Origin of the sequence: Sphingomonas sp. BK235, from assembly GCF_004345855.1 — a bacterium.
In the GTDB taxonomy this organism is placed as follows: Bacteria; Pseudomonadota; Alphaproteobacteria; order Sphingomonadales; family Sphingomonadaceae; genus Sphingomonas.
This window is the reverse complement of sequence record NZ_SLXN01000002.1, coordinates 390,197-445,745: the sequence shown is the minus strand read 5'-3', so window position 1 is coordinate 445,745 and position 55,549 is coordinate 390,197. Positions and strand designations below refer to the sequence as shown.

At 70.5% G+C, this 55,549-nt stretch carries 53 protein-coding genes (2 of these 53 cut by a window edge); 25 read left to right on the top strand and 28 right to left on the bottom strand.

Annotated elements, in window-relative coordinates; all coding sequences use genetic code 11:
- From EV292_RS07645 to msrA, 3 genes are all read left to right on the top strand, one after another.
- Positions 1-721: the 3' portion of a pyridoxal phosphate-dependent aminotransferase gene (locus EV292_RS07645; protein ID WP_132908601.1), read on the top strand. Its footprint begins 479 nt before the window's first position; the window shows 721 of its 1,200 coding nt (coding positions 480-1,200); its start codon lies off the left edge, out of view; the stop codon is at positions 719-721.
- A gap of 205 nt (positions 722-926) precedes the next feature.
- The gene (locus tag EV292_RS22565; RefSeq protein ID WP_165927045.1) at positions 927-1,067 is read left to right on the top strand and encodes a hypothetical protein; all 141 of its coding nucleotides are present in this window, start codon (positions 927-929) and stop codon (positions 1,065-1,067) included.
- A 192-nt stretch (positions 1,068-1,259) separates the two neighbouring features.
- Entirely contained in the window at positions 1,260-1,922 is a 663-nt protein-coding gene (msrA, locus tag EV292_RS07640; RefSeq protein WP_132908600.1) for a peptide-methionine (S)-S-oxide reductase MsrA, read from the top strand.
- 22 nt (positions 1,923-1,944) lie between these two features.
- Here msrA and EV292_RS07635 read toward each other — a convergent pair whose 3' ends face one another.
- The 3 genes from EV292_RS07635 to EV292_RS07625 are packed head-to-tail and all read right to left on the bottom strand — an operon-like array spanning position 1,945 to position 5,038.
- On the bottom strand, positions 1,945-3,069 hold the full coding sequence (locus EV292_RS07635; RefSeq protein ID WP_132908599.1) for a lactonase family protein: 1,125 nt from the start codon (positions 3,067-3,069) through the stop codon (positions 1,945-1,947).
- A gap of 20 nt (positions 3,070-3,089) precedes the next feature.
- Positions 3,090-3,464 carry a response regulator gene (locus EV292_RS22560; RefSeq protein WP_165927044.1) on the bottom strand — a complete coding sequence of 125 codons (375 nt, stop codon included), beginning with the start codon at positions 3,462-3,464 and terminating at the stop codon, positions 3,090-3,092.
- Entirely contained in the window at positions 3,461-5,038 is a 1,578-nt protein-coding gene (locus EV292_RS07625) for a PAS domain-containing protein (protein WP_132908597.1), read from the bottom strand. Before EV292_RS07625 ends, EV292_RS22560 begins: the two co-directional genes overlap by 4 nt.
- A gap of 188 nt (positions 5,039-5,226) precedes the next feature.
- Here EV292_RS07625 and EV292_RS07620 point away from each other — a divergent pair, with 188 nt between their 5' ends.
- Entirely contained in the window at positions 5,227-7,167 is a 1,941-nt protein-coding gene (locus tag EV292_RS07620; RefSeq protein WP_132908596.1) for a CocE/NonD family hydrolase, read from the top strand.
- A 22-nt stretch (positions 7,168-7,189) separates the two neighbouring features.
- Here EV292_RS07620 and EV292_RS07615 read toward each other — a convergent pair whose 3' ends face one another.
- From EV292_RS07615 to EV292_RS07605, 3 genes are all read right to left on the bottom strand, one after another.
- A complete protein-coding gene (locus EV292_RS07615) occupies positions 7,190-7,378 on the bottom strand; it encodes a hypothetical protein (protein ID WP_132908595.1) in 189 nt (62 codons plus the stop codon).
- 234 nt (positions 7,379-7,612) lie between these two features.
- Positions 7,613-8,047 carry an NIPSNAP family protein gene (locus EV292_RS07610; protein ID WP_132908594.1) on the bottom strand — a complete coding sequence of 145 codons (435 nt, stop codon included), beginning with the start codon at positions 8,045-8,047 and terminating at the stop codon, positions 7,613-7,615.
- A gap of 81 nt (positions 8,048-8,128) precedes the next feature.
- The gene (locus EV292_RS07605; protein ID WP_132908593.1) at positions 8,129-9,151 is read right to left on the bottom strand and encodes a serine hydrolase; all 1,023 of its coding nucleotides are present in this window, start codon (positions 9,149-9,151) and stop codon (positions 8,129-8,131) included.
- Positions 9,152-9,502: 351 nt separating this feature from the next.
- On the opposite strand from EV292_RS07605, the gene EV292_RS07600 reads away from it, so the two are divergent.
- The 6 genes from EV292_RS07600 (at position 9,503) to EV292_RS07575 (ending at position 20,091) form a co-directional block, all read left to right on the top strand.
- A complete protein-coding gene (locus EV292_RS07600) occupies positions 9,503-11,578 on the top strand; it encodes a M13-type metalloendopeptidase (RefSeq protein WP_132908592.1) in 2,076 nt (691 codons plus the stop codon).
- 132 nt (positions 11,579-11,710) lie between these two features.
- Positions 11,711-14,026 (top strand): TonB-dependent receptor, encoded by a 2,316-nt coding sequence (locus EV292_RS07595; RefSeq protein ID WP_132908591.1) that lies wholly within the window; start codon positions 11,711-11,713, stop codon positions 14,024-14,026.
- 2 nt (positions 14,027-14,028) lie between these two features.
- The gene (locus EV292_RS07590; RefSeq protein ID WP_132908590.1) at positions 14,029-15,579 is read left to right on the top strand and encodes a sulfatase; all 1,551 of its coding nucleotides are present in this window, start codon (positions 14,029-14,031) and stop codon (positions 15,577-15,579) included.
- A gap of 89 nt (positions 15,580-15,668) precedes the next feature.
- On the top strand, positions 15,669-17,321 hold the full coding sequence (locus tag EV292_RS07585; RefSeq protein ID WP_207913368.1) for an MFS transporter: 1,653 nt from the start codon (positions 15,669-15,671) through the stop codon (positions 17,319-17,321).
- Positions 17,318-18,469, top strand: coding sequence for an HlyD family secretion protein (locus EV292_RS07580; protein ID WP_132908589.1), 1,152 nt, complete (start codon positions 17,318-17,320; stop codon positions 18,467-18,469). Before EV292_RS07585 ends, EV292_RS07580 begins: the two co-directional genes overlap by 4 nt.
- A gap of 260 nt (positions 18,470-18,729) precedes the next feature.
- A complete protein-coding gene (locus tag EV292_RS07575; RefSeq protein WP_243693678.1) occupies positions 18,730-20,091 on the top strand; it encodes an efflux transporter outer membrane subunit in 1,362 nt (453 codons plus the stop codon).
- 23 nt (positions 20,092-20,114) lie between these two features.
- Here the strand turns inward: EV292_RS07575 and EV292_RS07570 are convergent, their stop codons facing one another.
- Complete coding sequence (locus EV292_RS07570; RefSeq protein ID WP_132908588.1) at positions 20,115-21,080, bottom strand: hypothetical protein; 966 nt, start codon at positions 21,078-21,080, stop codon at positions 20,115-20,117.
- A complete protein-coding gene (locus tag EV292_RS07565) occupies positions 21,077-21,865 on the bottom strand; it encodes a glycosyltransferase family A protein (protein ID WP_132908587.1) in 789 nt (262 codons plus the stop codon). Before EV292_RS07565 ends, EV292_RS07570 begins: the two co-directional genes overlap by 4 nt.
- 73 nt (positions 21,866-21,938) lie before the next feature.
- Between EV292_RS07565 and EV292_RS07560 the strand changes: the two genes are divergently transcribed.
- Complete coding sequence (locus tag EV292_RS07560; RefSeq protein ID WP_132908586.1) at positions 21,939-23,000, top strand: glycosyltransferase; 1,062 nt, start codon at positions 21,939-21,941, stop codon at positions 22,998-23,000.
- Positions 22,997-23,773, top strand: a complete 777-nt coding sequence (locus tag EV292_RS07555; RefSeq protein ID WP_243693656.1) for a glycosyltransferase family 2 protein — start codon at positions 22,997-22,999, stop codon at positions 23,771-23,773. Before EV292_RS07560 ends, EV292_RS07555 begins: the two co-directional genes overlap by 4 nt.
- A 159-nt stretch (positions 23,774-23,932) precedes the next feature.
- Here EV292_RS07555 and clpB read toward each other — a convergent pair whose 3' ends face one another.
- The 3 genes from clpB to EV292_RS07540 form a co-directional block, all read right to left on the bottom strand.
- On the bottom strand, positions 23,933-26,512 hold the full coding sequence (clpB, locus tag EV292_RS07550; protein ID WP_132908584.1) for an ATP-dependent chaperone ClpB: 2,580 nt from the start codon (positions 26,510-26,512) through the stop codon (positions 23,933-23,935).
- A gap of 159 nt (positions 26,513-26,671) precedes the next feature.
- The gene (locus tag EV292_RS07545; protein WP_132908583.1) at positions 26,672-27,958 is read right to left on the bottom strand and encodes a PQQ-dependent sugar dehydrogenase; all 1,287 of its coding nucleotides are present in this window, start codon (positions 27,956-27,958) and stop codon (positions 26,672-26,674) included.
- 92 nt (positions 27,959-28,050) lie between these two features.
- Positions 28,051-28,926, bottom strand: a complete 876-nt coding sequence (locus tag EV292_RS07540; protein ID WP_132908582.1) for a PEP-CTERM sorting domain-containing protein — start codon at positions 28,924-28,926, stop codon at positions 28,051-28,053.
- 190 nt (positions 28,927-29,116) lie between these two features.
- On the opposite strand from EV292_RS07540, the gene EV292_RS07535 reads away from it, so the two are divergent.
- Positions 29,117-31,540, top strand: coding sequence for a TonB-dependent receptor (locus EV292_RS07535; protein ID WP_347812576.1), 2,424 nt, complete (start codon positions 29,117-29,119; stop codon positions 31,538-31,540).
- A gap of 36 nt (positions 31,541-31,576) precedes the next feature.
- Here EV292_RS07535 and phaC read toward each other — a convergent pair whose 3' ends face one another.
- Positions 31,577-33,256, bottom strand: a complete 1,680-nt coding sequence (gene phaC, locus EV292_RS07530) for a class I poly(R)-hydroxyalkanoic acid synthase (protein WP_243693655.1) — start codon at positions 33,254-33,256, stop codon at positions 31,577-31,579.
- A 139-nt stretch (positions 33,257-33,395) separates the two neighbouring features.
- Here phaC and EV292_RS07525 point away from each other — a divergent pair, with 139 nt between their 5' ends.
- Both EV292_RS07525 and EV292_RS07520 read left to right on the top strand, forming a co-directional pair.
- The gene (locus EV292_RS07525; RefSeq protein ID WP_132908580.1) at positions 33,396-34,604 is read left to right on the top strand and encodes an LL-diaminopimelate aminotransferase; all 1,209 of its coding nucleotides are present in this window, start codon (positions 33,396-33,398) and stop codon (positions 34,602-34,604) included.
- Between the two features lie 76 nt (positions 34,605-34,680).
- Entirely contained in the window at positions 34,681-35,109 is a 429-nt protein-coding gene (locus tag EV292_RS07520; protein ID WP_132908579.1) for a thioesterase family protein, read from the top strand.
- 148 nt (positions 35,110-35,257) lie between these two features.
- Here the strand turns inward: EV292_RS07520 and EV292_RS07515 are convergent, their stop codons facing one another.
- A complete protein-coding gene (locus EV292_RS07515) occupies positions 35,258-35,641 on the bottom strand; it encodes a helix-turn-helix domain-containing protein (protein ID WP_132908862.1) in 384 nt (127 codons plus the stop codon).
- Positions 35,642-35,838: 197 nt separating this feature from the next.
- On the opposite strand from EV292_RS07515, the gene EV292_RS07510 reads away from it, so the two are divergent.
- Positions 35,839-37,959, top strand: coding sequence for a bifunctional (p)ppGpp synthetase/guanosine-3',5'-bis(diphosphate) 3'-pyrophosphohydrolase (locus EV292_RS07510; RefSeq protein WP_132908578.1), 2,121 nt, complete (start codon positions 35,839-35,841; stop codon positions 37,957-37,959).
- A 52-nt stretch (positions 37,960-38,011) separates the two neighbouring features.
- Here the strand turns inward: EV292_RS07510 and EV292_RS07505 are convergent, their stop codons facing one another.
- Positions 38,012-38,629, bottom strand: coding sequence for a flavin reductase family protein (locus tag EV292_RS07505; protein WP_132908577.1), 618 nt, complete (start codon positions 38,627-38,629; stop codon positions 38,012-38,014).
- 26 nt (positions 38,630-38,655) lie between these two features.
- Between EV292_RS07505 and EV292_RS07500 the strand changes: the two genes are divergently transcribed.
- Together EV292_RS07500 and EV292_RS07495 are read left to right on the top strand one after the other, a co-directional pair.
- Complete coding sequence (locus tag EV292_RS07500) at positions 38,656-39,348, top strand: cytochrome b/b6 domain-containing protein (protein ID WP_132908576.1); 693 nt, start codon at positions 38,656-38,658, stop codon at positions 39,346-39,348.
- On the top strand, positions 39,348-40,103 hold the full coding sequence (locus EV292_RS07495) for a molybdopterin-dependent oxidoreductase (protein ID WP_132908861.1): 756 nt from the start codon (positions 39,348-39,350) through the stop codon (positions 40,101-40,103). The genes EV292_RS07500 and EV292_RS07495 overlap by 1 nt, the downstream gene beginning before the upstream one ends.
- Before the next feature lie 28 nt (positions 40,104-40,131).
- On the opposite strand, the gene EV292_RS07490 is transcribed toward EV292_RS07495, so the two are convergent.
- The 6 genes from EV292_RS07490 to EV292_RS07470 are packed head-to-tail and all read right to left on the bottom strand — an operon-like array spanning position 40,132 to position 43,677.
- Complete coding sequence (locus EV292_RS07490; protein WP_132908575.1) at positions 40,132-40,761, bottom strand: SURF1 family cytochrome oxidase biogenesis protein; 630 nt, start codon at positions 40,759-40,761, stop codon at positions 40,132-40,134.
- On the bottom strand, positions 40,758-41,132 hold the full coding sequence (locus EV292_RS07485) for a DUF983 domain-containing protein (protein WP_132908574.1): 375 nt from the start codon (positions 41,130-41,132) through the stop codon (positions 40,758-40,760). Before EV292_RS07485 ends, EV292_RS07490 begins: the two co-directional genes overlap by 4 nt.
- 7 nt (positions 41,133-41,139) lie before the next feature.
- Positions 41,140-42,051 (bottom strand): cytochrome c oxidase subunit 3, encoded by a 912-nt coding sequence (locus EV292_RS07480; protein ID WP_132908573.1) that lies wholly within the window; start codon positions 42,049-42,051, stop codon positions 41,140-41,142.
- Positions 42,052-42,086: 35 nt separating this feature from the next.
- Entirely contained in the window at positions 42,087-42,641 is a 555-nt protein-coding gene (locus EV292_RS07475; protein ID WP_132908572.1) for a cytochrome c oxidase assembly protein, read from the bottom strand.
- A 2-nt stretch (positions 42,642-42,643) separates the two neighbouring features.
- The gene (locus EV292_RS22555) at positions 42,644-42,781 is read right to left on the bottom strand and encodes a hypothetical protein (RefSeq protein WP_165927042.1); all 138 of its coding nucleotides are present in this window, start codon (positions 42,779-42,781) and stop codon (positions 42,644-42,646) included.
- Complete coding sequence (locus EV292_RS07470; RefSeq protein WP_132908571.1) at positions 42,778-43,677, bottom strand: heme o synthase; 900 nt, start codon at positions 43,675-43,677, stop codon at positions 42,778-42,780. Before EV292_RS07470 ends, EV292_RS22555 begins: the two co-directional genes overlap by 4 nt.
- 131 nt (positions 43,678-43,808) lie before the next feature.
- On the opposite strand from EV292_RS07470, the gene EV292_RS07465 reads away from it, so the two are divergent.
- Together EV292_RS07465 and EV292_RS07460 are read left to right on the top strand one after the other, a co-directional pair.
- Positions 43,809-44,798 (top strand): M48 family metalloprotease, encoded by a 990-nt coding sequence (locus tag EV292_RS07465; RefSeq protein ID WP_132908570.1) that lies wholly within the window; start codon positions 43,809-43,811, stop codon positions 44,796-44,798.
- Positions 44,799-45,161: 363 nt separating this feature from the next.
- Complete coding sequence (locus tag EV292_RS07460; protein ID WP_132908860.1) at positions 45,162-46,175, top strand: glycosyltransferase family 2 protein; 1,014 nt, start codon at positions 45,162-45,164, stop codon at positions 46,173-46,175.
- Positions 46,176-46,345: 170 nt separating this feature from the next.
- On the opposite strand, the gene EV292_RS07455 is transcribed toward EV292_RS07460, so the two are convergent.
- Positions 46,346-47,626, bottom strand: coding sequence for an aspartate kinase (locus EV292_RS07455; RefSeq protein ID WP_132908569.1), 1,281 nt, complete (start codon positions 47,624-47,626; stop codon positions 46,346-46,348).
- Between the two features lie 52 nt (positions 47,627-47,678).
- On the opposite strand from EV292_RS07455, the gene ubiG reads away from it, so the two are divergent.
- Positions 47,679-48,431 carry a bifunctional 2-polyprenyl-6-hydroxyphenol methylase/3-demethylubiquinol 3-O-methyltransferase UbiG gene (gene ubiG / locus EV292_RS07450; protein WP_132908568.1) on the top strand — a complete coding sequence of 251 codons (753 nt, stop codon included), beginning with the start codon at positions 47,679-47,681 and terminating at the stop codon, positions 48,429-48,431.
- 49 nt (positions 48,432-48,480) lie between these two features.
- Positions 48,481-49,287 carry a glutaminyl-peptide cyclotransferase gene (locus EV292_RS07445; RefSeq protein WP_132908567.1) on the top strand — a complete coding sequence of 269 codons (807 nt, stop codon included), beginning with the start codon at positions 48,481-48,483 and terminating at the stop codon, positions 49,285-49,287.
- Positions 49,288-49,330: 43 nt separating this feature from the next.
- Here the strand turns inward: EV292_RS07445 and EV292_RS23340 are convergent, their stop codons facing one another.
- The 5 genes from EV292_RS23340 to EV292_RS07425 all read right to left on the bottom strand — a co-directional run bounded on the left by EV292_RS23340 (position 49,331) and on the right by EV292_RS07425 (position 52,652).
- On the bottom strand, positions 49,331-49,465 hold the full coding sequence (locus EV292_RS23340) for a hypothetical protein (RefSeq protein ID WP_279432406.1): 135 nt from the start codon (positions 49,463-49,465) through the stop codon (positions 49,331-49,333).
- A gap of 316 nt (positions 49,466-49,781) precedes the next feature.
- Complete coding sequence (locus tag EV292_RS07440) at positions 49,782-51,203, bottom strand: ammonium transporter (RefSeq protein WP_132908566.1); 1,422 nt, start codon at positions 51,201-51,203, stop codon at positions 49,782-49,784.
- A gap of 11 nt (positions 51,204-51,214) precedes the next feature.
- The gene (locus EV292_RS07435; protein WP_132908565.1) at positions 51,215-51,553 is read right to left on the bottom strand and encodes a P-II family nitrogen regulator; all 339 of its coding nucleotides are present in this window, start codon (positions 51,551-51,553) and stop codon (positions 51,215-51,217) included.
- Positions 51,554-51,900: 347 nt separating this feature from the next.
- The gene (locus EV292_RS07430; RefSeq protein ID WP_132908564.1) at positions 51,901-52,101 is read right to left on the bottom strand and encodes a DUF2007 domain-containing protein; all 201 of its coding nucleotides are present in this window, start codon (positions 52,099-52,101) and stop codon (positions 51,901-51,903) included.
- Positions 52,101-52,652, bottom strand: coding sequence for a pyridoxamine 5'-phosphate oxidase family protein (locus EV292_RS07425; RefSeq protein ID WP_132908563.1), 552 nt, complete (start codon positions 52,650-52,652; stop codon positions 52,101-52,103). The genes EV292_RS07430 and EV292_RS07425 overlap by 1 nt, the downstream gene beginning before the upstream one ends.
- A gap of 52 nt (positions 52,653-52,704) precedes the next feature.
- Here EV292_RS07425 and EV292_RS07420 point away from each other — a divergent pair, with 52 nt between their 5' ends.
- Together EV292_RS07420 and EV292_RS07415 are read left to right on the top strand one after the other, a co-directional pair.
- On the top strand, positions 52,705-52,950 hold the full coding sequence (locus tag EV292_RS07420; RefSeq protein WP_132908562.1) for a type II toxin-antitoxin system CcdA family antitoxin: 246 nt from the start codon (positions 52,705-52,707) through the stop codon (positions 52,948-52,950).
- Positions 52,950-53,246 carry a CcdB family protein gene (locus tag EV292_RS07415; RefSeq protein WP_132908561.1) on the top strand — a complete coding sequence of 99 codons (297 nt, stop codon included), beginning with the start codon at positions 52,950-52,952 and terminating at the stop codon, positions 53,244-53,246. The genes EV292_RS07420 and EV292_RS07415 overlap by 1 nt, the downstream gene beginning before the upstream one ends.
- Before the next feature lie 4 nt (positions 53,247-53,250).
- Here EV292_RS07415 and tldD read toward each other — a convergent pair whose 3' ends face one another.
- Together tldD and EV292_RS07405 are read right to left on the bottom strand one after the other, a co-directional pair.
- On the bottom strand, positions 53,251-54,666 hold the full coding sequence (gene tldD / locus EV292_RS07410) for a metalloprotease TldD (RefSeq protein WP_132908560.1): 1,416 nt from the start codon (positions 54,664-54,666) through the stop codon (positions 53,251-53,253).
- Between the two features lie 428 nt (positions 54,667-55,094).
- Positions 55,095-55,331: a zinc-finger domain-containing protein gene (locus tag EV292_RS07405; RefSeq protein ID WP_132908859.1), complete on the bottom strand. Its 237-nt coding sequence runs from the start codon at positions 55,329-55,331 to the stop codon at positions 55,095-55,097.
- Positions 55,332-55,429: 98 nt separating this feature from the next.
- On the opposite strand from EV292_RS07405, the gene EV292_RS07400 reads away from it, so the two are divergent.
- Positions 55,430-55,549: the start of an ABC transporter ATP-binding protein gene (locus EV292_RS07400; RefSeq protein ID WP_132908559.1), read on the top strand. Its footprint extends 822 nt past the window's final position; the window shows 120 of its 942 coding nt (coding positions 1-120); its start codon is at positions 55,430-55,432; the stop codon falls past the right edge of the window.

Below are 55,549 nucleotides of genomic sequence, written 5' to 3'. Positions count from 1 at the left end.
CACGCCGCGGACCAAGTGGGTGATCCTCAACTCGCCCTCCAACCCGACCGGCGCGGCCTATACCGTGGACGAGCTCAAGGCGCTCGGCGCGGTGTTCGAGCGGCATCCGCACGTGTGGATCTTCGCCGACGATATGTACGAGCATATCGTCTACGACGATTTCCGCTTCGCCACGATCGCCGAGGTGTGCCCGTCGCTGTACGAGCGCACGCTGACGGTCAACGGCTGCTCCAAGGCCTATGCGATGACCGGCTGGCGGATCGGCTTCGCGGGCGGTGCGCCGTGGCTGATCAAGGCGATGAGCAAGCTCCAGTCGCAATCGACCAGCAACCCCTGCTCGATCGCGCAGGCCGCCGCGGTGGCCGCGCTGACGGGGGACCAGTCGTTCCTCAAGGAGCGCGCGGCGGCGTTCCAGACACGCCGCGACCTGGTGGTCGGGATGCTCAACGCGGCCGAGGGGATCACCTGCCCCACCCCGGAGGGCGCCTTCTACGTCTATCCCGACGTCAGCGGCGTGATCGGCAAGTCGACCCCGGCCGGGCGAACGATCGAGACCGACAGCGATTTCGTCGGCTATCTGCTCGACGACGCCAAGGTCGCGGCGGTGCAGGGCGTCGCCTTCGGCGTCTCGCCCGCGATGCGGATCAGCTATGCCACGTCCGAGGCCTTGCTGACCGAGGCGTGCCACCGCATCCAGGCGGCCTGCGCCGCGCTGCGCTGATCCGCGCGACGGTTACGAACGGAAACGATTCTGTTCGAACGTTGACATATCCGCGTAAGGATCGGCCGCCTATATGGGCGCCAGATGAACGGTCGACCCATCGGCGGTTCATCGCCTGACCCCTATCCCTCCAGCCCTGCGGCGCGCTGACGCGTCGCCCGAACCGGAGCCGGCCGCGCGAGCGGCACGAGAAGAGAGTAAGCCTATGACCCGCCTCATCAAGTCCAGCTTCGCGCGCCAGTTCGCCGGCGGCTTCCTGATCGGCGCGGTGGCGATGCTCGGCATTCACGCGAGCCAGGCCGAGACGCCGACCCACGCTTACGCCGCGACTCATGTCGCGCGCTGACGAGGCCGTCGCGGTCGCCTGATCCCCTACGCCCCTCCGCCCTCACGGAGGGAGGGGCGGCCTGGAGCCCTAGCTCTAGCCACCCCGCGACGGGCGCGATCTCCGTCGCAGCCATGCTCCGCCGCGCCGCGTGTTCTCGCGAGCGGCCCCGCCCCGTTGCCGTCGCCTCGCGCGCTCCCCATCTTGCCGGGCATGACAACGCTCCGCCCCACTCGCCTCGCCGCGCTCGCGCTCGGTGCCACGCTGCTCGCGGGCTGCGGCGCGGCGCAGGCCGAGCGCGCGGTGCCGATCCCCGCCGCCGCGCGCGACGTCGCCCCTGCCCCGGGGCTCCAGACCGCGGTGCTCGCGGGCGGTTGCTTCTGGGGCGTGGAGGCGGTGTTCCAGCAGGTGCGCGGGGTGCGGGACGTCACCGCGGGCTATGCCGGCGGCACCGCCGCGACCGCAAATTATCGCGATGTCAGCAGCGAGACGACCCGCCACGCCGAGGCGGTGCGGATCCGCTACGATCCGCGCGTCGTCAGTTACGCCACGCTGCTGCGCGTCTTCTTCTCGGTGGCGCACGATCCCACCCAGGTGAACCGCCAGACCCCCGACGTCGGCACCAGCTATCGCTCGGCGATCTTCGCGCAGACTCCCGAGCAGCGCGCGGTGGCGAGCGCCTATATCGCGCAGCTCGGCGCGGCGCATGTCTTCCCGCGCCCGATCGCGACCCGGGTGGAGAGCGGCGGCTTCTATCCCGCCGAGGCGGAACACCAGGACTTCTTCCGCCGCAACCCGAGCCACCCCTATATCGTGCGCTGGGACAAGCCCAAGGTGGCCGCGTTCCGCGCGGGCTTCCCGCGGCTGGCGAGCTGACGCGCCGCGGGGACGCCGCGGCTCACACCGGCGCGACGAAGGCGACACCGGGGGCACGCGCCGCGCTGCCCGCGGGGGCGAGCCGTCCGTCGCGCGCGATGCGGAAGGCGTCGATCGTGCCGCTGTGCTGGTTGGCGACGAGCAACCGCGCGTCGCGCTCGAGCAGCGCGATGTGCCGCGGCCAGCGCCCGCCGCACGCGATCGTCTGGCCCGGGGTGAGCGCGCCGTCGGCGCCGATCGCGAACATCGCGATACTGTCGGCGCCGCGGTTCGAGGCGTAGAGCGAGCGCCCCGCCGGATCGATCGCGATCGCGCCCGCCTGGCTCTTGCCGGTGAAGCCGGGCGGCAAGGTGGTGTGGCGCGCCAGCGCGGTGAAGCTGCCATCGTCGGCGCGGCGCAGCACCGTGACGCTATTGTCCAGCTCCGCGACCAGATAGGCGAGCGGCAGCCGCGGGTGGAAGGCGAGGTGGCGCGGCCCGCTGCCGGGCACCGCACGATAGGCCAGCTTGGTCTCGCCGAGACGCGCCGTCGCGGCGTCGTAGCGGTGCGCGAAGATCGCGTCCGCGCCGAGATCGACCGACCACAACCAGCGCGCGTCGGGACTGAAGCCGACCCAATGCGCGTGCGGCGCGGCCTGGCGCTCGGCGTTCGGGCCGCTGCCGCGGTGCGCCACCACCTGCGCCGCCCCGAGCGGACGTCCGGTGGCGCGATCGAGCCGGATCAGCGCGACGCTGCCGCTGCTGTAATTGGCCACCGCGAGCGCGCGCCCGTCGGGGCTGAGCGCGAGGTGACACGGGTCGGCGCCCCCCGACGACAGCCGCGCGAGCCGGTGCCACGTGTCGCCCGCGGGGCGGAACACCGCGACCTGCCCGTCGCTCCCCTCCTGCACCAGATAGTGCAGCCCGAGCCGCGGATGGCGCACTCCGTACGAGGCATCGGGCGCGGCGGCGACCGCGGCGTGCGCGCGCCACGTCCCCGCGGCGGGATCATAGTCGAGCGGCAGCACGCCCGCGCCGCCCTCCTTGTTATAGCCTCCCGCGAAGAGCCGACGCCTGCCCGCGCCGCGCGCCGCTGCCAGCGCTCCCCGCGGCAGCGCGACGGCACCGGCCGCGCCCAGCATCGCGCGTCGTGTCAGCCCCTCGGTCATTCTCCGCTCCTTCACCTTTATCACCCCGTCGCGCGCCCGGTCAGCCCGGCGAGCGCGCGCGCCAGCGTCACCATCGTCAGCGGCTTGGCGAGGTGCGGCACGTCGGCCAGCGCCGGGTCGCGCTCCTCGGCGTCATAGCCGCTCGCCACCAGGAAGGGGACCGACGCCGCGCGCAGCCGATCCGCCACCGCATAGGCCTTCTCGCCCGCGAGATTGAGGTCGAGCACCGCGACCTCGGGCAGGGGCGCGGCGTCGAGCGCGGCCAGCGCCGCCGCCACCGTCGGCGCCACCGCGGTGACGACCGCCCCCTCGCGCGCGAGCGCGCGTTCGAGCTGGCGGGCCAGCAGATATTCGTCCTCCACCACCAGCACGCGCAGCCCGGCCAGCCGACTCACGCGCCCGCACCATGACCCAGCGTGTGCGACACCGGCAGCACCATGGCGCAGCGCACCCCGTCGGCGGTGAGCGCATAATCGACGGTGGCGTCGAGCTGATAGGGTACCGCGCGCTCGATCAGGTCGCGTCCCTGCCCGACCCGCGCGGGGGTGGCGCCGGGGACGGGCATCGCGACCCCGCGCTCCTCCCACTCGAAGCGCAGGTTGGGCCGGGCTCCCGCGCCGCCCGGCAGCAGGCGCCAGCGCACCGACAGCCGCGCGGCGGGCTGGCTGAGCGCGCCATATTTGACCGAGTTGGTGATCAGTTCGTGGAGCGCCAGCGCGAGCGTCTGGATCCCGCCCGAGCGCAGCGGGATGTCCACCGGCCCGTCGAGCGAGACACGCGCATCGTCCTCGGGCAGCGCGCCGAAGGCGGTGAGCTCGCTGCGCAGCAGCTGGTCGAAGCCGACGCGCTCCAGCCCCTCGATGCGCGACAGCAGCTGCTGCACCCGCGACAGCGCGTCGATCCGCGCGGAGAAAGCGTGCTCGAACTCGTCGAGGCTGCCGCTGGACTCGAGCGTGCTCTCCGCCACGGCCTGGATCACGCTCATCAGGTTGCGCGTGCGATGCTGCAACTCGCCGATCAGCATCTGCAGCCGCGCCGCCGAGTCGCGCTCCTCAGTGACGTCCTGCGCGATGCCGCCGATGCGGCTGATCCGCCCGTCGGGCTCGCGCAGCGGGAAAGCGGTGTTCTTGAGCCAGCGCACCTTGCCGCTGCCGGGGATACGGGTGCGGAAATCGTGCGTGACGCGCTCGCCCTGCCGCACGCGGCGCAACGCGCTGGCGGCGAGATCGCGGTCGGCCTCGACGATCGCCGCGCGCCAGTCGAACGCCAGCGGCGCGCCGCGACCGCCCCCGGAGCTGACGCCGTACAGCTTGCGCAGCGGCGGGCTGAGATATTCGAACGCCTGGGTGTCGAGATCGAACAGCCACAGCACGTCCGACGAGGCCTCGGCGAACTCGCGGAAGCGCGACTCGCTCGCGCGCAGCGCCGCCTCGACACGGTCGCGCTCGGTCGTCTCTTCCACCACCGCGCCGATCCCGACGACGGTGTCGCCCGAGCGGATCGGGAAGAAATGCTCGCGCCAGCAGCGCTGCTTGTCGGCATTGGCGGGCGTGCCGCCATGGACCTCGACGTCGAGCCAGGGCTCGCCCGTCGCGATGATCTGGCGCCAGCGCTCCATCAGCGCGTCGATCCCCGCGATGTCGGGCAGCAGCTCGCGCGGCGTGTAACCAATATGCGCCTCGGGCGGCAGGCCATTCATCTGCGCGAGGCTGGCGTTGACGCGGACGAAGCGCAGCTCGCGGTCCCAGATGCCCAGCCCGAGCGGGGCGGTGTCGAACAGCGCGTCGAGCGCGGCCGCGGCGGTGGGGGCGGCGGGCCCGCGCGGGGCGGGGCGCGTCGCGGCGAGCTGCTCGGCCACCGCGGCGCGCAGCGCCGGCGACCAATGTTCGGGCGCACCCAGCGGGGTGGCCGACCAGTCATGATCGCCGAGGGCGGTGTCCGCGGGCGCGGGGAGATCGGTGACGTGCATGCCGCAACCTATTGTGACGGCGCATCGAATAGCATGTCGCGCGAGGCTGCCAAGGGCGCCGCTCCCGCTTGGTCGTGGGCCTGCCACCCGACGGCTCAGCGCGCCGCGGCGCGGGTCGGTGACGCGGGGTGGCGGGCGCGGTGGAAGGTGCGCTTGACCGCGCGCGCGCCGCCCGGCACCTCCCGTGCATGATCGCTCGCGCCGCCCCGCTCACCCGCCGCTCCGCCCCGCTCGCGCTCGCCGCGGCGTTGTTGCTCCCCGCCGCGCTCAGCGCGCAGCGCGCCCCCACCGACACGATGGCGAACGAGCAGGTCGACCGCTACGACTGGGTCCGCCCCGAGGCCGATTACGTCCGCCGCACCGAGATGGTGCCGATGCGCGACGGCACGCGGCTGTACACCGTGATCGTCTATCGCAAGGGCGCGCGGGACGCGCCGATCCTGCTCAGCCGCACGCCCTATGACGCCGACAAGGCGACCAGCCGCAACCGCAGCCAGCATATCGAGGAGATCCTGCCCGTCGCCGACGCCGAGTTCGTCGATGACGGGTATATCCGCGTCTACCAGGACGTGCGCGGGCTGGGGAAATCCGAGGGCGATTACGTGATGAACCGCCCGCTGCGCGGGCCGCTCAACCCCACCAAGGTCGATCACGCCACCGACGCCTATGACACGATCGACTGGCTGGTGAAGAACGTGCGCGAGAGCAACGGCAAGGTCGGCATCACCGGCTCGTCGTATCTCGGCTTCACCTCGCTGATGGCGCTGATCGACCCGCATCCCGCGCTCAAGGCGGCGGTGCCGCAGAGCCCGATGGTCGACGGCTGGATGGGCGACGACTGGTTCCACAATGGCGCCTTCCGCACCTTCGGCTTCGACTATGATCTAGGGCAGACGGTGAAATCGGGCGGGGGCGCGGTGCCGAAGGGCGGCGGCGACGAATATGCCGCCTATCTCGCCGCCGGCTCGGCGGGCGATTACGCGCGCCATTATGGCCTGCTCGACCTGCCGGTGGTGCGCAAGGTGCTCGAGCATCCGAGCTATGATTCCTGGTGGCAGGGGCAGGCGGTCGACAAATTGCTCGGCGCGCGCAAGCTGACCGTGCCGACCATGCTCGTCGTCGGCCAATGGGATCAGGAGGACAGCTACGGCGCCCCCGCGGTCTATCAGGCGCTGGAAGGACAGGATCCGGACAATCGGCTGGTCAGCCTGGTGATCGGGCCGTGGCGCCACTCGCAGGTCAATTATGAGGCGCGCGAGCTCGGCCCGCTGAAGTGGGAGGGCGACACCGGCCGGCAGTTCCGCACGCGCTGGATGAAGCCGTTCCTCGACTGCCACCTCAAGACCACGCCGGCGCCGTGCGACACGCCGCCCGTGCTCACCTACGCCACCGGCGAGGACCGCTGGGAAGTGTCGCCGCGCTGGCCCGCGGGGCAGTACAGGCCGCTGTATCTCGCAGGCGGCGCGTCGCTGTCGTGGCAGAAGCCCGCGGCGGGGAGCGACAGCTATGTCTCGGACCCGGCCAAGCCGGTGCCGATGCTGCCGCGGCCGATCCATATGCAGGGCGAGGAGTGGCGCACCTGGCTGGTCCACGACCAGCGCTTCGTCGACGGTCGCCCCGACGTGCTGAGCTACACCGGCGCGGTGCTCGACCGCCCGGTCCACATCAAGGGCGCGCCGAAGGTCGACCTGCGCGCCGCGACGACCGGGCGCGACGGCGACTTCGTGGTGAAGCTGATCGACGTCTATCCGGAAGAGAACAGCGCCAACCCGGCGATGGCGGGCTATCAGCTCGCGCTCGGGATCGAGATCTTCCGCGGTCGCTACGTGAACGGCTTCGCCACGCCGGCGGCGCTGACGCCGGGCAAGACCTATAAGTTCGACTGGTCGCTGCCCAACGTCGACCATGTCTTCCTGCCGGGGCACCGCATCATGGTGCAGGTGCAGTCGTCGCTGTTCCCGCTCTACGATCGCAACCCGCAGAGCTGGGTGCCGTCGATCATGGACGCGCGCCCACGCGATTACGTGAAGGCGACGCAGACGGTGCGCTGGGGCGGCGATGCGGCGAGCGCGGTGTGGCTGCCGGTCGCGGCCGACTCACCCGCGGGGGCGGCGACCGCGGCGAACTGAGCGCCGCGGCCACCGGGGCGCGTCAGCCGCGCCCGCGCAGCGTGTTGAGCACCGCGAGCGCGGCGACGCCGACGAAGGCCGCGCTGGTCCACGGCCGCTCCTTGGCGAAGCCGCGCGCCTTCTCGGTCAGCGGCGCGTCGCCGCCGAAATGCGTCTTGAGCGAGTCGGTGAGCGCGGTCTTCTTGTTCGACGTGGTGGCGGTGTCGGCCATGCGTATGTCTCCTGCTGGATGCGGGGGCACAACGAACGACGCGCGATGCGGTGCCGTTGGCGCGCGATAGCGGCGGCGCGGGCGTGATCCTCCCCGCGAGCGGGGACGGGGACCGCTCGCCGAAGGCGAGTGGTGGTGGGGGCTCTCCACCGAACGCAGCGTCTGCGGAAATCCCCCTCCACCAGCCTGCGGCTGGTCCCCCTCCCCGCCTCGCGGAGAGGATCTGAATGTCCTCTACTTCAGCCGCAGCGGCGGCGAATAATCGGTCATGCTCATGAACACGCTGTCGACCTTGGCGACGATCTTGCCATTGACCTCGCTCGCGGCGGCGACCTTCTGCCACTCGGGGTCGGCACCGAACGCCTTCCAGTCGGCGTCGCGCGCGGCGCGGTCGGGGTAGGCGAGCACGTAGACGACGCGCCCCTCGGGATAGTCGGCGCTGGGCAGCTCGTTCCAATAGGCCACGTTGGTCATGCCGTGGCGCTGGAAGATTCCCAGCGTGTGCTCGCGGAAGCGCGTGTTGAGCGCCGCCATCTTGCCCGGCGCGGGATAATAAGTGCGCAGCTCGTAGAGCGCGGTGCGCGGGTCGAGCGCCGCCTTGGGCGCGGCGGCGGTCAGCGCCAGCGGCGCGAGCAGGGCGAGGGTGAGCGCGATCAGGGCAGGACGCATGCGGCGGGTCTCCGGACGATGAGGCCGCAGGCTGCGCCGGATTGCGTCGTCGCGCCAGTGACTCGGATCAACCGTACAGCTTCATCCGTGCGCGCGCACCACCGCGCGCGTGACGTCACCCATCAGTCGCAGCCGCACGCGCAGCGGCGCGCGGGTGCGCGCGATCAGCACCGCCACCGCATAGCGATGCCCGTCCGGCGCGGTCAGCAGCCCGACGTCGTTGGTGCCCGTCGCGGTGCCCGCCAGCTCCTGCCCGGTGCCGGTCTTGTGCGCGAGCGTCCAGCCGCGCCCCAGCCCCGAGCGCAGCCGCAGCGGGCCGGTACGGCTCGCGCGCATCAGCGCCAGCATCCGCGCGGTCGATGCCTTGCTCAGCAGCCGTCCCTGCGCCAGCCGCGCCAGCCCGAGCGTGACACCGTCCGCCGAGGCACCGTCGGGCGGGCTGGCGACGTAGCGGTCGAGCGCGCGGCGCCGCGCGGCGAGGCTCAGCCGCGCCCGCGCGCGCAGGAAACCGTCGCCGCCGGCCCAGGAGTCGCGCCACGTCAGCCCGGCGGTGCGCGCCTGGAGCAGCCGCTCGCCCGGACCGAAGGTGACGCCGCTGATTCCCTTGCGCGTCAGCGTTCGCCGCACCGCGGCGGGGCCGCCGACCTGGCGCAGCAGCACGTCGTTGCAGGTGTTGTCGCTGCGCGTCAGCGCGCAGTCGAGCAGGCCGGCGATCGTGATGCGCAGCCCGCCCGCGCCGACGCGCGCGCGGATCGGCTGGTGGAACAGCGTGAGGTCCGCGCGCCGCACCGTCACGGTCTTGCGCAGGCTGAGCGTGCCGCGATCGATCGCGTCAAAGGTGGCGAGCGCGACCCACAATTTGCTCACGCTCTGCTGTGGCCGGCGCGTGCCGCTTTGCCACGAGACGGTCCAGCCGCGCTCGACGTCGCGCACCGAGATGCCGACCGCGCCGGGGAAGCGCTGACCGAGCGCCTCCACCGCGTTGAGCAGCCGCGCGGGCGGCTGCGGGCGCACCGCGCCGCGGTCGCGCGCCGCGGCCGGGGTGGCCGGCGCGGCCAGCGCGAACGCGGCGAGCAGCGGGGCGATCAGGCGGTGGGGGGACATGGCTGCGGCGACCTCATTCTCACGACCACGGCGCCTGGCTCAGGCGGGTAAGGCGCCGACTTCTCTCCATCGTCATCCCGGCCCCGCGCCGGGATCCATGCGTCCGCGCACCGATCGGCCGCAACTTCCGCGGCACCATGGATGCCGGGTCAAGCCCGGCATGACGGGCGCGAGGGCGGCGCGCACGATCGAACAGGCCCGCCTTAACCGCGTCACGCGAGAAGGGAAGCACTGGCCGGCCCAGCACGGCCGATGCGACCCCGGCAGCAGCACTGGCCTATTGCCTCCCCCGGCGGCACGTGCCACCCCCTGTTCATACCAAAAGTTACTATTCTGCCCGGAGACGATCCCGTGACCCTGAAGAGCGTGCTGCTGGCGGCGACCGCCGGCCTCGTCCTCGCCGCCCCCGCGCTGAGCCGCGACCAGTCCGCCCCCGCGCCCACCGCCGCCCCCGCACCCGACGCGGGCGCGACCCGCTACGGCGCCTGGGGCTTCGACCTCACCGGCATGGACCGCAGCGTCCGCCCCGGCGACGACTGGTTCCGCTTCGTCAACGGCGCCTGGGTGGCGCGGACGCAGATTCCGGCGGACCGCTCCTCCTACGGCGCCTTCGCGGTGCTGCGCGAGCTGTCCGAGCAGCGGCTGCGCGCGCTGATCACCGGCTATAGCGCGAGCGACACCGCGCATCCCGACCGCGCCAAGGCGGCGCTGCTCTACACCGGCTTCATGGACACCGCCGCGGCCGAGCGCACCGATGCCGCGCCGCTGACCGAGCGGCTGCGGCCGATCGCCGCGGCGGCGAGCAAGGATGATATCGCGCGGCTGATGGGGCACTCGGTCGGCGGCTTCGGCGCCAGCTTCGTCAGCGCCGGGGTGGGCGACGACGCCAAGCAGCCCGAAATCTACGCGCTCTACCTGCGCCAGTCGGGGCTCGGCCTCGGCGACCGCGAATTGTACCTCGATCCCAAGTTCGCGCCGCAGGTGGCGCGCTACCGCCAATATGTCGCGCAGATGCTGACGATGGCGAACTGGCCCGACGCCGCCGCCGCGGCGGAGCGCGTGGTCGACATGGAGACCAAGCTCGCCCAGACGCACTGGACCCGCGCCGAGAGCCGCAACCGCGACAAGACCTACAATCCGATGACGCTCGCCGAGCTGAAGGCGCAGGCGCCGGGCTTCGCGTGGGACGCTTACTGGCAGGCCGCCGGGCTCGGCGCGGCGGAGCGCGCGATCGTCGCGCAGAACACGGCCTTCCCCAAGATCGCCGCGCTGTTCGCCGCGACCGATCTCGCCACGCTCAAGGCCTGGGCGGCGTTCCGCACGGCGGACGACGTCGCACCGTTGCTGTCGCGCCGCTTCGTCGACGCCGAGTTCGACTTCCGCTCCAAGTTCCTCAACGGCCAGCCGCAGCAGCGCGAGCGCTGGAAGCGCGCGGTGGGCTTCACCGAGAAGGCGATCGGCGAGGGCATCGGCCGCGACTATGTCGCGCTCTACTTCCCGCCCGAGTCGAAGGCGAAGATGGACACACTGGTCGGCAATTTGCGCGTCGCGCTCGCCGGGCGGATCAGGAACCTCGCCTGGATGAGCCCCGCCACCAAGACGCAGGCGCTCGACAAGTTGCAGGGCTTCACCGTCAAGGTCGGCTACCCCTCGAAGTGGCGCGACTATAGCGGGCTGGAGGTGCGCGCGGGCGACCTCGTCGGCAATGCCGAGCGCGCCACCCGCTTCGAGTGGGACTATGACCGCGCCCGCATCGCGCGCCCGGTCGACAAGGCCGAGTGGGGCATGACGCCGCAGACGGTGAACGCTTACTACAGCTCGGTGAAGAACGAGATCGTCTTTCCCGCCGCGATCCTCCAGCCGCCCTTCTTCGATCCCCAGGCCGACGACGCGATCAATTATGGCGGCATCGGCGGCGTGATCGGCCATGAGATCAGCCACGGCTTCGACGACCAGGGCCGCAAGTCGGACGGCCGCGGCGTGCTGCGCGACTGGTGGACCGCCGAGGACGCGACCAAGTTCGAGGCGCAGGCGGCGCGGCTCGGGGCGCAATACGAGGCCTACACCTTCCCCGGCCTGCCCGGCGTCCATATCAACGGGCGCGCCTCGATGGGCGAGAATATCGGCGACCTCGGCGGCGTGCTGATCTCGCTCGACGCCTATCACGCCTCGCTCGGCGGCAAGCGCGCGCCGGTGATCGACGGCTTCACCGGCGACCAGCGCTTCTTCCTCGGCTGGGGGCAGGTGTGGCGGACGCTCTTCCGCGACGAGGCGCTGCGCCAGCAGCTCGTCAGCGACCCGCACTCGCCGGGGCAGATCCGCGCGGTCAACCCGCTGCGCAACGTCGACGCCTGGTATGCGGCATGGAAGATCGATCCGTCGCAGAAGCAATATGTCGCGCCGGCGGACCGCGTGCGGATCTGGTGAGACGGGCGCGGCCGTCCTCCGGGCAGGGCGGCCGCGCCTGATAGCAGCGATGCGCGCGGGGGCATGACGATCTTTATTCCCCATGGGGATAGTCGGCAATAACAAGGGTCTCACCGAAATGGGGGAGATTCTATGTACCGCCGCTGCCTGATCGCGCTGACGACCACCACCGCCGCGCTCGCGCTGGCGCTCCCCGCCCGCGCGCAGCAGGTGCCCGCCGAGCCCGCGCCCGCCCGCGAGGAGGGGCGCCCCGCGCCGGCCGAGGGCGACGTCGTCGTCACCGCGCGCTTCCGCGACGAGTCGCTCCAGCAGGTGCCGATCGCGATCACCGCGCTCAGCGGCGCCTCGCTGGCGGAGCGCCAGCTCAACAACGTCCAGGCGATCACCGCGGCGATCCCCTCGGTCAACTTCCGCACCGGCGCGTCGAACAAGGACCGCACGATCTTCATCCGCGGCGTCGGCACGATCACCACCTCGCCCGGGGTCGAGCCCTCGGTCTCGACCGTGCTCGACGGCGTGGTGCTGACGCGCCCGGGCCAGGCGACGCTCGATCTCGGCGAGGTCGAGCGGATCGAGGTGCTGCGCGGGCCGCAGGGGACGCTGTTCGGCAAGAACGCCTCGGCCGGCGTGGTCAACATCGTCACGCGCGATCCCGGCGACAGTTTCGCCGCCTTCGGCGAGCTCGGCGCCACCACCGACGAGGAGTATCGCGTCAAGGCGGGCGTGTCGGGGCCGCTGATCCCAGGCAAGCTCGCCGCGCTGATCGGCGGCCTCTACGACGATTTCGACGGCAACACGCGCAACGTCGTGACCGGCAACGACACCAACGCCTCGCGCCGCTACGGCGTGCGCGCCAAGCTGGTGGCGACGCCGACCGAGACGCTCAAGCTCACCGCGATCGGCGACTATCTCAACACCAAGGAGACGGTCGCGGCGGTCTATTCCTCCGCCAGCCAGATCGCTTACCCCAGCCGCGCGGTGACGACCTCGGCGCCGCTGCTCGCCGCGCTCGGCGCGCAGGGGATCACCCCTTCGCCGACCAACCGCGCCAACGCGACCGATATCGACACCGACGTGCGCGACGAGAATTACGGCGGCTCGCTCACCGCCGAGCTCGGGCTGGGCGACTATCAGGTCACCTCGATCACCGCGTGGCGCCAATGGCTCAACCACCAGCGCCAGGACTATGATGGGCTCACCGGCCTGAGCACCGCCTTCCCGCAGGGGCTCGACGACGGCAATGTGAACAGCAAGCAATTCTCGCAGGAGCTGCGGCTCACCTCGCCGCGCGGCGGGCTGATCGACTATGTCGTCGGCGCCTATTACCTGCGCGGCGAGACCGACGAGCGCTACCAGCGCACGCTCACCACGCTGACCGCGGGCGCGCCGCTCACCACCGTCGGCGTCGCCAACTACGGGATCACCAGCCACAATTACGCGCTGTTCGGCGAGGCCAACGTCAATTTCAGCGCGGCCTTCCGCGCCATCGCGGGCTATCGCTCGACCTGGGACACGCTCGACTTCTACCACGTCCGCACGTCGAGTAACGATCCCACCAACAGCGGTGCCGCCGCGCTCGATCGCCCCGCGATTCGCGCCTATCACAATGCGACCGGCGAGACCGACCGGCGCGGCGACAGCTACCGGCTCGGGCTCCAGCTCGATCTCGGCGCGCGCGCGCAGACCTATTTCACCTACTCGCGCGGCTACAAGGGTCCGGCGTACAACGTCTATTTCAACATGCGCTCGCTCAACGCGACGACCCTGCTGGACGAGCTGCCGCTCAGCCCCGAGACGAGCGACTCGTTCGAGATCGGGCTCAAGGGCAGCACCGCCGACCGCGCGCTGAGCTACAGCCTCGCTGCCTATACCACGACGTTCGACGGCTATCAGGCCAACTTCAACGACGTCGTCAATGGCGCGCAGGTCACCCGGCTGATCAACGCCGGCTCGGTGCGCTCGCGCGGGGTCGAGGCCGACGTGACGCTGCGCCCGACCGCGGGGCTGACGGTCGACCTCTCCGGCGCCTTCACCGACGCGACGGTGCGCGACTTCCTCTGCCCGCCCGGCGCGCCGACCAGCTGCAACATCAACGGCCAGCCGCTCCCCTTCGCGCCGCGCGTCAAGCTGTACGAGAATGCCGCCTATCGCTTCGCGCTGAGCGACTCGCTGTCGATGGAGCTGCAGAGCGACGTCAGCTTCAGCTCGAAGACTCAATATTCGCTCAACCAGACGCCGAGCACGATCCAGCCTGCCTATGCGATCTGGAACGCCAGCGTCGCGCTGATCCGCCCCGGCGACGGCTGGCAGCTGCGCGCCTACGTCAAGAACATCACCGACCAATCCTATGCCAGCTTCCTCGCCAACGGCTCGTTCGCGGGCACGGTGCGATTCGTGCCGCGCGACGATCGGCGCTATGCCGGGCTGCTGCTGCGCAAGGATTTCTGACGATGGCGGAGGATACGAGCCGGCGCGGCGTGCTGCTGGCGGGGACCGGCGGCGCATTCGGTCTGTACAGCTGGGCGGCGGGCGCGGCGGAGGCGGCGACGCCCGCGCCGCGCCGCTCGCGCCGGCTCGCGCGCGTGCCGGGCGCCCGCCCGCGCAACATCCTGTTCGTGCTCACCGACGACCATCGCTACGACGCGATGGGCTTCATGAAGGCGCAGGACTTCGGCGACACCCCGACGCTCGACCGGCTGGCGCGCGAGGGGACGCATTTCCGCAACGCCTTCGTCACCACCGCTTTGTGCTCGCCGAGCGGCGCCTCGATCTTCACCGGCCTCTACGCGCACCAGCACAAGGTGGTCGACAACAACCACCCGATCCCGCCCGGGCTGGTCTATTATCCCGAATACCTCCAGGCCGCGGGCTACGACACCGCCTTCATCGGCAAGTGGCACATGGGCGAGGAGGGCGACTCGCCCCAGCCCGGCTTCGACCGCTGGGTCAGCTTCCGCGGCCAGGGCAGCTACCTGCCCGAGGCGAACGGGCTCAACGTCGACGGGCGCAAGGTGCCGCAGAAGGGCTATATCACCGACGAGCTGACCGACTATGCGCTCGACTGGCTCGGCGAGCGGCCCACGGGCAAGCCGTGGATGATGCACCTCGCGCACAAGGCGGTGCATTCCGAGTTCATCCCGGCCGAGCGCCACAAGGGCCGCTACGACAAGGAGACCTTCCGCTACCCGGCGTCGATGAAGCCGGGTGTGACGGGGCGGCCGATGTGGGTCGAGAACCAGCGCAACAGCTGGCACGGCGTCGGCTATCCCTATCACGGCACGCTCGACATCGGCGACTATTACAAGCGCTACATGGAGACATTGCTCGCGGTCGACGAGGGGCTGGCGCGGATCATGGACCTGCTCGAGCGCCGCGGCGAGCTCGATGACACTTTGATCCTCTACATGGGCGACAACGGCTTCATGTTCGGCGAGCATGGGCTGATCGACAAGCGCGCCGCCTATGAGGAATCGATGCGCGTGCCCATGCTGGCGCGCTGCCCGTCGCTGTTCCCCGCAGGCAGCGTGGTGGATCAGGTGGTCGCCAACATCGACGTCGCGCCGACGATGCTCGCCGCCGCCGGGCTGCGCGCGCCCGCGGACATGGCGGGCGCGAACATGCTGCCGCTGGCGCGCGGCGGCGCGGTGCCGTGGCGGCGCGAGCTGCTCTACGAATATTATTGGGAGCGCAACTTTCCGCAGACCCCGACCGTCCACGCGCTCCGCGAGGATCGGTACAAGTACATGCACTTCCACGGCATCTGGGACCTGGACGAGCTGTACGACCTCGCCGCCGACCCGCACGAGAGCGACAATCTGCTCGCGCGCCCGGGCCACGAGGATTTGGCGGCGCGAATGAGTGCCAAGCTGTTCGAGCTGCTCGAGACGACCGGCGGCATGGCGATCCCGCTCAGCGCCGACGCTGGCGTGCGCAACGACCTGCGCGATCCCAGGGGACCGCGTCAGGCGCCCTTCCCGCCCGGCTTCTTCCGCAGTCCCTGATCGCCCACTCCCGCGCTTTCCCGCGCGAGGTCCATGACTTGCCGACATGGATCGGTGACAAGCCACCGCCCGCGCGCGTAGACAGCGGCATGGTGGTGCTGACGCGACTGCGCGAGTTCGTGAGCGAGGAACGGTGGGAGTTCGCCCCGCACGAACGCCCCGTCATGCCCGGTTCGCCCGGCTCGCCCGACCATCCGCTGCCGCGCCGCGTCGCTTACGCGCTGGTGGCGATCCTGGTCGGGCTCACCGGCGGGTTCGGCAACGCGCTGGTGGCGGCCAACACGACGACGCTGGCGGGCGCGCTGGGCCTCGACCCGTCGGAGATCGCCTGGCTGCCGACCGTCTATGTGATGACCAACGTCAGCATCAACCTGCTGCTGATCAAGTTCCGCCAGCAGTTCGGGCTGCGCCCCTTCGCCTTGCTGTTCATCGGCATCTATGTCGCGGTGACGTTCGCGCACCTGTTCGTCCACGGCTTCGCCTCGGCGATCCTGGTGCGCGCGGCGAGCGGACTGGCGGCGGCGCCGCTCTCCACCTTCGCGCTCTATTATTTCATGCAGGCGTTCCCCGCGAGATGGCGGCTGCGCGCGATCGTGCTCGGGATCGGCGCACCGCAATGCGCGACCCCGTTGGCACGTCTGTTCTCGCCCGAGCTGCTGGCGATGAGCCAGTGGCGTACGCTGTATCTGTTCGAGCTGGGGCTGGCGGCGCTCAGCCTCGCCGCGGTGATCGTGGTGCGGCTGCCCCCGACGACGCGCCAGCCCGCGTTCGAGCGGCTCGATTTCGTCACCTTCACGCTCTACGCCGCGGCGATGGCGCTGTTCGCCGCGGTGCTGGGGCTCGGGCGCTACGTGTGGTGGACCGAGGCGCGCTGGATCGGCTGGGCGCTGCTCGCCGCCATCCCGATGCTGGCGGCCGCCTTGGTGATCGAGCATCATCGCGCCAACCCGCTGATCAACACGCGCTGGCTCGGCAGCGCGGACATCCTGCGCTTCGCGGTGGTGACGCTGATGGCGCGGCTGGTGCTGTCGGAACAGACCTATGGCGCGGTCGGGCTGTTGACGGTGCTGGGGCAGAACAACGACCAGCTCGGCGCCTTCTTCACGATCATCTTCCTCGCCACCGTGGCCGGTTTCGTCGTCAGCGCGTTGACGCTGAATGTCGAGAAACTGGCGCATCCGGTGATGCTCGCGATCGGGCTGGTGGCGGTCGCGGCCTGGGTCGACTCGGACGCGACCAGCCTAACGCGCGCGCCCCAGCTCTACGCCACCCAGGCGGTGATCGCCTTCGCCGGCGCCTTCTTCCTCGGCCCGTCGCTGTTGTTCGGCATGACGCGCGCGCTGCAACAGGGGACGGGACACGTCATCAGCTTCATCGCGCTGTTCGGCGTGCTCAACTCGATCGGCAGCCTGGCCGGATCGGCGATCCTGGGCACCTATCAGATCGTCCGGGAGAAGGCGAACAGCGCCGCGCTGGTGCAGGCGATCGATCCGACCGATCCCCAGACACAGGCGCGGCTCCAGGCGGGGGCGAGCGGGGTGGCGCGCGTCATCGGCGATCCCGGGCTGCGATCGGCCGAGGGCGGCGCCTTGCTGTCACAGGCCGTGACGCGCGAGGCCAACGTGCTCGCCTATGACGACATGTTCCGGCTGATCGCGGTGCTCGCCGCGCTCACCTTCCTGTACCTCCTGTTCCTGCTGCTGCGCCGCGAATGGCGCGCGCGCCGACCGAGTGAAGCATGACCGATCCCCGTTCGCCCGTCGCCCCCGGCCCCGTCACCGAGGAGCGCGCCGCGGCGGCCAGCGTCGCCGCCACCGCGCCGACGGGGTCGGGCTGGCGCCCACCGCGCCTGTCGCGCTTCGCCACCGGGCTGATCGTGCTGCTCGCGCTCGCGGGGATCGCGGCGGTGCTCGCGGCGTGGCGGATGTGGCCTTTCACCAGCGACTATGAGTCGACCGACAATGCGTATGTCCGCGGCCGGACCACCGTGATCGCGCCGCAGGTGTCGGGCTATGTCGAGCAGGTGCTGGTGCGCGACTTCGCCACGGTCCGCGCCGGCCAGCCGCTGGTGGTGGTGGATCAGCGCATCTACCGCCAGCGCGTCCAGCAGGCCGAGGCGCAGGTCGAGAATGCCGAGGCGACGCTGGCCAACAGCGTTCAGGCCGCGGCGAGCCGGCAGGCCAGCTTCGGCGGGCAGGAGGCGGCGCTGGCCGACGCGCGCGCGCAGCTGCTCCGTGCGCGCGCGGACATGAACCGCGTCGACGATCTCGTCACCGACGGGTCGGTGAGCCTGCGCGAGCGCGACCAGACGCTCGCCGCGCTGCGCCAGGCCGAGGCGAAACTGGCGCAGGCGCAGGCCGCGCGCGAGATCGCGCGGCAGGATATCCGCACCGTCGAGGTCGGGCGCGGCGGACAGCAGGCCGGCGTCTCCGGCGCGCGCGCGGCGCTGCGGCTGGCGCGGATCGATCTGGCGAACACCGTGGTGCGCGCGCCCGAGGCCGGACGGCTGAGCGAGGTCGGCGTGCGCGTCGGCCAATATGTCACCGCCGGGTCGCAGCTGATGTTCCTGGTGCCCGACGAGACCTGGGTGATCGCCAATTACAAGGAGGCGCAGACCGCGCGGATCGCGGTGGGACAGCGCGCCAGCTTCACCGTCGACGCGCTCGCCAACGCGCGGCTGACCGGCCGGGTGGAGCGGATCTCGCCTGCGGCGGGGAGCGAGTTCGCGGTGCTCAAGTCGGACAATGCGACGGGCAATTTCACCAAGGTGCCGCAGCGGATCGCGGTGCGTCTCCGGATCGACCCGGGCCAGCGGCTCGCGGCGCGACTGCGCCCGGGCATGTCGGTACAGGCACGCGTCGACACCACCGGTACGCCGTCGCCGCGATGAGGCGGTCGGCGACCCCGGTGACGGACGAAGGCGATGTCGGTTGCGGCACCGAAGCGTCGCGCCTCACCTCGCCGTCATCCCGTGCTTGGTCCGGGATCCACCGTGCCGCGAACCTGCCGGCCGGCGCGTGCGCGGACGGGTGGATCCCGGAACAAGTCCGGGATGACGGCAGGGGTGTGGAAAAGCGCGTCGGACTCACCGGCGTGCCGTCCGCGCGCCGCCCCGCCCGCACCCTCCGCGCGCTCCTCCTCCCGCTCCTTCTGGCCGGTTGCGCGCTGCCCGGTCCGCGCCGCGCCGCGCCGCCCGACGCCACCGTGGCGCCGCCGCCGGCGTGGCGCAGCGCACTGGCCGCGCCCGATGCCGCACCGGTGAGCGCGGCATGGTGGCAGGGCTTCGGCGACCCGGTGCTGACCGCGCTGGTCGAGCGCGCGCTCGCCAACAATCTCGACGTCCTCACCGCCGCGGCACGGATCGAGGAAGCGCGCGCCGCGGAGGCGCTGGCGCGCGCACAACTGCTCCCCCAGGTCGGCGGCAGCGTGCCCGAGACGCAGGGCCAGTCGATCAGCGCGCTGGGCACCACCGCGCGCGCCGCCGCGGTGCAGCCGGGGGTGACGCTGAGCTACGACCTCGACCTGTTCGGCCGGCTGCGCCAGGCGAGTCGCGCGGCGCGCGCCCAGCTGCTCGCCACCGCCGCGGCGCGCGACACGGTGCGGCTCGCCACCGCGGCGAGCACCGCGACGGTCTATGTCACGCTGCGCGCGCTCGACCAGCGGCTCGCGATCGCGCGCCAGACGCTCGCGGCGCGCGCCGAGGCGCTGCGGATCGCGCGGCGGCGCTACGAGACCGGCTATTCCTCGCGGCTGGAGTATCGCCAGGCGCAGGCGGAATATGCCGCCACGCAGCAGCTCGTCCCCGCCGCCAAGCTGGCGATCGCGCGGCAGGAGAATGCGCTGGCGCTGCTCACCGGCGACTCGCCGCGCGCGGTCGCGCGCGGGGTCGCGCTCGACCGGCTCGTCGCGCCGCCGCTGCCCGGCGGGCTTCCCGCGCAGTTGCTGCGCCGCCGCCCCGACCTGTTCCAGGCCGAGCAGACCCTGGTCGCGGCCGACCGCACGCTCGACAGCCAGCGCGCCGCGATGCTGCCCAATCTGTCGCTGACGGGGGCGGGGAACCTCGTGCTGTCGACCGCGCTGTCGCAGCCCGAGCTGATCTTCTCGCTTGGCACCAGCGTGCTCGGGCCGATCTTCGACGGCGGGCGGCTGCGCGCGCAGGAGCGCGTCGCGACCGCGCGGCGCGATCAGGCCGCCTATGGCTATCGTCGCGCCGCGCTGGTGGCGTTCCGCGAGGTGGACGACGCGCTCGCCGGCGTGCGCCGCACCGGCGAACAGGCCGACGCGCTGGCGGCGCAGGCGGCGGCGTCGCGCGGCGCGCTGGAGAATGCTACCAACCGCTATCGCGCGGGCTATTCGGCCTATATCGAGCAGCTCGACGCGCAGCGGACGTTGCTCACCGCGGACTTGTCGCTGGTGCAGGCGCGCGCCGACCGGCTGACCAGCTATGTCGCTCTGTTTCAGGCGATGGGCGGCGGCTGGACCCCGGCCGAGGTGGCGGCGGTGGCGCGATAGGCCGCACCGCACGCGCGCCGTTGCTAGCGCGCCTGCTCCGCCGCTGCATCCTCCGGCGCGACGGCGGATTGCGGCCACAGCGCGGTGAGCAGGTAGAAGACGAGGTTGCTCCCCTGGCTCAGCGCGCCGCCGGCGAGCAGCAGCCCCGCCATCGCCTCGCGCGGGCCGTTGATCGCGCCGCTCATCTCCAGCCCGGCGCTCAGGAACAGCAGGTCGCGGTTGGGTACGATCGGCAGCCGCGAGATCACCATCTGCGCGGTGAGGAACACCAGCCACACGTTCCACGGCTCCTGCGGCAGCACCACCGCCCATTGCGTCGCCTGGAGCAGCACCACAAGCACGATCCGCGCGACATGGATCCCCAGCACGCGCGCGGCGAGCGGCAGCGGCATGGCGATCAGCTGGCGCCGCAACCGGAACAGCAGCGGCACCAGCAGCACCGCCCCGACCGCGCCCGCGATCAGCAGCGCCGGGCCGGGATCGAGCCATGCCGCGATCCGCCGTCCGCTCCCCGCCGCGGCGAAGCCGATCAGCAGCAGCAGCGTCACGCTCCCCGACGCGACCGCCGACAGGATCGCATTGTCCTTCAGCCCGATGGCGATCGTCTTGCCGCTCAGCCCGATCACGCGCTTGAGCCATACGAACAGGTACAGCTCGCCCGAATAGCCGACCAGCGCGCTGTTGAGGATGCGCTTGCGCACCAGCACGGGCAGGCTGCCCGGCAGCGGTCGCGCGAAAATGAGGCGGTACACCGCCATCTCCGACGCGGGCAGCACCAGGAAAGCGACCACGAACAGCACGTAGAACAAGGGAGCGGTCGGCAGCGACCGCGCCACCTCGCGCCAGCCGATCGCGTTCACCTTGAGCGCCATCCAGGCGATCATGCCCGCGAAGAACAGCACACGCGCCGCCACGCCGAGCCGCCGGACCCACGGCCGCTCGCCCCAGGTCCGCCACCCGCCGGCGGGTGGCGCGCCGCGGTCGCTCAAAACAGCCCCAGCGCGCGCGACTGCGCGACATAAAGGTCGAACGCGTCGCGCTGCGCGGCGCTGAGCCGGAAGGCTGAATAGCGTTCGGTGGTGCCGGTCAGCTGCCGCAGCCGCCACTCGACGATCTGCGCCGGCCGCAACGCCAGACGGCGCTCGAAATGATGGCGGTCCCAGGTGTTGCGGCCGTGGAAGCAGCGGATCAGCAGGTGCGCGTCCTGCTGCCGGATCAGCGCGGTGCCGAGCCGTCGCCAGGCGTCGCGATAGGTGCTGTCTTCCCCTTTGCGCTCGCTGGGATAGCGGATGTCGTCGCGGCGGCGATGCAGGATCGTGCTCGGCGCGCCGCCCTTGAACCAGCCGAGATAGGGCCGATCGATCCAGGCGGGATCGTCGAGGTGCATCAGCGTCGCCTCACCCCAGACCGCCGCCTTGTCGCCGAGCGCGTCGACCGAATGCGACAGTCGATGCGGCGCGAACCAATCGTCGTCGTCCCATTGCGCGATCAGCTCGCCGCGCGCGAGGTCGAGCGACAGGTTGCGCAGCTCGCCCAGCGTCGTCGCTGGCTGCCGGTCGAGCCGGTGATACACCACCCGGTCTGCGGGGATGTCGCGCAGGATCGGCGCATAATCCTCCTCGCCGTCGTCGACGATGATCAGCTCGCGGTTGGAATAATCCTGCGCCAGGAAGCAGCCGACGGAGCGCTGGGCCAGCGCGCGCCGGTCGGCGGTGACCATCAGGCAGGAGACGCGCGGCCCGTCATCGGCGAAGTGGAAAAGGGAGCTGGTCACGAGATGAGGAACCTAGCCTTCGCGGCGCACCCCGACTAACCCACCGGTCGATCGCTGGGCCGGAGAAGAGTTCATGGCGCGCATCGTCTTCGTTCTGACCTATCCGGCGTATCACGGACTGTCCGGTTCAACCGAGTGGCTGAGCTGGGACAATCGCGACAGCCGCCTGCCCGCGCTCCTAGCTTCGATGGGGGCGGATGTCGAGTTTTGGGCGGTGGGGGAAGAGACCCGCACCTTGCTGTCCGACCCGCGTCGCGGCACGCCCTATCCGGTGCGCCTGTTCGCCGCCGACGATCGCCGCGGCCGGTCGCGCGATCATGTCAGCAGCGCGTTGAACGCGGCCGCGCGCGACGATCCGGCCGACCTGTTCGTGTTGATCGGGGTCGACGGCGGCGTCGGCTACAAGCTCTACGATCAGGTGCTGCGGCCGCGGACGCGGCGCTACGCGATCATCCTGGGCGGCGGGCATTGGAGCAGGCTCGTGCCGCGCGCGGCGTTCATCTTCCTGGAAAGCCCGGTCCAGGGCCGGCGGCTGACGCGGCCGCCGTTCTGGCGACGGGCCTATCCCGCGGCCAGGACGCAGCTCGTCGGCCAGATCATCGACTTCGACGTCTGGAAGCCGATCGCGGCGGAACCGACCTACGACCTGATCGCGGCGAGCCGGCTGGTGCCGTACAAGAGCTTCGACGAGATCGGTCGCTTGTCGCCCCGCTTTCGCGTCGCGGTGGCGGGCGACGGGCCGCAGCGCGACGCGCTGCGCGCGCGCTATCCCCATATCGCGTGGCTCGGGCAGGTCGATCGTGCGGAGATGCCTGCGCTGCTCGCCCGCGCGCGCGTCTTCTTCCATGCGGGCCGCCGCGATTATCTGCCCCGCGCGATCATCGAGGCGATGGCGTGCGGGAAGCCGGTGGTGGGCTTCCGCGGCTCGTTCGACGATTATGCCATCCCCGAGCGCTGCGGTCTGCTGGTGGAGGATCGCGATTACGCCGCGCGGGTGGCGGAGCTGCTGGCCGATCCCGAGCGTATCGAGCGCATGGGACAGGCGGCACGCGATCATGTGATCGCCGCGCACGGCCCCGCGACCAGCCGCGCGGTATGCGCGACGCTGATGCGGCTGGCGGAGAGGGGCGCATGAGATGGACCGTCGTGATCGCTTACTACAACGAGCAGGCCTATCTCGCCGACACGCTCGCCAGCCTGGCGGCGCAGACGCTGCGGCCGTTCCGGCTGGTGCTGGTCGACAATGGCTCGACCGACAGGTCCGCCGCGATCGCGCGGGCCGCCGTGATCGACGGGGTGGAGATCGTGCATCTCGACGAGAAGCGCCCGGGCAAGATCGTCGCGCTCGAACGCGCGATGGCGGCGATCACCACCGAGTTCGTCGCGTTCGGCGACGCCGACACCTTCTACCCGCCGCATTATCTGGCGACGGCGCAGGCCGCCTTCGATGCGGACGGGGGGGTGGTCGCGGCGATGGCGACCGACGTGCCGCGTGACTCGGCGAAGGCGCGACGCAAGCGGCGGCACAACCAGATCGTGAGCCGGCTGTGGCCCAGGCAGACCCACACCGGCGGCTTCGGCCAGACCTTCCGCACCGCCGCGTTGGTCGCGGCGGGGGGCTATGCCGAGCGCCACTGGCCCTATGTGCTGATGGACCACGAGATCATGCAGCGCGTGGTGCAGCAGGGACGCGTGGTCTACCCCTACGATCTGTGGTGCGTGCCGTCGGATCGCCGCGACGATCGTCGGCGGGTGCGGTGGACGCTGGCGGAACGGCTGCTCTACCATTTCACACCGGCAGCGGCGAAGGACTGGTATTTCTACCGCTTCTTAGGTCCGCGGCTGGCGCGGCGGAAGCTGAGCCACCTCAACCTGCGCGAGAAGACATGGGAGAGCGCGACGCCCTGATCCGCCCCGCTCGCGGGAAGGTGGCGGCGCGCAGCGCCGACGGAGGGGGCTTCCCGCGAACGAGCCGGCTCGTGAGCGGAGAGCCCCCACCACCGCGCTAACGCGCGGCGGTCCCCTCTCCGTAGCGGGGAGGATCTGGCTCAGGAAAGACTCAGCCCCTCACGCCACCGCGAGCGCCAGCTTCCCGTCGCCCTCGTCGACCCGCACCGTCGCGCCGTCTTTCACCTCGCCGCGCAGGATCAGCTCGGCGAGCGGGTCCTGGAGGTGGCGCTGCACCGCGCGCTTGAGCGGTCGCGCGCCATACACCGGGTCATAGCCGACCCGCCCGAGCCACGCCCGCGCCGCGTCCGTCAGCTCCAGCGACACCTTGCGCTCCGCCAGCAGCTTGCCGACGCGGCCGACCTGGATGTCGACGATCGGCCCCATGTGCGCCTGCCCCAGCCGGTGGAACAGGATCACCTCGTCGAGCCGGTTGAGGAACTCGGGCCGGAAGTGCGCGCGCACCACCTCCATCACCTGCGGCTCGACCGCCTCGACCGGCTGGCCCTCGTCGAGGTTGGCCAGATACTGGCTGCCCAGGTTCGAGGTGAGGATGATCAGCGTGTTCGAGAAGTCGACCGTGCGGCCCTGCCCGTCGGTCAGCCGCCCGTCGTCGAGCACCTGAAGCAGCACGTTGAACACGTCGCCGTGCGCCTTCTCCACCTCGTCGAACAGCACGACCTGATAGGGCCGGCGCCGCACCGCCTCGGTGAGCACGCCGCCCTCCTCATAGCCGACATAGCCCGGCGGCGCGCCGATCAGCCGCGCCACCGCGTGCTTCTCCATGAACTCGCTCATGTCGATCCGCACCATCGCGGAGGGATCGTCGAACAGGAACTCGGCGAGCGCCTTGGTCAGCTCGGTCTTGCCGACGCCGGTCGGCCCGAGGAACAGGAAGCTGCCCAGCGGCCGGTTCGGGTCCTGCAGGCCCGCGCGCGCGCGCCGCACCGCGGTGGAGACCGCGCGCACCGCCTCGGCCTGGCCGATCACGCGCTTCCCCAACACCTCCTCCATGCGGAGCAGCTTCTCGCGTTCGCCCTCGAGCATGCGGTCGACCGGCACGCCGGTCCAGCGGCTGACCACCCCGGCGATGTCGTCGGCGGTGACCTCCTCGCGCAGCATCGCGCCCTGCGTGGCGCCAGCCGCCTCGGCGAGCTGCTTCTCCAGCGCGGGAATGCGCCCGTAGGAGAGCTCGCCCGCCTTGGCGAGATCGCCCTGGCGCTGCGCCTGTTCCAGCTCGAGCCGCGCGGCGTCGAGCTGCTCCTTGAGCTTGGCCTCGCCCGCGATCTTGTCCTTCTCGGCCTGCCAGCGCGCGGTCAGCTCGGCGGACTGCTGCTCGAGGTTGGCGAGCTCGTCCTCGAGGGTCTCCAGCCGGTCGAGGCTGGCGGCGTCGGTCTCGCGCTTGAGCCCCTCGCGCTCGATCTTGAGGCGGAGGATGCGGCGATCGAGCGACTCGATCTCCTCGGGCTTGCTCTCCACCTCCATGCGGATGCGACTGGCGGCCTCGTCCATCAGGTCGATCGCCTTGTCGGGCAGGAAGCGGTCGGTGATGTAGCGGTTCGACAGGGTCGCCGCCGAGACCAGAGCGCCGTCGGTGATGCGCACGCCGTGGTGCAGCTCGTATTTCTCCTTGAGCCCGCGCAGGATCGAGATCGTGTCCTCGACCGTGGGCTCGCCGACGAAGACGGGCTGGAAGCGCCGCTGCAACGCCGGGTCCTTCTCGACGTGCTTGCGATATTCGTCGAGCGTGGTGGCGCCGACGCAGTGGAGCTCGCCGCGCGCCAGCGCGGGCTTGAGCAGATTGCCCGCGTCCATCGCGCCCTCGGACTTACCCGCGCCGATCAGCGTGTGCATCTCGTCGATGAAGAGGATGATCGCGCCTTCCGCGGCCTTGACCTCGTCGATCACGCCCTTGAGCCGCTCCTCGAACTCGCCGCGATATTTCGCGCCCGCGATCAGCGAGCCCATGTCGAGCGCCATCAGAATCTTGTCCTTGAGCCCGTCGGGCACGTCGCCGTTGGCGATGCGCAGCGCGAGCCCCTCGACGATCGCGGTCTTGCCGACGCCGGGCTCGCCGATCAGCACCGGGTTGTTCTTGGTGCGGCGCGCCAGCACCTGGATGGTGCGGCGGATCTCCTCGTCGCGGCCGATCACGGGGTCGAGCTTGCCCGCGCGCGCCGCCTCGGTGAGGTCGCGCGCGAACTTCTTGAGCGCGTCGTAGCGGTCCTCGGCACCGGCGGTGTCGGCGGTGCGGCCGCCGCGCAGCTGGTTGATCGCCTGGTTGAGCGCCTCGGGCTTCGCCCCCGCGGCCTGGAGCGCCTTGCCCGCGGCGGTGTTGAGGCTCAGCGCCAGCGCGACGAGCAGCCGCTCGACGGTGACATAGCTGTCGCCCGCCTTCTGGGCGATCTGCTCGGCCTGGTCGAGCACGCGCACCGCGTCGTTGGAGAGTCCGGGCGAAGACTGCGCGCCCGGGCCGGAGACCGACGGCAACTTGGACAGCGCGAGGTCGGTCTCGGCAACCGCGCGGCGCGCGTCGCCGCCGGCGGCCTTGATCAGGCCGGCGGCCATGCCCTGCTCGTCCTCGAGCAGCGCCTTGAGGAGATGTTCGGGCGCGATCTGCTGGTGGCTCATGCGGATCGCGACGGTCTGCGCCGACTGGAGGAAGCCCTTGGCGCGATCAGTGAATTTCTCGAGGTTCATCGTGACGCCCTGTTGTTCTGGGGCGCAAGATGGGTGTGTCTTTCAAGCAACACAAGAGGCGGCGCCGCGCCGCGATCCGCTTCCCCCGCACCGCGAGGCGGCCCGCTGTGCAGTACCGGTGGGGGGATCACGCCCGGGCCGTGATCCCCCGCGCGCGGCTCAGCCGGCGCGGCGCGACGTGAGCCGCAGCAGCCGACCCCCCGCACCGTCCTCGAGCAGCCACAGCGCGCCGTCGGGGCCGCTCACCACCGCGCGGATGCGATTGTCCATGGTCCAGCGCTCCGCCTCGCGCGCGGTCGTGCCGTCGAAGGCGATCCGCACCAGCGCGGTCGCCGCCAGGCCGCCGATGAACGCCGAGCCGCGCCACTCGGGGAACATGTTGCCGTCGTAGAAGGTCAAGCCCGCCGGGGCGATCACCGGGTTCCAGTAGAGCGCGGGCTCCGCCAGTTCGGGGCGCGTGGTCGGGCTCGGGATCGGCGTCTCGTCGTAGTTGGAGCCATAGGACACCAGCGGCCAGCCATAATTGCGGCCCGGCTCGATCAGGTTCAGCTCGTCGCCGCCCTTGGGTCCCATCTCGGTCGACCACAGCCGGCCCTTGGCATCGAACGCCAGGCCATATTGGTTGCGATGGCCCGTGCTCCACGTCTCGGCCGGGGTCAGATTGGGGCCGGGCAGCGTCACCTGCCGGACGGGCGCGCTCGCCGCGGCGCCGGTGTTGGCGGGCGGGTCGATCAGCCCGACCGTCGCCTTGCCGGTCTTGCCCTCGCCCGGATTGCCCGGCGCGGGCTTGCCGTCCAGCGTCAGCCGCAGGATCTTGCCGACCGGCTGGTCGGGATCCTGCGCGGGCGCCATGCGCATCCGGTCACCGGCGGCGAGGAACAGATGCTGCCCGTCGGGGGCGAAGGCGATGTAGCCGCCGAACTGCCCGCCCTTGCCGCGCGGCAGCTGGCGCCAGATCACCTGGAGCCCGGTCAGCGCCGGGCGCGCCGCGGCAGGATCGATCGTCGCGCGCGCCAGCGCGAGCGAGTCGCCGCCCGGCCCCGGCTCGCTATAGGTCAGATACACCGCACGATCGCTCGCGAACCGCGGCGACACCGCGACGTCGAGCAGGCCGCCCTGCCCCTCGTCATGGACGGTCGGCACCCCGCCCACCGCGGTCTTGGCACCCGCGGAGGTGACCAGCCACATCTTGCCGGGCTTCTCGGTCACCAGCATCCGCCGGTCGGGCAGGAAGGCGAGCGCCCAGGGCTCGTCGAAGGTCGCTACCGCGGCGGTGGTGAAGGGCTTGGTCGCGGCGGGCTTGGCGTTGCCGTAATTGACCGGTGCGGCCGCGGGGCTGGCCGCGTCAGCCGGTGCGGCGGCGTTGGCGCTGGTCTCGCCGCCGCCCCCGCCACATCCCGACAGCGCCGCGGAGATCGTTACAATTGCCAGTAGATTCCGCAGCATGAACCCTCTCTTCCCGTCATGAACGCGCGGCGACCTTAGTGACCGCGACCGCGCTCGCCTACCCGGAATGGCGAGAGCGTCGACGCCGCGCCTCAGACGATGTGGCCGCGCGCGCGCAGCTCGTCGCTGGCGAGCGCGCGCAGCCGCGACGCGACCCTGGGTTCGAGCCCGAGATCGTCGGCCGCGCGCTCGCGCCCCTCGAGCAACCGCGGGTCGAGCCGCGTGACCGTGCCGAACGCCATCAGCGCGGCGAGATAATAGCCCTCGGCGCTGGCGTGATATTGGTCCCAGCTCCACAGGTTGATCTGGCCGTAGGCGACGCCGTCATAGGGATAGGGATCGGCGAGGCCGTCGCGAAAGGCGCGGTTCCACGCGCTGCCCACCGCGACGGTGGCGGACAGCCCGCGCCCCTCGGCGACCGCGCGGTCGGTGGCGATGGCGAGATCGTCGCCCATCCGCTCGATCGGCTGGCCCGACCAGCGCGCGCCGGGGCGGTAGGTGAGGTCGGCGCGCGACCAGGTCGCCACCAGATCGACCGTCACGCCGGGGTTGCGCGCGCGGAACAGCGCGGCGAGCTTGCGCGCGGCGGCGACATGGCGCGCCGGGTCGCCGGGGCGGCGCGGGTCGAGCGTGCTATAGCCCTGCAACACCACCGCGTCCCAGGCGCGATCGATCAGCGCGCGCTTGTTGTCGAGGTGCCAGGCCAGTTCCTTGCCGGGTGAGGTTTCCAGACTGACCTGCCAGTCGAGCCCGGCCTCTTCCGCGAAGGTCTTGAACAGGGCGGGGACGCCGCCGGTCCCCTCGCCGTTGAGATCGCTGACGCGATCGGGGCGGTAGCGGTGGACCGCCGAATTGGCGCCGAAGGTGAAGCTGTTGCCGATGAACAGCACGGTGCGGGCGAGCGCAGGCGGCGCGGCGGCGACGAACAGCAGCACGGCGAGGAGCGCGGGGAGGAAGCGACGGAGCATCGCGCCACGACAGCAGAGTGCGGCGGACCTGCCAAGGGGCGCGCGGCGCCCTGACCATCGTCATCGAAGCGACGCGGAAATGTCATGGCAGCGCAAGAACATGCTCGCACAGCGCCGCGGACGGGCAGCAGACAGGCCCGCTGGGGAACCGAGACCTATGTACCGTATGACGCTGTTGGGGAGCACCGCCGTGCTCGCCCTCGCTCTCGCCGCCGCGCCCGTGGCGGCGCAGGACATGGTCGCCCCCGCGGGAAGCGGGGGTGTCGCGGACGCGCCCGAGCCCGCCGCCGACCCCGCCACCGGTGCGAACGAGACGAACGACGTCGTCGTCACCGGCACGGTCACGCGCTCGGTCACGCAGATCGGCAACGTCGAGATCCAGAAGATCCTGCCCGGCACCAGCCCGCTCAAGGCGCTTCAGACGCTGCCGGGGGTGACCTATCTGACCGCCGATCCCTGGGGCAACAACGAGCAGAACATCTCGCTGTTCGTCCACGGCTTCAACGCGCAGCAGCTCGGCTACACGCTCGACGGCGTCCCGCTCGGCGATCAGCAATACGGCAATTACAACGGGCTGAGCCCGCAGCGCGCGATCATCTCGGAGAATGTCGGCCGCGTCACGCTCGCCTCGGGCGCGGGCGATCTCGGCACCGCCTCGACCAGCAATCTCGGCGGCACGATCGACACCTTCTCGAGCGACCCGCGCGCCGATCTCGGCATCAGCGCGGCGCAGACGGTCGGCAGCTACCAGGCGACGCGCTCCTATGTCCGGCTCGACAGCGGCGATATCGGGCAGAATACGCGGCTCTACGTCGCGGGGGTGCGCCAGCGCGCGCGCGCCTGGGACTTCGTCGGCTATCAGAACGGCTGGCAGGGCAATGCCAAGCTGGTCCATGACGACCGCAACGGCAAGCTGACCGTCTATTTCGCCTATTCGGACAAGACCGAACCCAATGAGGACGCCACCGTCGTCGCGGCGAACCAGCCCTATCAGCCCTATATCCGGCCGTTCCTCTACCCGGACCTGACCAACGCGCTGAAATACTTCAACAATCAATATGCCTACAATGGCGCGCCGAGCTATGCCGCCGCGGGCAGCAACTACAGCAATTATTACGGCGGCGCGCTGCGCACCGACTATCTCGGCTATGCCAGATATGACTGGCGCGCGAGCGACCGGGTGACCTGGTCCAACCAGGTCTATTTTCACCACAATGACGGTGTCGGCATCATCGCCGGGCCGATCACCGCGGCGGGCCTGCCGCTGCTCTTCTCTTTCTATTACCCAGGGGTGGCGGGCAGCAGCCCGACCTCCCCGGCCAATCTGGCGCGCCTGTCGACGATCTTCGGCAACTCCGGGCTGGCGACGCGCACCACCGAATATCGCATCGACCGCTACGGCGGGCTGTCCACGCTCAAGCTCGAGCTCGGCGACCATCAGGTCGAGCTCGGCGGCTGGTACGAGCGGCAGAGCTCGTCGAGCTTCCGGCGCTGGTACGCCTTCGACATCAACGAGCCCAGCTCGGTCTATCGCCGCCCCAACAGCTACGCCGACCCGTTGATCACGCAATATGGCAGCGAGGTGCGCGTCGAGGAGATCCAGGCACACCTACAGGATTCGTGGCGGATCGTGCCCGCGCTGGTCGTGCAGGCCGGGTTCAAGAGCACGTTCCAGCGCGCGCGCCAGGCGGTGCCGGTGCAGCCGATCCCGGGGTCGTTCACCGGCTCGCGCGAGCTGCCGGTCGGGCGGATCAACACCGACCGCTGGTTCCTGCCTCAGATCGGCGCGCTGTGGGACGTGACCGACAGCGAGCAGGTCTTCGTCAACGCGCAGAAGAACGTCCGCCAGTTCCAGACCAGCGCCGCGGCCGGACTGTCGCCCTTCGCGCTGGGCAGTCAGACGCTGTTCGAGGTCTTCAAGGATCAGACCAAGCCCGAGACGAGCTGGACCTATGAAGGTGGCGTGCGCACCCGCCGCGCGCTCGATCTCGGCCCGATCACCGGATTCGAGGGGCAGATCAGTTACTATCACGTCGATTTCTCGAACCGGTTGCTCGGCATCAGCCCCAACCAGACGATCAGCGCGGTGGCGAGCGGTGCGACGATCCTCGCCAATGTCGGCAGCGTCACCACCGACGGGGTCGATGTCGCGGGCACGTTGCGCTTCGGCGACACCTTCTCGCTCTACAACGCGCTGTCGTACAACAACTCGCGCTACGACGACGATTATACCGTCGGCACCGCGCAGACGGTGGTGCCCACCGCGGGCAAGAAGGTGCCCGGCTCGCCCGAGTGGCTCAACAAGACGGTGGCGACGCTGCGCACCGACGGTGCCGAGCTGCAACTGATCGGCGACTATATCGGGCGGCGCTACGCGACCTATACCAACGACCTGAGCGTGAAGGGCTATTTCACGCTGGCCGGCCGCATCGGCTTCGACATGCCGGTGTCCGGCGCGGGCTTGGCGAAGAAACTGTCGGTGAGCCTCAACGTCACCAACATCACCGACAAGAGAGCGGCGAGCACGATCAGCATCGGTGCGGCGAGCGGCACCTACAATTTCTTCCCGCTGCCGCCGCGCCAGGTCTTCGCCACGATCAGCGCGGGCTTCTGACACGCGCGGGCCGGGGCGGTACCGCGGCCGCCCCGGTCAGCGCGTACGCACGTAGCTCCCGGGCGCGGGTTCGATCGCGGGCAGCGCGCCCGCGCCGGGCACGCGTGCGCCGGTGGCGGGCAGCTCCTCGGGCGCGCGGGCGCGCAGCCAGGCCGCCCAGTCGGGCCACCAGCTGCCTTTGACCTCGCGCGCGCCCGCGAGGAAGGCGTCGAGCGTGTCCGCCGGGGCCTCGTTGATCCAATGCTGGTATTTGCCCGCGGCCGGCGGGTTGACCACGCCAGCGATATGCCCCGAGCCCGCCAGCACGAAGCGCAGCGGGCCGCGGAAATGCTCGGTCAGCTTCCACACGCTCTCGGCGGGCGCGATATGGTCGTCGCGTCCCGCCTGGACGTAGCTGGGGGTCGTGACGCGGCCGAGGTCGATCAGCACGCCCGCCACGCTCATCTCGCCCTTGGCCAGCCGATTGTCGCGGTACAGATCGGTGAGATAGGCCAGATGCCATTTGGCGGGCAAATTGGTGACGTCGCCGTTCCAGTGGAGCAGGTCGAACGGCACGTGATCCTTGCCGAGCAGATAATTCTGCGTGACATAGTTCCAGATGAGATCGCGCCCGCGCAGCAGGTTGAACGTCGCGGCGAGATAGCGGCCGTCGAGATATCCCTGCGGGCTGAGCGTCGCCATGAACTTGAGCTGTTCGTCGTCGACGAAATGGAGCAGCTCGCCCGCGCGACTGAAATCCACCTGCGCGGTCAGGAAGGTGGCGCTGGCGACGCGATCCGCCTCGCCGCGCGCCGCGAGCAGCGCCAGCGTCGCGGCCAGCGTCGTCCCCGCGACGCAATAGCCGACGGTATGGACCGCGGGCACGTCGAGCAAGGCGCGCACGGTCTCGATCGCGTCGAGCTGCGCCGCGACATAATCGTCCCACGTCACCTCGGCCATCGCCGCGTCGGCGGAGCGCCACGACACCACGAACACGGTCACGCCCTGCTCCACCGCCCAGCGGATGAAGCTCTTCTCGCGCGTCAGGTCGAGGATGTAGAAGCGGTTGATCCAGGGCGGGAAGATCACCAGCGGCGCGGCCAGCACCGTATCGGTCGCGGGGGTGTATTGGATCAGCTCGTAGAAGGACGTGCGCTTCACCACCTCGCCCGGCGTGGTGGCGAGATCCTCGCCCAGCGCGAAGGCGCCTTGCTTGCTGTGCGTGACCTGCCCGCGCTGGAGATCGGCGAGCAGATGCTGCAACCCCGCGAGCAGATTCTCGCCGCGCGTCGCGATCGTGCGCTCGATCACCTCGGGGTTGGTCAGCGCGAAGTTGGACGGGCTCATCGCGTCGACGAACCCGCGCGTGGCGAAGCGCAGCTGCTCGCGGGTACGCTCGTCGACGCCATCGAGCTGGTCGACGCCGCGCAGCAGATGGTCCGCGACCAAGGCGTAGCTCTGGCGGATCCAGTCGAACAGCGGATGGTCGCGCCACGCCGCCGCGGCGAAACGGCGGTCCTTCTCGGGCGCGGCGGTGGCGCCGGCGTCGGGGGCGGCGAAACGCTGCCACAGCGCCAGATAGTCGCTCCAGAAGTCCTGCACCTGCGCCGCCGCTTTCTCCGGCGCGGCGAGCGGCACGCCCGCCTCCATCAGCATCTGCTGCGCGCGTCCCGCCACCCAGGTCCAGTGCTGGAGCTCGGCGAGATCGGGGATCGGCGGCTTGGTCGTCGCGCTCACGGCTCGTCGCTCCTCGTTGGCGTGGCCGGCATAGCGCAAGCTCCTTGCGCGGCGAAGCGGCCCCCCACGCTTTTTCTGTCGGACGGGTGCCGCGCCCCGGCGAATGGCGATATAGGTGAGCGCAAAGGAGTGCCCATCCGTGTCCGACGAATTCTACCGCATGAAGCGCCTGCCGCCCTATGTCATCGCCGAGGTCAACGCGATGCGGGCACAGGCGCGCGCGGGCGGGGAGGACATCATCGACCTGGGCATGGGCAACCCCGATCTGCCGCCGCCCGATCACGTCATCGCCAAGCTGGTCGAGGTGGCGCAGAAGCCGAGCGCGCACGGTTACTCGCAGTCGCGCGGCATCCCCGGTCTGCGCCGCGCCCAGGCCAATTATTATGGCCGCCGCTTCGGCGTGGAGGTCGACCCCGAGACCGAGGTGGTCGTGACGATGGGGTCGAAGGAGGGGCTCGCCAGCCTCGCCACCGCGATCACCGCGCCGGGCGACGTGGTGCTGGCGCCCAACCCGAGCTACCCGATCCACACGTTCGGGTTCATCATCGCGGGCGCGACGATCCGCGCGGTGCCGACCACGCCCGACGAACATTATTTCGAGAGCCTCGACCGCGCCGTGGCCTTCACCGTGCCGCGCCCGAGCGTGCTGGTGGTCAACTATCCGTCGAACCCCACCGCAGAGACGGTCGACCTCGCCTTCTACGAGCGGCTGGTCGCCTGGGCGCGCGAGAACCAGGTGTGGGTGATCTCCGACCTGGCCTATTCCGAGCTCTATTATGACGGCAAGCCGACCGTCTCGATCCTCCAGGTGCCCGGCGCGCGCGACGTCGCGGTGGAGTTCACCAGCCTCAGCAAGACCTATTCGATGGCGGGCTGGCGGATCGGCTTCGCGGTCGGCAACCGCAAGCTGATCGCGGCGATGACGCGGGTGAAGTCGTACCTCGACTATGGCGCCTTCACCCCGGTGCAGGCCGCCGCCTGCGCCGCGCTCAACGGCCCGCAGGACATCGTCGAGAAGAACCGTCAGCTCTACCACAAGCGCCGCGACGTGCTGGTGGAGAGCTTCGCGCGCGCCGGCTGGGACGTGCCCGCGCCGCGCGCCTCGATGTTCGCCTGGGCGCCGCTGCCGCCCGCGCTGGCGCATCTCGGCAGCCTCGAATTCTCCAAGCAGCTGCTCAGCCACGCCAAGGTCGCGGTGGCGCCGGGCGTCGGCTATGGCGAGAACGGCGAGGGCTTCGTGCGGATCGCTTTGGTCGAGAACGAGCAGCGGCTGCGCCAGGCGGCGCGCAACGTGAAACGCTACCTGCAGAGCATGGGGGTCAACGTACCGGGCAAGGCGGCGGGCTGAGCCGCGGTCCGCGGCGGGGAAGCGCCGGGTGCGCGGCGGTTGACCGCGCCCGCGCGCGGCGCCACAGCGCGCGCGCATGACCCGCCCCGGCTTCGCTTTCTCCACCCGCTTCCGCGTCCGCTACGCCGAGATCGACGGTCAGCGCGTCGTCTTCAACTCGCGCTACCTCGAATATGCCGACGTCGCCGCGACCGAATTCTGGCGCGCCAGCGGGATCGCCGAGGCGCTCGGCGCCGCCTGGGAGGAGAGCGAGTTCCATATCCGCCGCGCCGAGCTCGACTATCTGGCGCCCTTCACCTGGGGGGACGAGGTCGAAGCGTTCGTGCGTGTCGAGAAACTGGGTACCACCAGCATGACCCTGCGCTTCGAACTGACCAACGCCGCGACCGGGGCGCTGTGCAGCGTCATCACGATGGTGAGCGTCAACGTCCACCTGCCGACGGGACGTCCCGTCCCGATCGGCGACGCGGTGCGCGCCTATATCGCGACGCTGCCGCAGGGGTGATCGTCGGTCGGACCACGTATCGCCGTATCGGTCGGTCCGCCGCCGTGCGGCCGGGTCCAGGCTGACGGGGGCGGGGAACGGTCGTGCCGCGCGCGATCCCGACCGCGCCGCTCCCGGGCTTCCACCCGGCACCGACGGATCATGAGCTCTATTCCAGCAGCGCCCAGTGGAGGTCGCCCTTGCCCAGCGCGCGCCCGTCGTGGCTCAGCACCGCCACCGCGCGCACCGGGCGTCCGTCGCGCACGTCGACCAGCACCGGCGAAGCGGGGCAGCCGGTCTCCCAGCGCTCGCCCCATTGGCGCAGCGCCACCATCGTCGGCAGCAGCGCCCAGCCCTTCTCGGTGAGCCGATAGACCACCTTGCGCCGGTCCTCGGGCACGCTGCCGCGCTCCATGATGCCGTGCGCGACGAAGCGCGCCAGCCGGTTGGCCAGGATGTTGCGCGCGATGCCCAGCTCCTGCTGGAATTCCTCGAAATGATGCAGGCCGTTGAACGCGGCGCGCAGGATCAGGAAGGCCCAGCGCTCCCCCATCGCCTCCAGCGCGGCGGGCAGGCTGCATTCCGACAGATGTTCGCGCAACCGCCGCTGTTCCACACTCAACTCCGTGCGCCGACGCTAGCCGAGGCAGCGCGCAGGCGATAGCCGCGCCACCGCGCCGGCAACACGCCGATACGATTTTTTCGGCATCGTTGTTGCATTGTCACCGTGGATGTAAGCACATTGGATCGGTGCTGAGGCAATATGAACTGATCGATCGCGTGCTCGCCTATGATCCCGAGGCGGACGAGGCGATGTTGAACCGTGCCTATGTCTTCTCGGTCAACGCCCACGGCACGCAGAAGCGCGCCAGCGGCGATCCCTATTTCAGCCACCCGATCGAGGTCGCCGGCATCCTCACCGAGCTGAGGCTCGACGATGAGACGATCGCCACCGCGATCCTCCACGACACGGTCGAGGACACCGTCGCCACCCCCGAGGAGATCGAGCGGATCTTCGGCGGCAACGTCGCGCGGCTGGTCGACGGCGTCACCAAGCTCAGCAAGATCGAGGCGCAGACCGAGAACGAGCGCGCCGCCGAGAACCTGCGCAAGTTCCTGCTGGCGATGTCGGGCGACATCCGCGTGCTGCTGGTGAAGCTGGCCGACCGGCTGCACAACATGCGCACGCTCCACTTCATCCCCAAGCCGGAGAAGCGCCGCCGCATCGCCAAGGAGACGATGGACATCTATGCCCCGCTCGCGGAGCGGATCGGCATGTACGAGTTCATGAAGGAGATGCAGACGCTCGCCTTCGAACAGCTCGAGCCCGAGGCGTATCAGTCGATCACCAAGCGGCTCGAGCAGCTCAAGGAAGGCTCGGGCGGCGACCGCATCGCCAAGATCGGCTCGGGGCTGAAGCTGCTGCTTGGCCGTGCCGGGGTGGAGGCGCAGGTGTCGGGGCGCGAGAAGCACCCCTATTCGATCTGGCGCAAGATGCAGGAGCGCCACATCAGCTTCGAGCAGCTGTCCGACATCATGGCGTTCCGCGCGATCGTGCCGACCGAGGAGGATTGCTACCGCGCGCTCGGCATCATCCACCGCCGCTGGCCGATGGTGCCGGGGCGGTTCAAGGATTATATCTCCACCCCCAAGCGCAACGGCTATCGCTCGCTTCACACCAGCGTGATCCATGCCGAGAACCGCCGCATCGAGATTCAGCTGCGCACCCCCGCGATGCATGCCGAGGCCGAGTTCGGACTGGCGGCGCACTGGGCGTACAAGCAGTCGGTCGGCGGCGGTGCGGCGCTGCGCCCCGATTCGCAGCAGGACTGGATCAAGGACCTGGTCGAGATCCTCGACACCGCGGCGACGCCCGAGGAACTGCTCGAGCACACCCGCATCGCGATGTACCAGGATCGCATCTTCGCCTTCACGCCGAAGGGCGAGCTGATCCAGCTGCCCAAGGGCGCGACGCCGATCGACTTCGCTTATGCGGTCCACACCGATCTCGGCGACCAGGCGGTGGGCGCCAAGATCAACGGCCGCGTCGTGCCGCTCTCCACCGTGATCGAGAACGGCGACCAGGTGCAGGTGCTGCGCTCCAAGGCGCAGACGCCGCAGCCCGCCTGGCTCAAGGTGGCGATCACCGCCAAGGCGCTCGCCGCGATCCGCCGCCACCTGCGCAACACCGAGCGCGAGCAGACGATCGCGCTGGGGCGCAAGCTGTACGACGATATCGTCCAGCGCTTGCCCGCGGCACTGGCCGACAGCGCGCTCGACGAGGCGCTCAAGCGGCTCAAGCTGCCCGACGAGGCCGCGCTGTTCCAGCAGATCGCGCGGCGCCATCTGTCCGACGCACAGGTGATGGAGGCGCTGATGCCCGGCTCCGCGGGCGCCGACGTCGCGCAGGCGCCGCCGCAGTCGAGCGCGATCTCGATCGAGGGGCTCGCGCCCGGCGTCGCCTACGAGCTGGCGGAATGCTGTCATCCGGTGCCGGGCGACCGCATCATCGGGCTGCGCCGCCCCGACGCCTCGATCGAGGTCCATGCGATCGACTGCGGCGTGCTCGCCGACCTCGCCGAGCGCTCCGAGGACGAGACCGACTGGATCGACGTGCAATGGGGCGACGCCACCGAGGGGGCGACCGCGCGCATCTCGGTGGAGGTGCGCAACGAGCCCGGCGCGCTCGGCATGCTCGCGACGATCATCGGTCAGCACAAGGCCAACATCATCAACCTGCGGCTCGACAACCGCGATTCGCGCTTCCACACCAACCTGATCGACGTCGAGGTGCATGACGCGCACCAGCTGATGCGGCTGCTCGCCGCGCTGCGCGCCGCCGAGGCGGTCAACGCGGCGGAGCGGGTGTGACGCGCGCGTTCCGGTCGCGGTGTCGCCGGAACCCGGCTCGGCCCGACCCTTCTCAGCGCGGGCGTTCGAGCCGGAACAGCTGGTCGTCACCGATCTCGAAATAGTCGGCCGGCCCGCCACCGCGCGTGATCGGGCGCGCGCGTCCGGTCTGATACACGCCATCCTCGATCAGCGCGCGGTCGACGTGCACCGCCACCGCCTCGCCCAGCACCAGCCACGCGGGCAGCGCGTCGCCGTCGCGCGCCTCGAGCTGCACCACCTGCGTGACGACGCATTCGAACTGCACCGGGCTCGCCGCGACCCGCGGCGGGCGCACCTTGGCCGCGGGCAGCGTCTCCAGTCCGGCGAGCTCGAACTCGTCGACATGCGGCGGCGCCATCGCCGAGGACGCGTTCATCGCCTCGGCGAGATCGCGCGTGGCGAGGTTCCACACGAACTCGCCGGTCTCGCGCGCGTTCGCCAGCGAGTCCTTGGCCCCCACCGAGCAGAAGCCGACGATCGGCGGCTTGTAGTTGAACAGGTTGAAGAAGCTGTACGGCGCGAGGTTGCGCACGCCGTCGCGCGACACGGTGCTGATCCATCCGATCGGGCGCGGCGCGACGATCGCGTTGAGGGGGTCGTGGCGCAGGCCGTGTCCGGCGGCGGGCTCGTAGAAATGCCATTCGGTCATACGCCAACCTCTGCTAGGACGGGCGCATGGGTGCAACCGCCATCCGCCGTCACCGGCTCGCCACGCGACTGTGGCACTGGCTCAACGCGCTCGCCATCTTCGTGCTGATCGGCTCGGGGCTGGGCATCTCCAACGCGCATCCGCGGCTCTATTGGGGGCGCTACGGCGCCAATTTCGACCATGCCTGGGCGCAGCTGCCGCGCTTCCCCGCCTGGCTGACCATCCCCGCCCACTATAATCTCGCGATCTCGCGGCGCTGGCACCTGTTCTTCGCCCTGGTGCTGGCCTTCTCGCTGCTCGGTTACCTGATCGTCAGCCTGATCAATCGCCACATCCAGCGCGACCTGCGCCTGCGTCGCCGCGATCTCGCCCCCGCGCATCTCGCCGCGGACGTGCGCGCGCATCTCGCCTTCCGCTTCCACGATCCCGCCGCGCCCGGCGAGTATAACGTGTTGCAGAAGGTGAGCTATGTGCTGGTGCTGTTCGGACTGCTGCCGCTGGTGATCGTCACCGGGCTGGCGCTGTCGCCGGGGATGGATGCTGGCTGGCACTGGCTGCTCGATCTGCTCGGCGGGCGGCAATCGGCGCGCTCGCTCCATTTCCTCGCGATGGTGGGGCTGACGCTGTTCACCGTCGTCCATCTCGCGCTCGTGATCCTCGCCGGCTGGCGCAACGAGCTGCGCTCCATGATCACCGGCTGGTGGCGGGTGCCCGAGTGATGCTGCGCCGGCGCCAGTTGCTCGCGCGCGGCGCGATGGGCGGCGGGGCGCTGCTGCTCGGCGCGTGCGATCGCATGATCCAGCAGCCGCAGGTCCGCACCATCCTGTTCAAGGGGGAGGACATGCACCGCGGTCTGCAGCGCGCCCTGTTCGACCGCGACGCGCTCGCTCCCGAGTTCCGGCCCGATCAGATGTCGCCGCGCTTTCGCACCAACGGCACGCGCGATCCGGGGACCGAGGCCTATGCCGCCCTGCGCGCGGGGCGATTCGCCGACTGGCGGCTCGCGGTCGACGGGCTGGTGGCGCGGTCGCTGCGGCTGTCGCTGCGCGATCTCGGCGCCTTCCCGCAGCGCGCGCAGATCACCCGCCACGACTGCGTCGAGGGGTGGAGCGCGATCGGCAAGTGGCAGGGGCCGCGGCTCGCCGACGTGCTGCGCGCGGCGGGGCTGAGCGAGCGCGCGCGCTACATCGTCTTCACCTGCGCGGACTATTACGGCGGCGCGCCGTATTATGAATCGATCGATCTGGTGGACGCTTTCCACCCGCAGACGATCCTCGCCTGGGCGATGAACGACCGCTTCCTCGACGTCGGCCATGGCGCGCCGCTGCGGCTGCGGGTCGAGCGCCAGCTCGGGTACAAACACGCCAAATATCTGATGCGCGTGACGGCGGTAGAATCGCTCGCCGGGGTCGGCAAGGGGCGCGGCGGCTATTGGGAAGACAACGTCGACTATGATTGGTGGGCGGGGATCTGAGCGGGTGAGGTGAGACAATTCCTTCCCGCTAGCGGGGAGGGTCGTGAGGCGTGACGCGCCCGTCCCCGCGTCGCCGCAGCGCGACGACATAGACCACCACCGCGACCGCCGCGAACAGGAACCATTGCACCGCATAAGCGAGGTGGTTGTTGGGCACGCTCGACGGGTCGGGCGGCGTGTTGGCGGCGAGCCCCGGCGCGGGGCTGTCGCTCACCAGCATCAACTCGCGCGCGCGCGGCGCCATCACCGTCGCGATCAGCGGGCGCGCGTCGGGCGCGTGCGCGATCCAGCCGCGTACCTCACCACCGCGCCACGTCGTCGCCGTCTTAGCGTCGCGCGTCGTCCCGATCTGGACGCGCAGCCCCGGCCCCTCGGCGCCGGTGCGGCACAGCGCGATCACGCGGAAGCCCGCCGCCCCCGCTCCCGCGCGCTCATAGCCGACCGGCTGGAGACAGAAAGCGCTCGCCCGGCGGAACAGCAGCGCGTCGTCGGGGAAGCGCGGGAAGGCGATCGGCGGCTTGCCCGGATTGGCGGCGAGCTGCGCGAGCAGCGCCTCCTTCTGCGGCTTGCGCTCGAGCAGCTGCCACAGCCCCAGCGCGACCATGACCGCCGCGGCGAGCGCGACCAGCAGCGTCGGTACGACCGGCACGCGCCTCATTCGGCGACCCGTCCCTCGCGCGCGGCGTTGCGATACTCGGCCGCGATCAGCCAGCCCTTGGCCAGCCGCAGCGAGCCAATCACTCCGGCCAGCGTCAGCGGCACCCACAGCAGCGCGTGGACCCACCAGGGCGGCGCGAGCGACAGTTCGAGCGTGATCGCCAGCGCCACCACGATCGTGCCCCAGATCAGCGTGAGGAAAGCCGCCGGCCCGTCGCCGACGTTGAAGTCGGCGAAGCGCAGCCCGCAGCGGTCGCACCGCTCGGCGAAGCGCAACAGCCCGGCATAGAGCGTCGGCGCGCCGCAGCGCGGGCACAGCCCCTTGAGGCCGACGTCGAGCGGGCGCGGCGCGACCCGCTCCTCGCCCGACATAGGCGCCTCAGCCTCCGTGGATCGGCGCGCCCCAGCCGCCCCAGACGTAGACGGTGACGAACAGGAACAGCCACACCACATCGACGAAATGCCAGTACCACGCCGCGGCCTCGAAGCCGAAATGCTGCTTGGGGGTGAAGGCGCCGTTGTACGCGCGGATCAGGTTGACGATCAGGAAGATCGTACCGACCAGCACGTGAAAGCCGTGGAACCCGGTCGCCATGAAGAAGGCCGCGCCATAGTTGATCCCCTTGAAGGGGAACGGCGCGTGCATATACTCATAGGCCTGGATGCTGCTGAACAGCACGCCCAGCGCGACCGTCAGCCACAGACCCTTGAGCACGCCGTCGCGGTCGCCCACGCCGAGCAGGCCCCAGAGACCGCGCTTCTCGCCGCCGCGCTGATCGTGGATCAAGGCATGGTGCGCCCAGGTCACCGTGGTGCCCGAGCACAGCAGGATCAGCGTGTTGAGCAGCGGCAGCTCGAAGGCGTTGATCACCTCCAGCCCCTTGGGCGGCCATTGCGCCGCGATCGCGGCGGCACCCTCGGCGGCGCGCTCGACCTGGCCGTCGACGAACTGCATCGCGGTCGGGAACAGCGCGAAATCGAAGAAGGCCCAGAACCAGCCGACGAAGAACATCACCTCGGAGGCGATGAACAGGATCATGCCGTAGCGGAAATGAAGCTGCACCACCGGCGTGTGATCGCCCGCATGCGCCTCGCGCAGCACCTGGTGCCACCAGCCGTACATGCAGAACAGCACCGAGGCGAAGCCGATCAGGAACACCCAGCCGCCACCCACCGCCTGGTGCATGTACATGATGCCGCCGGCCGCCATCACCAGCGCCGCCATCGAGCTGAGCAGCGGCCAGGGGCTGGGCGGCAGGATGTGGTACTCGTGGTTCTTGGCACCGGCCATGCGCGGCTCTCCCCGTTACGCTTATCGGCTCTCGTCTAGCCGGCTCGCCCGGCGGAATCCACCGGGTAAAATGTGTAGCTCAGCGTGATCGTTTCCACGTCCTTGGTGTCGGGATCGGTGAGGATCGCCGGGTCGACGTAGAAGATCACCGGCATGCGCTGCGATTCGCCCGCCTTCAGCGTCTGCTGCGTGAAGCAGAAGCACTGGATCTTGGTGAAATATTTGCCCGCCACCGCGGGGGTGACGTTGTAGGTCGCGGTGCCGGTCGTGTCCTGCGCGGCGCGGCTGGTGGCGGCGAAGAAGGCCATGTCGCGCGCGCCGATCTCCACCACTTCCTGCTCGCGCTCGGGGCGGAAGCGCCACGGCAGCTTGGGGCTGGTGTTGGCGTCGAACGCGATCGTGATCGAGCGGTGGACCCCGCCCGGCGCGCGCTCGGCGCGGCCGGTGGTGCCGTTGAGCCCGGTCGCCTCGCAGAACATCCGGTAGAGCGGCACGCTGGCGAAGGCGAGCCCGGTCATGAAGCAGATGCCGAGCACCGCGAGCAACGCGGTGCGGCCGGTGCGCGAGAGACCCAGGAACGACCGCGGCATGCTCAATGCGCCATGCCCTGGCGGATCTTGGCGATGGTGATGAAGAAGATCAGCACCACGAAGGCGGCGAGCAGCAGCGCCACCACCGTCGCGCGCCCCTTCTGGCGGCGCCGCACCAGTTCCTGTTCCTCCGGCGTCATGCCACCCACCGATCCACCACGAGCGCTCCGAACAGGACGAACAGATACAGGATCGAGAAGCCGAACAGCTGCTTCTCGTAGCGCATCGGCCGCGCCGCGCTGGTCCGCCCCGTCGCCACCAGCGCGGCGAGCAGCGCGAACACCGCGGTCATCGCGATCGCCACCACGCCATAGACCGGCCCCGCCAGCCCGAGGGGCCAGGGCGCCACCGCCACCAGCGCCATCGGGATCGTGTAGAGCCCGATCTGGCGCCGCGTCACGCGCTCGCCCGCCACCACCGGGAGCATCGGCACGCCGGCATTGGCGTAATCGGTCTTCACGAACAGCGCGAGCGCCCAGAAATGCGGCGGCGTCCACAGGAACACCAGGAAGAACAGCAGCAGCGGCAGCAGCGCCACCTCGCCCGTCGCCGCGGCCCAGCCGATCAGCGGCGGGAAGGCGCCCGCGGCGCCGCCGATGACGATGTTCTGCGGGGTGCGGCGCTTGAGCCACACGGTGTAGATCAGCACGTAGAACAGGATCGAGACCGCGAGGATCGCCGCCGCGGCGAGGTTCACCGCCAGCCCCATCAGGATCACCGAGAAGGCGCCGAGCCCGACGCCGAAGTGCAGCGCGGACTGGCGCTCCATACGCCCCGCGGGCAGCGGGCGCGCCGCGGTGCGCTTCATCACCGCGTCGAGATCGGCCTCATACCATTGGTTGAGCGCCCCCGCCGCGCCGGCGCCGAGCGCGATGCACAGGATCGCGGTGAAGCCCAGCACCGGATCGACCGCGACCGGCGCCGCGAGCATCCCGCACAGACCGGTGAACACGACCAGGGTCATCACGCGCGGCTTGGTCAGCGCGACGAAATCGCGCCAGTCGGCCGGGGGCAGCAGGGGAGCGGCGGTGGTCATCGCCCGCCGCTCCTACTCCGCTGGCGGGGCGAGGGAAAGGCTCGCGATCGCCGCTTCGGTCCGCGGCGGCGATGGCGCGGCTGCAACCGCCGCGCCGCTGTGGCATTGTGTCGGGGACGGGAGGATCCGGGATGTACCGACAGCTATTCGCCGCCGCTGCCTTGGTGACCGCGCTGCCCGCGGCGGCGCAGTCGATCTCGGCGCGCGACCGCGCCACCGGCGAACAGGCCGATCCCCAGCTCGTCCGCGAGTTCGGCGGGCGGTACACCGGGCCGCAGGTCGCGCTGGTCGAGCGCGTCGGCAAGCGCGTCGCGGTCCAGTCGGGGCTGTCCAACGCGCGCGACGATTTCACCATCACGTTGCTCGATTCGCCCGTCGAGAACGCCTTCGCGATCCCCGGCGGCTATGTCTATGTCACGCGCCAGCTGCTCGCACTGATGAACTCGGAAGCCGAGCTCGCCTCGGTGCTGGGGCATGAGGTCGGCCATGTCGCCGCGCGCCACAGCGCCGCGCGCAACCGCACCGCGACGATCGGCAGCGTCGTCGCCGGCGTGGTCGGCGCGGTCGTGGGGAGCGGTACGGCGGGCCAGCTCGCCGGCTCGGTCGCGCGCGGCGGGGCGCAGCTCTACACGCTGCGTTACGGCCGCGAGCAGGAATATGCCGCGGACGCGCTGGGCGTGCGCTACATCACCGCGGCGGGCTATGATCCCTATGCCGCGGCCGACATGCTCGCCTCGCTCGACGCCGAGACCGGGCTCCAGGCCGCGGTGGCGGGGCGCGGCGGGCAGCAACTGCCGAGCTGGGCCTCGACCCACCCCAACGGCGCCGATCGCGTGCGCCGCGCCGCGCAGCTCGCCGAGCAGACCGGCAAGCCGCTGGTCGATCCGCCGCCCGAGGACACCGCCTTCCTGCGCGCGCTCGACGGCATGGCTTATGACGCCAAGGGATCGGGCAAGCGGATCCGGATCCGCCCCGTGCGCGCGGGCGACACGGTCGACACCTTCGCGCGGCAGATGGCCTATGAGTCGCTCCAGCGCGAGCGATTCATGACGCTCAACGCGCTCGACGAGGGCGCGCGGCTCGCGCCGGGCCGGCTGGTAAAGGTCGTGACGAAGGACTGACCATGGATTAGGGTCTGTACTCAATCGCAGCAAGGTCGTGACGGAGCGGATTTTGGCGCCAGGCTAGGAGCAAGGAGGGAGCGATGCTCATGCATCGTGACCGACGCGCGACGCCGCATGGCGCCAAAAGCCGCCCGCCGCGAAGCGGTCGCCCGCGCAAGGCCGCCCAGCATCGTCGCTTGCTTGCGGGTAGCGCAGCTACCCGGCTGCGCTGCGCTCCTCGTGGGCGGCCTTGCGCGGGCGATCACGATCCTTGCTGCGACTGAGTACAGACCCTAAGGCGTGGGTCCCATGTTCCCGCCCGCGCCCGCGCCGATCGCGCCGACTGCTCCCGCCCCGCTCGTGCCTCCCGCCGCCGCGCCGCTGCGCCGCCCCGCTCTGTCGGTGGTGGTGCCGTGCTACAACGAGGAGGCGACGCTGCCGCTGCTTCACGCGCGCGTCGCCGCCGCGGCGCGCGCCGCGGTGGGTGACGATCACGAGATCGTGCTCGTCAACGACGGCTCGCGCGACGACAGCTGGGCGGCGATGCGGCGGCTCGCCGCGGCCGATCCGCGCGTGGTGGCGATCAACCTGTCGCGCAACCACGGCCATCAGCTCGCGCTGACCGCTGGGCTGGACCTGTGCGCCGGCGAGCAGATCCTGATCATCGACGCCGATCTGCAGGACCCGCCCGAGCTGCTCGCCGACATGCGCGTGATGATGGCGCGCGAGGGCGCCGACGTGGTCTATGCGGTGCGGCGCAAGCGCGAGGGCGAGACCCTTTTCAAGAAGGCCACCGCGGCGGCCTTCTATCGCGTGCTGGACCGCGTCACCGACACGCCGATCCCGCTCGACACCGGCGACTTCCGGTTGATGACGCGGCGCGCGCTCGACGCCTTGCTGTCGCTGCCCGAGCAGGCGCGCTTCATCCGCGGCATGGTCGCCTGGGTCGGCTTCCGCCAGGTGCCGTTCGCCTATGATCGCGCCGAGCGCCACGCCGGCGAGACCAATTATCCGCTCGGCAAGATGGTGCGGCTGGCGCTCGACGCGGTGACGGGCTTCTCCACCGCGCCGCTGCGCTGGGCGAGCCATCTGTCGGTGATCCTGGCGGGCTGCTCGCTGCTGCTGCTGTTCTATATCGCCTTCGGCTATTTCAGCGGCGAGCGCGTGCAGGGCTGGACCTCGACCATGCTGGTGGTGGTGGTGCTGTCGGCGATTCAGATGTTCGTACTGGGGATGATCGGCGAGTATCTCGGCCGGCTCTATATCGAGGCGAAGCGGCGGCCGCTGTATCTCATCGCCGACGTCGCGGGTACACCGAGCAGTCGCGCGACCCTGGGGTTCCAGGCGACGACCTCGGAAGAGCGGGCGGGGGCGTCGGAGCTGGGTTCCTACTGAGCGAACCTGGCGCAACATGCCGTCATCCCGGACGTGTTCTGGGATCCACCGTGCCGCTTACGCTCAGGCCGTTGGCAGCGCCGAACCGTGGATCCCGGAACACGTCCGGGATGACGGTAAGGGTGGAGGTCGGCCGACGCGCTTGCTTCAGGAGTCGGGTGGCGCAACGACTACGCCGCCTCGGCGTCCAGCCCGTAGGCGGTGTGGAGCACGCGCACGGCGAGTTCGGTCTCGTCCTCGTGGATCAGCACCGAGACCTTGATCTCGCTGGTCGAGATCGCCTGGATGTTGATCCCGCGCGCGCCGAGCGTGGTGAACATCGTGCTCGCCACGCCGGCGTGGCTGCGCATCCCCACACCGACGACGCTGATCTTCGCGACGCGCGTGTCGTGGATCAGCTCGCCGAAGCCGATCGCCTCGCGCGCCTGGTTGAGCGCCTCGATCGAGCGCGCCAGATCCGCGGCGGGGACGGTGAAGGTCACGTCGGTCGCGCTGGTGCTGCTCGCGCCGTTGCTCGCGCTCTGGTGCGCGATGTTCTGGATGATCATGTCGACGTTGATGTTCGCCGCCGCCAGCGGCTCGAAGATGCTCGCCACCGTGCCGGGCTGGTCGGGCACGCGCGTCAGCGTGATCTTGGCCTCGTTCTTGTCGTGCGCGATGCCGGTGATGAGCTGGCGTTCCACTTCCTCGATCTCCTCTTCGCCGACGATCATCGTCCCGGGCAATGTGTCCGCCATCGGTGCGTCCGCGTCGGTGAACGACGACAGCACCTGAACGCGGACCTTCTCCTTCATCGCCAGCCCGACCGAGCGGGTCTGGAGCACCTTGGCGCCGACCGAGGCGAGCTCGAGCATCTCCTCGTAGGTCACCTTGGCGAGCTTGCGCGCGCGCGGCACGATCCGCGGATCGGTGGTGTAGACGCCGTCGACGTCGGTGTAGATGTCGCAGCGGTCGGCGCGGATCGCCGCCGCGACCGCGACCGCCGAAGTGTCCGAGCCGCCGCGCCCCAGCGTGGTGATGCGCTGCCCCGGCGCGACGCCCTGGAAGCCCGGGATCACCGCCACCGCGCCGGCGGCGAAGCTCTCCTCCAGCGTGGCGGTGTCGATCGTGTCGATGCGCGCCTTGGCGAAAGCGGTGTCGGTGCAGATCGGCAGCTGCCAGCCGAGGAAGGAGCGCGCCGGCACGTCGATCGCCTGGAGCGCGATCGCGAGCAGCCCGCTGGTGATCTGCTCGCCCGCGGAGACGACGACGTCATATTCGCGCGCGTCGTACAGCGGCGAGGCCTCGCGGCAGAAGCCGACCAGGCGGTCGGTCTCGCCCGCCATCGCCGAGACCACCACCGCCACCTGGTTGCCGGCCGCCACCTCGCGCTTCACCCGCGCCGCGACCGAGCGGATACGCTCGATCCCCGCCATCGAGGTGCCGCCGAACTTCATGACGATCCGCGCCAATGCCGTATCCAAACGCCTTGGGTGAAGAGGGGCGTCCTGATAGGAAGCGCACATGACCGACGCAAGCGTAACAACCGCAACCACTTCGCCGCACCACGCCTCGGTGGTGGCGAAGGAGGCGACCCATTTCGGTCGGCTGGCGCGCGACTGGTGGGATCCGGCGGGATCGTCGGCGATGCTGCACCGGCTCAACCCGGTGCGGCTGCGCTACCTGCGCGCGGCGGTCGATCGCCACTGGGACCTCGACGACCGGTCGTTCGCGCCGCTGGCGGGGAAGAGCGCGCTCGACATGGGCTGCGGCGCGGGACTGCTCGCCGAACCGCTGGCGCGGCTGGGCGCGGCGGTGACCGCGGTCGACGCCGCGGCGGAGAGCATCGCGGTGGCGCGCGACCATGCGGCGCGGCGCGGGCTGACGATCGACTATCGCGCCGGCGGGGTCGAGGCAGTGGCGGGCGAGAGCTTCGACCTGGTCGCCTCGCTCGAGGTGGTCGAGCATGTCGCCGACGCGCGGGCGTTCGTGGCGGGGCTGGCGGCCACGGTGGCGCCGGGCGGGCTGCTGGTGATGAGCACGCCCAACCGCACCTGGCTGTCGCGCGCCGCGCTGGTCGAGGCGGCCGAGGCGCTGGGCCAGATCCCGCGCGGCACGCACGATTGGGACAAGTTCCTGACGCCGGACGAGCTGGGCGCGATGATCGCGGACGCGGGGCTGCGGGTGACCGACGTCACCGGGCTGACGCTCGGAACCAAGGGGTTCGCGCTGGGGACATCGACCGCGCTCGACTATTTCGTCACCGCGACGCGCTGATCCCGCACCGGCTTGCCGCGGCGCGCGCGCGGGCGTAGCGATGCGCGCCATGACCCGCCGGCTGGCCCTCGCGCTGCTCGCCCTGACCGCGACCGCCGCGCCGGCCGCGCCCGCGCTCCAAACGTCCGCGGCGCCGCAGCGCCCGCCCGCTGCCGCGCCGCGTCCGCCGATCGTCGTCCCGCAGGTCGTCGCGCGCTTCCCGCACGACACCGCCGCCTTCACCGAGGGGCTGATCTGGCATGACGGCGCCCTGTACGAGAGCGTCGGGCTGGAGGGCCAGTCGGACGTGCGCCGCGTCGATCTCGCCAGCGGCAAGGTGGTGCGCCGCGCCGCCCTGCCCGCGGCGCAGTTCGGCGAGGGACTGGCGGCGTGGAAGAATCAGCTGGTCAGTCTCACCTGGCACGACGGCATTGCGCATCGCTGGGATCCCGCGACGCTGCGGTCGCGCGGCACCGTGCGCTATCAGGGTGAGGGCTGGGGGCTGACGAGCGATCGCACCGCGCTGATCCGTTCGGACGGCAGCGCGACGCTGACCTTCCACGATCCCGCCACGCTGGCGGTGCGACGCACGCTGCCGGTCACCTTCGCCGGGCGACCAATCGACCAGCTCAACGAGCTGGAATGGGTCGATGGCGAGATCCTCGCCAATGTCTGGCATCAGCCGGTGATCGTCGCGATCGATCCGGCGAGCGGGCGCGTCACCCGCGTGATCGACCTGCGCGCGATCGTCGCCGAGGTGGGTGCGAGCGACCGCGAGGCAGTCGCCAACGGCATCGCCTGGGACGCGACGAAGCGGCGCCTGTTCGTCACCGGGAAGCGCTGGCCCACGCTGTTCGAGATTCGCCTGCCGAGCTGAGGCGCGCGGCCGCGCCATGGTGGCGCAGCCGCGGCAAGGCGGCTCAGTTCATCATCCACTCGCCCATGAACACCACCGCGTCGGCGACGACCTGCGCGAGAAAGACCGCCGCGGTGAAGACCGCGACCGCGCCCGCCACGATCGCGCCCTGCTCGCCGACATGTTTGATCGTCGTCATGGCACATCCTCTCCTGTCTGGAGCCGGTGCCACGTGTCCCGGGGTCGCCCGGCTCTCGCTCTCCTATAGCGTTTCGCCGGCAGCTTGACCATCGTGCGGCGCAGCATGGGTGCAGCATAGCGATCGTCACCGGGCGTCGGATGGTCACACGAGCCCGGGACCGCACGCGTGGACCTACGTGGCACCGGCGCGCGCAGGTATACGCCGACGCTGGAAAGCAAAAAGCGGCCCGGTATGTCGCCATACCGGGCCGAGGTGCGTCCGCAGGAGGAACGTCGTGGGCGGGCGGCGGCATGAGGCGCCGCCCGCGAACTCGTCAGTAATTGTAGGCGCGCTCGCCATGCTCGTTGATGTCGAGGCCTTCGCTCTCGACCTCGAGCGAGGGACGCAGCCCCATCGTCGCCTTGATGCCGAGGAACAGCACCGCCGAGACGCCGCCCGACAGCACCAGCGTCAGCACCACCGCCTTGATCTGGGTCCAGACCTGGCCGGCCATGTCGTAGCTGCCCGCGACCGAGGGGAATTGGGTGTAGTCGAACCACCCCTGCCCGCCGAGCGACGGCGCCGCGACGATGCCGGTCCCGATCGCGCCGACGATCCCGCCGACGCAGTGGATGCCGAACACGTCGAGCGTGTCGTCATAGCCGAGCTTGTTCTTCACCGTGGTGACGAAGAAGAAGCACACCGCGCTCGCCACCATGCCGAGGATGATCGAGGTCATCGGCGCGGCGAAGCCGGCGGCCGGGGTGATCGCGACCAGCCCCGCGACCGCGCCCGACACGCCGCCGAGCAGCGACGGCTTCTTGTGCACCACCTGCTCGATCACCGCCCAGGCGACCGCGGCCCCCGCGGTGGCGACGAAGGTGTTGATGAAGGCGAGCGCCGCGACCCCGGTCGCTTCCAGGTTGGAGCCCGCGTTGAAGCCGAACCAACCGATCCACAGCAGCGAGGCGCCGATCATCGTCATGGTCAGCGAGTGCGGCGGCATCGGCTCGCTCTTGTAGCCGTGGCGCTTGCCGATCACGAGGCAGCCCACCAGCCCGGCGATGCCCGCGTTGATGTGGACCACGGTGCCGCCGGCGAAGTCGAGCGCGCCCCAGCCGTACAGCAGGCCGGCGTCGGTCGGCGCATCGGCGAGGAAGTCCGGGCCGGCCCAATACCACACCATGTGCGCCATCGGGAAATAGACGATCGTCAGCCACAGCACGACGAACACCAGCAGCGGGGTGAACTTCACCCGCTCGGCGAAGGCGCCGACGATCAGCGCCGGCGTGATGCAGGCGAAGGTCATCTGGAAGCAGATGAACGCATATTCGGGAATATAGACGTTGTTGCTGAAGGTCGCCGCGAGCGAGCTCGCATCGACGCCCGTCAGGAATGCCTTGGACAGCCCGCCGACGAAGGCGTTGCCGCTGGTGAAGGCGAGGCTGTAGCCCCAGCTCACCCAGACGAGGCTGGCGACCGAGACGATCATCAGCACCTGCATCAGCACGCTGAGCATGTTCTTGGTGCGCACCAGCCCGCCGTAGAACAGCGCGAGCCCGGGCACCGACATCATCAGCACCAGCGCGGCCGAGATCATCATCCAGGTGGTGTCACCCTTGTTGACCATCGTCGCCATCTGCTCGGCATTGGGCGCGCGCACCGGTCCGGCGGCCTGCGCCAGCGCGGGCGCCGCGGCCAGCGCCGCGATCGTCGCCACCGCCCCCGCAGCGGCGATCTTGCGTGAAACTGTCATCCCGTCCCCCCTCACAGCGCGCTGTCGTCGGTCTCGCCGGTGCGGATGCGCACCGCCTGGCCGACGTCGAGCACGAAGATCTTGCCGTCACCGATCGCGCCGGTGTTGGCCGCGGCCTGGATCGCCTCGACCACGCGGTCGGCGATGTCGCTGCCGCAGACGATCTCGATCTTGATCTTGGGCACCATGTTGGTGCTGTACTCGGCGCCGCGGTAGATCTCGGTCTGGCCCTTCTGCCGACCGAACCCCTTCACCTCGGACACCGTCATCCCCGCCACGCCGACGCCGGTGAGCGCTTCCCTCACCTCGTCCAGCTTGAACGGCTTGATGATCGCTATGACCAGCTTCATCGCGCCCCCTTTGCGTTTACCCGTGGAGACGCTTCGCAAGGCGCGTGCCAGTTGTGGGGGAGATGCTGTGGGAGCGCAGATCGGCCGGGCCGAGGGCGGCCCGGTTCGTTCCGCCGCCGCGCCACCCTTCGTCATCCCCGCGCAGGCGGGGATCCATAAACACTAGCATCTCGGCTCCAAGCGCCAGCGTCAGCGTGTCTGGATCCCCGCTGTCGCGGGGATGACGTGGTGGGTGGTAGAGGGAGGACGAGAGACCGGGAAGTGACGACGTCGCCGGCGAGCAATTGGCCAAACAACCCGTTAACCACTGTTAAACTTTTGTGCACCGCCACAGACGTGCCCGAAAATCAGGCACCCTCCGCCACGAGGCGCGCCGCGGCGAGATCGTCCTCGTCCACCATCACGCGCACCGGGATGAGCAGCCAACTGCCGTCGGCGATGGAGGCGCCGCCGTCGAACGCGAGCGCGTCGATCCCCTCGGACTCGAGCCGGCCGACCAGGATGTTGGCGAGGTTGCGGTCGTAGCGGCCGAGCTCCACCAGTGCCATCAGGCGGGCACCACGGTCGGGTTGCGCACCGGCAGCCCGTCGATGCTGGTCGTGCGCACCGCATATTTGGCGAAGCGCGCGGAGTCGGGGTTGGCGGCGTGATATTTGTTGAGCGTGGCGCGCTCCCGCTCGAACGCCATGTGCGGCACGCCCCAGCCGCACGAGGTCTGCACCTGCTCCACCGCCACGACGAAGATCTGCCGCGTCCCGGGCAGCAACGTGAAGCGCGGCGCGAGGTCACCCCACTCGGGATCCTGCGGCAGCACCGCGCGCCCGCGGCCGTAGATGCGAAAGATCAGCGCCGGATTGTCGAAGGCGCAGAACATGATCGTGATGCGCCCGTCGGCGAGCAGGTGCGCGTTGGTCTCGTTCCCTGACCCGGCGACATCCAGATAAGCGACGGTCGCGTCATCGAGCACGCGGAACGTGTCCATGCCCTTGGGGCTCAGATTGATCCGAGCGTCCGCCGCGGCGGTGGCGACGAAGAACACCGGCTGGCGCGCGACGAAGGCGCGATGCTCGGCAGTGAGCGCGGGGAAGAACTCGGCCATGGCGGGCTGGCTCCGGTTTGACGCGCCTGGGGCATGCGCATAATCTACGCGCATGAAGCATGATCGCATCGCCTCGGGCAAGCGCCGATCGGTCAACATGACGATCGACACCGGCGTCGTCGCCGCCGCGCGCGAAGCGGGGATCAACCTGTCGCAGGTGGCCGAGGCGGCGATCCGCGCGGCGACCAGCGCTGAGTTGAACCGCCGCTGGAAGGAAGAGAACCGGGATTGGGCCGAATCGGTTAATCGCTGGGTGGAGGAGAACGGGCTTCCGCTGGAGCGGTATCGCCTGTTCTGATGCCTCAGTACGACGTGTTCCGCTCCGCCTCGGGCGAGCTCCTGGTCGATTGTCAGGCCGAAGGGCTGGGCCATTTGGCGACTCGCTTCGTCGCACCGCTTCTTCCGATCGCCCGGGCACCGGAAGCGCGCGCGCGGCTCAACCCGATTTTCGACGTCTTCGGCGAGAAGCATATGCTGGTGACACAATTCGCCACGGCGGTCCGGCGCAGTGAATTGCGCACGCCGATCGACTCGCTCGCCACCTACCGTTTCGACATCGTCGCCGCCTTCGACATGCTACTGACCGGTATCTAAACGCTCACGCCCTCCCGCCCACCGTCAGCCCGCCGATCAGCAGCGAGGGCTGACCCACGCCCGCGGGAACGCTCTGCCCGCCCTTGCCGCACATGCCGACGCCCTCGTCGAGCGCGAAGTCGGTGCCGACGCCCTGCACCTTGGTCAGCACGCTCGGCCCGTCGCCGATCAGCGTCGCGCCCTTGATCGGCGCGCCGATCCGCCCGTCCTCGACCAGATAGGCCTCGGTGCAGGAGAAGACGAACTTGCCCGAGACGATGTCGACCTGCCCGCCGCCAAACGACTTGGCGAAGATGCCGCGTTTGACCCGCGACAGCAGCTCGGCGGGGTCGTCCGGCCCCGCTTTCATGAAGGTGTTGGTCATGCGCGGCATCGGCGCGTGCGCGAAGCTCTCGCGGCGGCCGTTGCCGGTCGGCGCCACTCCCATCAGCCGCGCGTTGAGCCGGTCCTGCATATAGCCGCGCAGGATGCCGTCCTCGATCAGCAGCGTCTCGCTCGTGGGCGTGCCCTCGTCGTCGATGGTGAGGCTGCCGCGGCGGTCCTGGATCGCGCCGTCGTCGACGATCGTCACGCCCGGCGCGGCGACCCGCTCGCCGATCCGTCCCGAGAAGGCGCTGGTGCCCTTGCGGTTGAAGTCGCCCTCCAGCCCGTGGCCGATCGCCTCGTGGAGCAGGATGCCGGGCCAGCCCGCGCCGAGCAGCACGGTCATCTCGCCCGCGGGCGCGGCGACCGACTCGAGGTTGACCAAAGCCTGCGCCAGCGCCTCGTCGATCGCGCGGTGCCAGGTCGCGGGCTCGAACAGCGTGTCGTAGAGATAGCGCCCGCCCAGCCCGAAGCTGCCGGTCTCGCGACGGCCGTTCTGCTCGGCGACGATCGAGACGTTGAGCCGCACCAGCGGGCGCACGTCGGTGGCGACGAAGCCGTCGGGGCGGACGATCTCCACCACGCTCCACGTGCCCGACAGCCCGACCGAGACCTGCGCCACGCGCGGGTCGCGCGCGCGCGCGGCGGCGTCGATCGCCTGGCACAGCGCGACCTTGTCGGCGAAGGGGACGAGATCGAGCGGGTCGGCGTCGGTGTAGCGGCGCTGGTTGGTGCGCGCGGGCGCGGCGGCGCGCGGCTGCGCCGTGGGGTCGATCAGCCGCATCGTCGCGGCGGCGCGCTCGATCGCGGCGGCGCTGAGCTCGTTGGCGTGCGCGAAGGCGGTCATCTCTCCGGAGACCGCGCGTAGCCCGAAGCCGGCGTGGGTGTCGTAGCTCGCGGTCTTGAGCCGGCCGTCGTCGAAGCCGAACGCCTCGGCGCGGCGATATTGCAGGTAGAGCTCGCCGTCGTCGGCACGGTCGAGCGCGGCGGCGGTGAGCCGCAGCGCCGCGTCCGGGTCGAGCGAGTCGCGGTAGAGGAAGGAGCGCGGGTCGGTCATCGCGCCAAGATAGGAGCGCGGAGGGGCGCGCGCCACTCGTCAGGTGGTGCGATGCTGCTTGGCAGTGACGTTCGGGCTCGCGGTGTCGGCCGCCGCCACACCCCGGAGATCGGTGCGAGACGCGCGCGACCCTCATCATCTTCCGTCATCCCGGACTTGTTCCGGGATCCACCGGGCCGCTCACGCCTAAGACGTTACTCTTGCGGACCCGTGGTTCCGGACCCAAAAGGCAGCTGAGTGCTTCGTCACCGTCATCCCGGCCTCGTGCCGGGATGACGGGGGCGAGTGGCTTCCGCGACAATGAGCCTTTTTGAGTCCGGACCGTGGATCCCGGAACAAGTCCGGGATGACGGAGAGAGGTCGTGGCGGCATCCTGCCAAGCGGGGGTCGAGCGCCCTCGAAGCGACACCCCCGCAACATCAACTCGCTTATTGCGGGCTGGCGCCCTCGGCGATGTCGGGCAGCTGGCTGTGGTCGGCGCCGTCGGCGGGGCCGCCGATCAGCACGAAGCGGCGGTCGCAATAGCCGCAGTCGACATAGCCGTGCTCGTCGATCTGGAGCCACACGCGCGGATGGCCCAGCGCGGCGCCGCCGGGGATGTCACTCGCGCCGTCGCAGGCGACGCGGGGTTGCGAGACGCGGACGAGTTCGGGCGGCGGCAGCATGGCCGAGGCGACTAGCAAGCAGCGCCGCCCGAGACAATCCCGCCGCGTCCGCCGCATGCAGGATTGGCAAGCCCCGCGCGCGCGCCTACCTCGCGCGCATGACCGACGCCGCCATCGCCATCCGGGACCTGTGCAAGACCTACGCGGGCGTCGGTGGCGCGCCGGGCAAGCGCGCGCTCGACGGGGTCAGCTTCGAGGTGCCACGCGGCTCGATCTTC

What these genes read in the sequence shown, in the direction of transcription:
- ubiG (WP_132908568.1), top strand. Translation starts at nt 47,679, where the DNA reads ATGACCGACGCAAGCGTAACAACCGCAACCACTTCGCCGCACCACGCC.
- EV292_RS07605 (WP_132908593.1), bottom strand. Translation starts at nt 9,151, where the DNA reads ATGTCCCCCCACCGCCTGATCGCCCCGCTGCTCGCCGCGTTCGCGCTG.
- EV292_RS07480 (WP_132908573.1), bottom strand. Translation starts at nt 42,051, where the DNA reads ATGGCCGGTGCCAAGAACCACGAGTACCACATCCTGCCGCCCAGCCCC.
- EV292_RS23340 (WP_279432406.1), bottom strand. Translation starts at nt 49,465, where the DNA reads ATGACGACGATCAAACATGTCGGCGAGCAGGGCGCGATCGTGGCGGGC.
- EV292_RS07540 (WP_132908582.1), bottom strand. Translation starts at nt 28,926, where the DNA reads ATGCTCCGTCGCTTCCTCCCCGCGCTCCTCGCCGTGCTGCTGTTCGTC.
- clpB (WP_132908584.1), bottom strand. Translation starts at nt 26,512, where the DNA reads ATGAACCTCGAGAAATTCACTGATCGCGCCAAGGGCTTCCTCCAGTCG.
- EV292_RS07425 (WP_132908563.1), bottom strand. Translation starts at nt 52,652, where the DNA reads ATGGCCGAGTTCTTCCCCGCGCTCACTGCCGAGCATCGCGCCTTCGTC.
- tldD (WP_132908560.1), bottom strand. Translation starts at nt 54,666, where the DNA reads ATGACCGACCCGCGCTCCTTCCTCTACCGCGACTCGCTCGACCCGGAC.
- EV292_RS07545 (WP_132908583.1), bottom strand. Translation starts at nt 27,958, where the DNA reads ATGCTGCGGAATCTACTGGCAATTGTAACGATCTCCGCGGCGCTGTCG.
- EV292_RS07420 (WP_132908562.1), top strand. Translation starts at nt 52,705, where the DNA reads ATGAAGCATGATCGCATCGCCTCGGGCAAGCGCCGATCGGTCAACATG.
- EV292_RS07590 (WP_132908590.1), top strand. Translation starts at nt 14,029, where the DNA reads ATGGCGGAGGATACGAGCCGGCGCGGCGTGCTGCTGGCGGGGACCGGC.
- EV292_RS07635 (WP_132908599.1), bottom strand. Translation starts at nt 3,069, where the DNA reads ATGACCGAGGGGCTGACACGACGCGCGATGCTGGGCGCGGCCGGTGCC.
- EV292_RS07405 (WP_132908859.1), bottom strand. Translation starts at nt 55,331, where the DNA reads ATGCTGCCGCCGCCCGAACTCGTCCGCGTCTCGCAACCCCGCGTCGCC.
- EV292_RS07485 (WP_132908574.1), bottom strand. Translation starts at nt 41,132, where the DNA reads ATGTCGGGCGAGGAGCGGGTCGCGCCGCGCCCGCTCGACGTCGGCCTC.
- EV292_RS22565 (WP_165927045.1), top strand. Translation starts at nt 927, where the DNA reads ATGACCCGCCTCATCAAGTCCAGCTTCGCGCGCCAGTTCGCCGGCGGC.
- EV292_RS07620 (WP_132908596.1), top strand. Translation starts at nt 5,227, where the DNA reads ATGATCGCTCGCGCCGCCCCGCTCACCCGCCGCTCCGCCCCGCTCGCG.
- EV292_RS07445 (WP_132908567.1), top strand. Translation starts at nt 48,481, where the DNA reads ATGACCCGCCGGCTGGCCCTCGCGCTGCTCGCCCTGACCGCGACCGCC.
- EV292_RS07585 (WP_207913368.1), top strand. Translation starts at nt 15,669, where the DNA reads ATGGTGGTGCTGACGCGACTGCGCGAGTTCGTGAGCGAGGAACGGTGG.
- EV292_RS07580 (WP_132908589.1), top strand. Translation starts at nt 17,318, where the DNA reads ATGACCGATCCCCGTTCGCCCGTCGCCCCCGGCCCCGTCACCGAGGAG.
- EV292_RS07440 (WP_132908566.1), bottom strand. Translation starts at nt 51,203, where the DNA reads ATGACAGTTTCACGCAAGATCGCCGCTGCGGGGGCGGTGGCGACGATC.
- EV292_RS07505 (WP_132908577.1), bottom strand. Translation starts at nt 38,629, where the DNA reads ATGACCGAATGGCATTTCTACGAGCCCGCCGCCGGACACGGCCTGCGC.
- EV292_RS07625 (WP_132908597.1), bottom strand. Translation starts at nt 5,038, where the DNA reads ATGCACGTCACCGATCTCCCCGCGCCCGCGGACACCGCCCTCGGCGAT.
- EV292_RS07490 (WP_132908575.1), bottom strand. Translation starts at nt 40,761, where the DNA reads ATGAGGCGCGTGCCGGTCGTACCGACGCTGCTGGTCGCGCTCGCCGCG.
- EV292_RS07555 (WP_243693656.1), top strand. Translation starts at nt 22,997, where the DNA reads ATGAGATGGACCGTCGTGATCGCTTACTACAACGAGCAGGCCTATCTC.
- EV292_RS07595 (WP_132908591.1), top strand. Translation starts at nt 11,711, where the DNA reads ATGTACCGCCGCTGCCTGATCGCGCTGACGACCACCACCGCCGCGCTC.
- EV292_RS07470 (WP_132908571.1), bottom strand. Translation starts at nt 43,677, where the DNA reads ATGACCACCGCCGCTCCCCTGCTGCCCCCGGCCGACTGGCGCGATTTC.
- EV292_RS07415 (WP_132908561.1), top strand. Translation starts at nt 52,950, where the DNA reads ATGCCTCAGTACGACGTGTTCCGCTCCGCCTCGGGCGAGCTCCTGGTC.
- EV292_RS07465 (WP_132908570.1), top strand. Translation starts at nt 43,809, where the DNA reads ATGTACCGACAGCTATTCGCCGCCGCTGCCTTGGTGACCGCGCTGCCC.
- EV292_RS22555 (WP_165927042.1), bottom strand. Translation starts at nt 42,781, where the DNA reads ATGACGCCGGAGGAACAGGAACTGGTGCGGCGCCGCCAGAAGGGGCGC.
- EV292_RS07475 (WP_132908572.1), bottom strand. Translation starts at nt 42,641, where the DNA reads ATGCCGCGGTCGTTCCTGGGTCTCTCGCGCACCGGCCGCACCGCGTTG.
- EV292_RS07430 (WP_132908564.1), bottom strand. Translation starts at nt 52,101, where the DNA reads ATGGCACTGGTGGAGCTCGGCCGCTACGACCGCAACCTCGCCAACATC.
- EV292_RS07500 (WP_132908576.1), top strand. Translation starts at nt 38,656, where the DNA reads ATGGGTGCAACCGCCATCCGCCGTCACCGGCTCGCCACGCGACTGTGG.
- msrA (WP_132908600.1), top strand. Translation starts at nt 1,260, where the DNA reads ATGACAACGCTCCGCCCCACTCGCCTCGCCGCGCTCGCGCTCGGTGCC.
- EV292_RS07520 (WP_132908579.1), top strand. Translation starts at nt 34,681, where the DNA reads ATGACCCGCCCCGGCTTCGCTTTCTCCACCCGCTTCCGCGTCCGCTAC.
- EV292_RS07515 (WP_132908862.1), bottom strand. Translation starts at nt 35,641, where the DNA reads ATGGGGGAGCGCTGGGCCTTCCTGATCCTGCGCGCCGCGTTCAACGGC.
- EV292_RS07610 (WP_132908594.1), bottom strand. Translation starts at nt 8,047, where the DNA reads ATGCGTCCTGCCCTGATCGCGCTCACCCTCGCCCTGCTCGCGCCGCTG.
- EV292_RS07495 (WP_132908861.1), top strand. Translation starts at nt 39,348, where the DNA reads ATGCTGCGCCGGCGCCAGTTGCTCGCGCGCGGCGCGATGGGCGGCGGG.
- EV292_RS07560 (WP_132908586.1), top strand. Translation starts at nt 21,939, where the DNA reads ATGGCGCGCATCGTCTTCGTTCTGACCTATCCGGCGTATCACGGACTG.
- EV292_RS07615 (WP_132908595.1), bottom strand. Translation starts at nt 7,378, where the DNA reads ATGGCCGACACCGCCACCACGTCGAACAAGAAGACCGCGCTCACCGAC.
- EV292_RS07435 (WP_132908565.1), bottom strand. Translation starts at nt 51,553, where the DNA reads ATGAAGCTGGTCATAGCGATCATCAAGCCGTTCAAGCTGGACGAGGTG.